53 protein-coding genes, 1 tRNA gene, 1 pseudogene and 1 riboswitch (2 of these 56 cut by a window edge) are annotated in these 56,192 nt (G+C 72.9%); of the genes and pseudogenes, 35 read left to right on the forward strand and 20 right to left on the reverse strand.

Annotation, left to right across the window (positions count from 1 at the left end):
- Positions 1-103, reverse strand: a riboswitch (cyclic di-AMP (ydaO/yuaA leader); it reaches 29 nt to the left of the window's first position.
- Positions 104-257: 154 nt separating this feature from the next.
- Both OG767_RS04075 and OG767_RS04080 read right to left on the reverse strand, forming a co-directional pair.
- Positions 258-1,565 carry a YibE/F family protein gene (locus OG767_RS04075; protein WP_405092220.1) on the reverse strand — a complete coding sequence of 436 codons (1,308 nt, stop codon included), beginning with the start codon at positions 1,563-1,565 and terminating at the stop codon, positions 258-260.
- A gap of 228 nt (positions 1,566-1,793) precedes the next feature.
- A complete protein-coding gene (locus OG767_RS04080; protein ID WP_281943313.1) occupies positions 1,794-2,093 on the reverse strand; it encodes a metal-sensitive transcriptional regulator in 300 nt (99 codons plus the stop codon).
- Between the two features lie 85 nt (positions 2,094-2,178).
- Here OG767_RS04080 and OG767_RS04085 point away from each other — a divergent pair, with 85 nt between their 5' ends.
- The 4 genes from OG767_RS04085 (at position 2,179) to OG767_RS04100 (ending at position 5,896) form a co-directional block, all read left to right on the forward strand.
- Positions 2,179-2,385: a heavy-metal-associated domain-containing protein gene (locus tag OG767_RS04085; protein WP_405094128.1), complete on the forward strand. Its 207-nt coding sequence runs from the start codon at positions 2,179-2,181 to the stop codon at positions 2,383-2,385.
- A 34-nt stretch (positions 2,386-2,419) separates the two neighbouring features.
- A complete protein-coding gene (locus tag OG767_RS04090; protein ID WP_405092221.1) occupies positions 2,420-3,370 on the forward strand; it encodes a hypothetical protein in 951 nt (316 codons plus the stop codon).
- A 16-nt stretch (positions 3,371-3,386) separates the two neighbouring features.
- Positions 3,387-5,642: a heavy metal translocating P-type ATPase gene (locus tag OG767_RS04095; protein ID WP_405092222.1), complete on the forward strand. Its 2,256-nt coding sequence runs from the start codon at positions 3,387-3,389 to the stop codon at positions 5,640-5,642.
- A gap of 80 nt (positions 5,643-5,722) precedes the next feature.
- On the forward strand, positions 5,723-5,896 hold the full coding sequence (locus OG767_RS04100; RefSeq protein WP_281943306.1) for a CsbD family protein: 174 nt from the start codon (positions 5,723-5,725) through the stop codon (positions 5,894-5,896).
- 60 nt (positions 5,897-5,956) lie between these two features.
- Here the strand turns inward: OG767_RS04100 and OG767_RS04105 are convergent, their stop codons facing one another.
- The 5 genes from OG767_RS04105 to OG767_RS04125 form a co-directional block, all read right to left on the reverse strand.
- Complete coding sequence (locus OG767_RS04105; RefSeq protein ID WP_405092223.1) at positions 5,957-6,592, reverse strand: dihydrofolate reductase family protein; 636 nt, start codon at positions 6,590-6,592, stop codon at positions 5,957-5,959.
- Positions 6,593-6,621: 29 nt separating this feature from the next.
- The gene (locus OG767_RS04110; RefSeq protein WP_405092224.1) at positions 6,622-7,866 is read right to left on the reverse strand and encodes an RNA polymerase sigma factor; all 1,245 of its coding nucleotides are present in this window, start codon (positions 7,864-7,866) and stop codon (positions 6,622-6,624) included.
- The gene (locus OG767_RS04115; protein WP_405094129.1) at positions 7,863-8,222 is read right to left on the reverse strand and encodes a YciI family protein; all 360 of its coding nucleotides are present in this window, start codon (positions 8,220-8,222) and stop codon (positions 7,863-7,865) included. Before OG767_RS04115 ends, OG767_RS04110 begins: the two co-directional genes overlap by 4 nt.
- A 155-nt stretch (positions 8,223-8,377) precedes the next feature.
- A complete protein-coding gene (locus OG767_RS04120) occupies positions 8,378-8,548 on the reverse strand; it encodes a GntR family transcriptional regulator (RefSeq protein WP_405092225.1) in 171 nt (56 codons plus the stop codon).
- Between the two features lie 403 nt (positions 8,549-8,951).
- Positions 8,952-10,151, reverse strand: coding sequence for a DUF2786 domain-containing protein (locus tag OG767_RS04125; RefSeq protein ID WP_405092226.1), 1,200 nt, complete (start codon positions 10,149-10,151; stop codon positions 8,952-8,954).
- Between the two features lie 139 nt (positions 10,152-10,290).
- On the opposite strand from OG767_RS04125, the gene OG767_RS04130 reads away from it, so the two are divergent.
- The 5 genes from OG767_RS04130 (at position 10,291) to OG767_RS04150 (ending at position 14,683) form a co-directional block, all read left to right on the forward strand.
- Positions 10,291-11,151 carry a DUF3152 domain-containing protein gene (locus tag OG767_RS04130; protein ID WP_405092227.1) on the forward strand — a complete coding sequence of 287 codons (861 nt, stop codon included), beginning with the start codon at positions 10,291-10,293 and terminating at the stop codon, positions 11,149-11,151.
- 31 nt (positions 11,152-11,182) lie between these two features.
- Positions 11,183-11,845 carry a response regulator transcription factor gene (locus OG767_RS04135; protein WP_405092228.1) on the forward strand — a complete coding sequence of 221 codons (663 nt, stop codon included), beginning with the start codon at positions 11,183-11,185 and terminating at the stop codon, positions 11,843-11,845.
- A gap of 2 nt (positions 11,846-11,847) precedes the next feature.
- On the forward strand, positions 11,848-13,038 hold the full coding sequence (locus OG767_RS04140; RefSeq protein ID WP_405092229.1) for a sensor histidine kinase: 1,191 nt from the start codon (positions 11,848-11,850) through the stop codon (positions 13,036-13,038).
- A gap of 109 nt (positions 13,039-13,147) precedes the next feature.
- Positions 13,148-13,639, forward strand: coding sequence for a DUF2231 domain-containing protein (locus OG767_RS04145; protein WP_405092230.1), 492 nt, complete (start codon positions 13,148-13,150; stop codon positions 13,637-13,639).
- Positions 13,640-13,705: 66 nt separating this feature from the next.
- Positions 13,706-14,683, forward strand: coding sequence for an aldo/keto reductase (locus OG767_RS04150; protein WP_405094130.1), 978 nt, complete (start codon positions 13,706-13,708; stop codon positions 14,681-14,683).
- Positions 14,684-14,686: 3 nt separating this feature from the next.
- Here the strand turns inward: OG767_RS04150 and OG767_RS04155 are convergent, their stop codons facing one another.
- Together OG767_RS04155 and OG767_RS04160 are read right to left on the reverse strand one after the other, a co-directional pair.
- Positions 14,687-15,112 carry an ATP-binding protein gene (locus OG767_RS04155; protein WP_281943289.1) on the reverse strand — a complete coding sequence of 142 codons (426 nt, stop codon included), beginning with the start codon at positions 15,110-15,112 and terminating at the stop codon, positions 14,687-14,689.
- 77 nt (positions 15,113-15,189) lie between these two features.
- Positions 15,190-15,936: an SAM-dependent methyltransferase gene (locus OG767_RS04160; protein WP_405092231.1), complete on the reverse strand. Its 747-nt coding sequence runs from the start codon at positions 15,934-15,936 to the stop codon at positions 15,190-15,192.
- A 172-nt stretch (positions 15,937-16,108) separates the two neighbouring features.
- Here OG767_RS04160 and OG767_RS04165 point away from each other — a divergent pair, with 172 nt between their 5' ends.
- The 5 genes from OG767_RS04165 (at position 16,109) to OG767_RS04185 (ending at position 20,792) form a co-directional block, all read left to right on the forward strand.
- Complete coding sequence (locus OG767_RS04165) at positions 16,109-17,143, forward strand: poly(3-hydroxybutyrate) depolymerase (RefSeq protein ID WP_405092232.1); 1,035 nt, start codon at positions 16,109-16,111, stop codon at positions 17,141-17,143.
- A 68-nt stretch (positions 17,144-17,211) separates the two neighbouring features.
- Positions 17,212-17,430: a hypothetical protein gene (locus tag OG767_RS04170; RefSeq protein ID WP_396856221.1), complete on the forward strand. Its 219-nt coding sequence runs from the start codon at positions 17,212-17,214 to the stop codon at positions 17,428-17,430.
- A gap of 121 nt (positions 17,431-17,551) precedes the next feature.
- Positions 17,552-18,736: an FUSC family protein gene (locus tag OG767_RS04175; protein ID WP_405092233.1), complete on the forward strand. Its 1,185-nt coding sequence runs from the start codon at positions 17,552-17,554 to the stop codon at positions 18,734-18,736.
- Between the two features lie 197 nt (positions 18,737-18,933).
- A complete protein-coding gene (locus tag OG767_RS04180; protein WP_405092234.1) occupies positions 18,934-19,614 on the forward strand; it encodes a response regulator in 681 nt (226 codons plus the stop codon).
- A gap of 59 nt (positions 19,615-19,673) precedes the next feature.
- Complete coding sequence (locus tag OG767_RS04185; protein ID WP_405092235.1) at positions 19,674-20,792, forward strand: magnesium and cobalt transport protein CorA; 1,119 nt, start codon at positions 19,674-19,676, stop codon at positions 20,790-20,792.
- Here OG767_RS04185 and OG767_RS04190 read toward each other — a convergent pair.
- A complete protein-coding gene (locus OG767_RS04190) occupies positions 20,770-21,951 on the reverse strand; it encodes an MFS transporter (RefSeq protein WP_405092236.1) in 1,182 nt (393 codons plus the stop codon). The two genes, OG767_RS04185 and OG767_RS04190, sit on opposite strands and share 23 nt — an antisense overlap.
- Before the next feature lie 174 nt (positions 21,952-22,125).
- On the opposite strand from OG767_RS04190, the gene OG767_RS04195 reads away from it, so the two are divergent.
- The 4 genes from OG767_RS04195 (at position 22,126) to OG767_RS04210 (ending at position 25,545) form a co-directional block, all read left to right on the forward strand.
- Complete coding sequence (locus OG767_RS04195; protein WP_405092237.1) at positions 22,126-23,046, forward strand: ion transporter; 921 nt, start codon at positions 22,126-22,128, stop codon at positions 23,044-23,046.
- A gap of 76 nt (positions 23,047-23,122) precedes the next feature.
- Positions 23,123-23,740 carry an ATP-binding cassette domain-containing protein gene (locus OG767_RS04200; protein ID WP_405094131.1) on the forward strand — a complete coding sequence of 206 codons (618 nt, stop codon included), beginning with the start codon at positions 23,123-23,125 and terminating at the stop codon, positions 23,738-23,740.
- Positions 23,737-25,149, forward strand: coding sequence for a DUF6297 family protein (locus tag OG767_RS04205; RefSeq protein ID WP_405092238.1), 1,413 nt, complete (start codon positions 23,737-23,739; stop codon positions 25,147-25,149). Before OG767_RS04200 ends, OG767_RS04205 begins: the two co-directional genes overlap by 4 nt.
- Positions 25,150-25,275: 126 nt before the next feature.
- A complete protein-coding gene (locus OG767_RS04210) occupies positions 25,276-25,545 on the forward strand; it encodes a GlsB/YeaQ/YmgE family stress response membrane protein (protein ID WP_107154844.1) in 270 nt (89 codons plus the stop codon).
- Between the two features lie 59 nt (positions 25,546-25,604).
- Here OG767_RS04210 and OG767_RS04215 read toward each other — a convergent pair whose 3' ends face one another.
- Positions 25,605-27,179 carry a mucoidy inhibitor MuiA family protein gene (locus tag OG767_RS04215; protein WP_405092239.1) on the reverse strand — a complete coding sequence of 525 codons (1,575 nt, stop codon included), beginning with the start codon at positions 27,177-27,179 and terminating at the stop codon, positions 25,605-25,607.
- Between the two features lie 156 nt (positions 27,180-27,335).
- Here OG767_RS04215 and OG767_RS04220 point away from each other — a divergent pair, with 156 nt between their 5' ends.
- From OG767_RS04220 to OG767_RS04230, 3 genes are all read left to right on the forward strand, one after another.
- Positions 27,336-28,133 (forward strand): hypothetical protein, encoded by a 798-nt coding sequence (locus tag OG767_RS04220; RefSeq protein ID WP_405092240.1) that lies wholly within the window; start codon positions 27,336-27,338, stop codon positions 28,131-28,133.
- Positions 28,134-28,159: 26 nt separating this feature from the next.
- Positions 28,160-28,594, forward strand: a complete 435-nt coding sequence (locus tag OG767_RS04225) for a DUF4913 domain-containing protein (protein WP_405092241.1) — start codon at positions 28,160-28,162, stop codon at positions 28,592-28,594.
- A 154-nt stretch (positions 28,595-28,748) separates the two neighbouring features.
- Positions 28,749-30,134, forward strand: coding sequence for a glycoside hydrolase family 6 protein (locus OG767_RS04230; RefSeq protein WP_405094132.1), 1,386 nt, complete (start codon positions 28,749-28,751; stop codon positions 30,132-30,134).
- Between the two features lie 114 nt (positions 30,135-30,248).
- Here OG767_RS04230 and OG767_RS04235 read toward each other — a convergent pair whose 3' ends face one another.
- Positions 30,249-31,082 (reverse strand): alpha/beta fold hydrolase, encoded by an 834-nt coding sequence (locus OG767_RS04235; protein ID WP_405092243.1) that lies wholly within the window; start codon positions 31,080-31,082, stop codon positions 30,249-30,251.
- A gap of 204 nt (positions 31,083-31,286) precedes the next feature.
- Between OG767_RS04235 and OG767_RS04240 the strand changes: the two genes are divergently transcribed.
- Entirely contained in the window at positions 31,287-33,566 is a 2,280-nt protein-coding gene (locus tag OG767_RS04240) for an ATP-binding protein (protein WP_405092244.1), read from the forward strand.
- A gap of 19 nt (positions 33,567-33,585) precedes the next feature.
- Here OG767_RS04240 and OG767_RS04245 read toward each other — a convergent pair whose 3' ends face one another.
- Positions 33,586-34,503, reverse strand: a complete 918-nt coding sequence (locus tag OG767_RS04245; RefSeq protein WP_405092245.1) for an alpha/beta hydrolase family protein — start codon at positions 34,501-34,503, stop codon at positions 33,586-33,588.
- A gap of 101 nt (positions 34,504-34,604) precedes the next feature.
- On the opposite strand from OG767_RS04245, the gene OG767_RS04250 reads away from it, so the two are divergent.
- The 5 genes from OG767_RS04250 (at position 34,605) to OG767_RS04270 (ending at position 38,088) form a co-directional block, all read left to right on the forward strand.
- Positions 34,605-35,174, forward strand: a complete 570-nt coding sequence (locus OG767_RS04250) for a TetR/AcrR family transcriptional regulator (RefSeq protein WP_405092246.1) — start codon at positions 34,605-34,607, stop codon at positions 35,172-35,174.
- 82 nt (positions 35,175-35,256) lie between these two features.
- A complete protein-coding gene (locus OG767_RS04255; protein WP_281943254.1) occupies positions 35,257-35,790 on the forward strand; it encodes a SigE family RNA polymerase sigma factor in 534 nt (177 codons plus the stop codon).
- A complete protein-coding gene (locus OG767_RS04260; protein WP_405092247.1) occupies positions 35,777-37,018 on the forward strand; it encodes a hypothetical protein in 1,242 nt (413 codons plus the stop codon). The genes OG767_RS04255 and OG767_RS04260 overlap by 14 nt, the downstream gene beginning before the upstream one ends.
- Before the next feature lie 562 nt (positions 37,019-37,580).
- Entirely contained in the window at positions 37,581-37,877 is a 297-nt protein-coding gene (locus tag OG767_RS04265) for a helix-turn-helix domain-containing protein (RefSeq protein ID WP_405092248.1), read from the forward strand.
- A gap of 82 nt (positions 37,878-37,959) precedes the next feature.
- Positions 37,960-38,088, forward strand: a complete 129-nt coding sequence (locus tag OG767_RS04270) for a hypothetical protein (RefSeq protein WP_405092249.1) — start codon at positions 37,960-37,962, stop codon at positions 38,086-38,088.
- 369 nt (positions 38,089-38,457) lie between these two features.
- On the opposite strand, the gene OG767_RS04275 is transcribed toward OG767_RS04270, so the two are convergent.
- A complete protein-coding gene (locus OG767_RS04275; protein WP_405092250.1) occupies positions 38,458-38,640 on the reverse strand; it encodes a hypothetical protein in 183 nt (60 codons plus the stop codon).
- A gap of 254 nt (positions 38,641-38,894) precedes the next feature.
- Here OG767_RS04275 and OG767_RS04280 point away from each other — a divergent pair, with 254 nt between their 5' ends.
- Both OG767_RS04280 and OG767_RS04285 read left to right on the forward strand, forming a co-directional pair.
- The gene (locus OG767_RS04280; RefSeq protein ID WP_405092251.1) at positions 38,895-39,275 is read left to right on the forward strand and encodes a hypothetical protein; all 381 of its coding nucleotides are present in this window, start codon (positions 38,895-38,897) and stop codon (positions 39,273-39,275) included.
- A gap of 77 nt (positions 39,276-39,352) precedes the next feature.
- Positions 39,353-41,767, forward strand: a complete 2,415-nt coding sequence (locus tag OG767_RS04285) for an ATP-binding protein (protein ID WP_405092252.1) — start codon at positions 39,353-39,355, stop codon at positions 41,765-41,767.
- Positions 41,768-41,810: 43 nt separating this feature from the next.
- Here the strand turns inward: OG767_RS04285 and OG767_RS04290 are convergent, their stop codons facing one another.
- Positions 41,811-42,956 (reverse strand): hypothetical protein, encoded by a 1,146-nt coding sequence (locus tag OG767_RS04290; RefSeq protein WP_405092253.1) that lies wholly within the window; start codon positions 42,954-42,956, stop codon positions 41,811-41,813.
- A gap of 434 nt (positions 42,957-43,390) precedes the next feature.
- Between OG767_RS04290 and OG767_RS04295 the strand changes: the two genes are divergently transcribed.
- The 5 genes from OG767_RS04295 (at position 43,391) to OG767_RS04315 (ending at position 51,837) form a co-directional block, all read left to right on the forward strand.
- Positions 43,391-46,147: a tetratricopeptide repeat protein gene (locus OG767_RS04295; RefSeq protein ID WP_405094133.1), complete on the forward strand. Its 2,757-nt coding sequence runs from the start codon at positions 43,391-43,393 to the stop codon at positions 46,145-46,147.
- 152 nt (positions 46,148-46,299) lie between these two features.
- Positions 46,300-47,475 (forward strand): histidine kinase, encoded by a 1,176-nt coding sequence (locus OG767_RS04300; protein ID WP_405092254.1) that lies wholly within the window; start codon positions 46,300-46,302, stop codon positions 47,473-47,475.
- Positions 47,472-48,179, forward strand: coding sequence for a response regulator transcription factor (locus OG767_RS04305; protein ID WP_374709267.1), 708 nt, complete (start codon positions 47,472-47,474; stop codon positions 48,177-48,179). The genes OG767_RS04300 and OG767_RS04305 overlap by 4 nt, the downstream gene beginning before the upstream one ends.
- A 76-nt stretch (positions 48,180-48,255) precedes the next feature.
- Complete coding sequence (locus OG767_RS04310) at positions 48,256-49,884, forward strand: alpha/beta hydrolase (RefSeq protein ID WP_405092255.1); 1,629 nt, start codon at positions 48,256-48,258, stop codon at positions 49,882-49,884.
- Positions 49,885-50,121: 237 nt separating this feature from the next.
- Positions 50,122-51,837, forward strand: a complete 1,716-nt coding sequence (locus tag OG767_RS04315) for a tetratricopeptide repeat protein (protein ID WP_405092256.1) — start codon at positions 50,122-50,124, stop codon at positions 51,835-51,837.
- Positions 51,838-52,048: 211 nt separating this feature from the next.
- Here OG767_RS04315 and OG767_RS04320 read toward each other — a convergent pair.
- A pseudogene (locus OG767_RS04320) lies at positions 52,049-52,203 on the reverse strand (YccF domain-containing protein); the annotation flags it as partial.
- Between the two features lie 697 nt (positions 52,204-52,900).
- Here OG767_RS04320 and OG767_RS04325 point away from each other — a divergent pair.
- Positions 52,901-52,973, forward strand: a tRNA-Arg gene (locus OG767_RS04325).
- Positions 52,974-53,118: 145 nt separating this feature from the next.
- Here the strand turns inward: OG767_RS04325 and OG767_RS04330 are convergent.
- The 4 genes from OG767_RS04330 to OG767_RS04345 form a co-directional block, all read right to left on the reverse strand.
- On the reverse strand, positions 53,119-53,691 hold the full coding sequence (locus tag OG767_RS04330) for an Ltp family lipoprotein (protein WP_405092257.1): 573 nt from the start codon (positions 53,689-53,691) through the stop codon (positions 53,119-53,121).
- Between the two features lie 589 nt (positions 53,692-54,280).
- On the reverse strand, positions 54,281-54,502 hold the full coding sequence (locus OG767_RS04335; RefSeq protein WP_405092258.1) for a ferredoxin: 222 nt from the start codon (positions 54,500-54,502) through the stop codon (positions 54,281-54,283).
- Positions 54,499-55,704, reverse strand: a complete 1,206-nt coding sequence (locus OG767_RS04340) for a cytochrome P450 (protein ID WP_405092259.1) — start codon at positions 55,702-55,704, stop codon at positions 54,499-54,501. Before OG767_RS04340 ends, OG767_RS04335 begins: the two co-directional genes overlap by 4 nt.
- A 210-nt stretch (positions 55,705-55,914) precedes the next feature.
- On the reverse strand, positions 55,915-56,192 hold the final stretch of the coding sequence (locus OG767_RS04345) for a class I SAM-dependent methyltransferase (protein ID WP_405092260.1). It continues 457 nt past the right edge of the window; 278 of the gene's 735 nt are visible here — the last part of the coding sequence; the start codon falls outside the window, past its right edge — the gene reads right to left on this strand; the stop codon is at positions 55,915-55,917.

The following is a 56,192-nucleotide window of genomic DNA, read 5'->3' on the forward strand; positions in this document are numbered from 1 at the left end:
AGCTGACGGGTTCGGGACGGAAGCGGCCCCTACCGCTGACGCGGATTCACCCCATGTACCTGGTTCCCCGGCTCGCCCGGAGGCGATTGGGCGGCGGCACCGCAGGCGCCGGTGCGCGCCTTCGGCGGTGACCGGCAGCGAGGTTACCCGAGATGCCGACCGAGGATCTACGCCCGGAAGCCGACCAATCGCGAGAATTCGACATTGCCCAGCGTGACCAGCATCGCGTTTCCCGCGCGCCGTCACGCTGCGGAGTGTCACCATGCGACATCCGTACTTCCCCGGCGGCCGGGCCACCGTTCGGCCGGCGTCCCGCCGAGCGCCTCCAGCGCCTCGCCGCGGGCCGCCGGGGGCCGGTCCGGCGGTGGCGGCGACGCCCCGGCCGCCGGCCCGCGCCGTCCGGCGGTGGCCACGACCGCGGCCAGCGCGGTGGTGAGCGGTACGGCGGCGATCAGACCGAGCGTCGCCACCGCGCTGCGGACGATCTCCTGGGCCAGGAACTCGCTGGTGAGGATCTCGCTCACCGGGCGGGAGTCGGCCACCAGCAGGAGCAGCAGCGGCAGCGAGGCGCCCGCGTACGCCAGCACGATGGTGTTGACAGTGGACGCGATGTGCGCCCGGCCCACCCGGGTGGCCGCCCGGTAGAGCTGCCGCCGGGACAGGTCGGGGTTGGCGTGCGCCAGCTCGGTGACGGTGGCCGCCTGGGTGACCGTGACGTCGTCCAGCACGCCCAACGAGCCGATGATGATGCCGGCCAGCAGCAGCCCGTGCAGGTCCACGCCGCCCTGGAACATGGAGAGCGTGGTGGCGTCCTCGCTGCCGAAGCCGGTCAGGTGGGTGGCGGCGGTGGCGAGCGTGCCCAGCACGCCGGTGACCACCAGGCTGCCGAGCGTGCCGAGCACCGCGACCGACGTCTGCGCAGTGATCCCGTGGGTCAGGTAGAGCACCACGAACATGATCAGCGCGGCGCCGACGATCGCCACCGGCAGCGGGGACCGGCCGGCGCCGATGCCGGGCAGCACGAAACCGAGCAGGATGGCGAAGCTCGCCACCAGCCCGCCCAACGCGGCCAGCCCACGCCAGCGCCCGAACGCCACGATCGCGGCGGCGAAGAGCGCCACCAGCCAGATCAACGGCGTGGCGCGCTGGTGCTCGGCGATGTTGTACGCCTTCACCGACGGGTCGGCCGGGTCGGTCAGCTCGACCAGGATCACCTCGTCGCCGACCTCGACGCGTGGTGCGCCGGGCCCGTCCGGGATCGGCATCTCGACCTGCCGGCCGGCGTCCGGGCCCTGCTCCGCGGCGACCGTCACGGTGCCGCACCGGCCGCCGCCGCCCTCGGGGGCCTCCGGCGTGGGCGGGCAGGGCTCGGTCACCACCCGGGTCACCGTGCCGTGGTGGCGTGGCACGTTCTCGGCTTCGGCCCGCTCCGGGCCGCCGCCCCGGGGCCAGAGCACCAGCGCCGCGAGCACGGTGAGCACGAAGAGCGGCACCACGGTCGCGAGCAGGAGCCGGCGTACGCCCGGCGGCGCGGCGGGGGCGGGACGGGTGTGGTCGGCGCCCACGGTGGCTCTCCCTACGAATCGCGGCGCACCGGTTCACCGGCCCGGTCGTCCACCGGCCCGGCGCGGACGCGTCCTGCCCACGCCCGGGGTCGCCGCCCGGGTCATGGTAGCCACCCCACCTGCGCGATCTTGGAGTTGTGGCCCTGGCAAACGGCGCGAACAGGGCGTTTCGAGGGCCGCAACTGCAAGATCGGCGGGGTGGGGTGGGGTGGGGTGGGGTGGGGTGGGTCAGCCGCGTTTCATGAGGCGGCCCACGGCGGCCATCATTTCGGTTGCCATCTCGTCGGCTCGGCCCTCGGCGGCGCCCTCGTGCATGCAGTGCCGGGCGTGGCCGTCGAGCAGGCCCAGTGCGACCTTGTCCAGCGCGGCCTGGATGGCGGAGATCTGGGTCAGCACGTCGATGCAGTAACGGTCGTCCTCGACCATCTTCTCGATGCCCCGGACCTGCCCCTCGATGCGGCGGAGCCGCGCGAGCAGTTGGTCCTTGCTGGCGGTGTAGCCCCGGACCGGGGTGGACGGCGTGGTCATGCGTCGAGGATACCGTACCCCTCGGGGGTATGATACCGTTCGACTCGTACCCCCAGGGGGTATGGGTATCAGATCGGAGGGCGAGATGGACACCACCTACCAGGTGCGGGGCATGACCTGCGGGCACTGCGTCACCGCGGTCAGCACCGAGCTGAGCGCGCTGCCGGGCGTCACCGACGTCCAGGTCGACCTGGCCACCGGCCGGGTCACCGTCACCAGCCAGGAAACACTGGACGCGGACGCCGTGCGCGCCGCCGTCGACGAGGCCGGCTACGACCTCGCCGGGGCGTGACGGGTCCGCGGACCCGCAGAACCGAGGAGGCACCATGAACACGGCGACGAAGCTGAGTGGCTTCGCGCTCGGCCTCGCGGCGGTGTTCGCCGGGGCGTACGGGATCGGTCACGTGGCCGGTCCCGTCGCCCCGGCCGCCGAGACCCGACACGACACCACCGACACCGACCACGGAGCCGCCGGCCACGGCGACGAGAGCGCCGGCGACGCGCACCTGCCCGGCGGCCTGCTGGTCTCCGAGCGGGGCTACACGCTCCAGCCGGTGACCGCCCCGGCCGGCGAGTTCGCGTTCCGGATCACCGGCCCGGACGGCGCACCGGTCACCCGCTACGACGTGGCGCACGACAAGCGCATGCACCTGATCGTCGCCCGCCGCGACCTGTCCGGCTTCCGGCACGTGCACCCGGAGCTGGCCGCCGACGGCACCTGGCGGGTCGCCTCGCCGCTCGCCGGGCCCGGCGTCTGGCGGGCGTTCGCCGACTTCACGCCGACCGGCGGCGAGCCGCTGACGCTCGGCGTCGACGTCACCGTCCCCGGCCCGCTGGCCGCCCGGCCGCTGCCGGCGCCGGCCACCACCGCCACGGTCGACGGCTACACGGTCACGCTCACCGGCACGCCGGAGCCCGGCCGCACCAGCCGGCTCACGCTCACCGTCAGCCGTGCCGGTCGCCCGGTCACCGACCTCCAGCCCTACCTCGGCGCGTACGGGCACCTGGTGGCGCTGCGCCAGGGCGACCTGGCCTACCTGCACGTGCACCCGGAAGGCACGCCCGACGACGGGCGCACGCCCGCCGGGCCGGCGGTCACGTTCGCGGCCGAGGTGCCGTCCGCCGGGGCGTACCGTCTCTACCTGGACTTCCGCCACGGCGACGCGGTGCACACCGCCGAGTTCACCGTCCTGGCCGGCGCTCAGCCCGCGCCGGCACCCACCACCGCACCGACCCCGGACGCCGGACACGGCACGCCGGGGCACGGGCACAGTTGACCGGGGAGGTGTCGCGATGACCACCACGGGAAAGACGCTGCCGACCGCGCCGAACCTGATCGAACTCGCGATCGGCGGCATGACCTGCGCGTCCTGCGCCGCCCGGATCGAGAAGAAGCTCAACCGGATGGACGGCGTCGAGGCCACGGTGAACTACGCCACCGAGAAGGCCACCGTCCGGTACGCCGACGACATCGCGCCGGCCGACCTGATCGCCACCGTGGAGAAGACCGGCTACACGGCCGAGGTGCCGCCGCCGCCCGCCCGCGCCGGGGAGGTCACGGCCGCCGAGCCGGTCGACGAGCTGCGGATGGCGCGTACCCGGCTGTGGGTGTCCGCCGTGCTGACGCTGCCGGTGATCGTGCTGGCGATGGTGCCGGCCTGGCAGTTCGACTACTGGCAGTGGGCCTCGCTCACGCTGGCCGCGCCGGTGGTGGTCTGGGGCGGGCTGCCGTTCCACCGGGCCGCGCTGGTCAACCTGCGGCACGGCGCGGCGACCATGGACACACTGGTCTCGCTCGGCACGCTGGCCGCGTTCGGCTGGTCGCTCTGGGCGCTCTTCCTCGGCGACGCCGGGATGCCCGGGATGACGCACCCGTTCCGGTTCGACATCACCCGCGGCGACGGCGCCGGCAACATCTACCTGGAGGCCGCCGCCGGGGTGACCGTCTTCATCCTGGCCGGGCGCTACTTCGAGGCCCGCGCCAAGCGCACCGCCGGCTCCGCGCTGCGGGCCCTGCTGGAGCTGGGCGCGAAGGACGTGGCCGTGCTGCGCGGCGGGCAGGAGGTCCGGATCCCGGTCGACCAGCTCGCGGTCGCCGACCGGTTCGTGGTCCGGCCCGGCGAGAAGATCGCCACCGACGGCGTGGTCGAGGAGGGCACCTCGGCGGTCGACGCCAGCATGCTCACCGGCGAGTCGGTGCCGGTCGAGGTCGGGCCGGGCGACGCCGTGGTGGGCGCCACCGTCAACGCCGGCGGCCGGCTGGTGGTCCGGGCCACCCGGATCGGCGGCGACACCCAACTCGCCCAGATGGCCCGGCTGGTGGAACAGGCGCAGACCGGCAAGGCGGCGGTGCAGCGCCTCGCCGACCGGATCTCCGGCGTGTTCGTGCCGATCGTGATCGCCCTGGCCGCCGGCACGCTGGGCTGGTGGCTCGGCACCGGCGCTGGGCCCACCGCCGCGTTCACCGCCGCCGTGGCCGTGCTGATCATCGCGTGCCCCTGCGCGCTCGGCCTGGCCACCCCGACCGCGCTGCTGGTCGGCACCGGGCGCGGCGCGCAGCTCGGCGTGCTGATCAAGGGACCGGAGGTGCTGGAGTCCACCCGCCGGGTGGACACCGTGGTGCTGGACAAGACCGGCACCGTCACCACCGGCCGGATGACGCTGGCCGAGGTGCTGCCCGCCGACGGCGAGGACGCCGGCGAGCTGCTCCGGCTGGCCGGCGCGCTGGAGGCGGCCTCCGAGCACCCGATCGCGCGGGCGGTCGCCGAGGGCGCGGCCGAGGCCGGTCCGACGCCCGCCGTCGTCGATTTCGCGAACGCCGAAGGGCTCGGCGTGACCGGCACGGTCGACGGCCGGAGCGTGGTGGTCGGGCGGCTCCGACTGCTGCGGGAGCGCGGTCTCGACGTACCCGAGGAGGTCGTGCGCGCCGCGACCGGCGCGGAGGCCGCCGGCCGCACGGCGGTCCTGGCCGGCTGGGACGGGCGGGCCCGGGGCGTGCTCGCGGTGGCCGACGCGGTGAAGCCGACCAGCCGGGCGGCGGTCGACCGGCTGCGCGGCCTGGGGCTCACCCCGGTGCTGCTCACCGGCGACAACGCCACCGTGGCCGGAGCGGTGGCCGCCGAGGTGGGCATCGACGAGGTGATCGCGGAGGTGCTGCCCGCCGACAAGGTGGCCGTGGTCGAGCGGCTCCAGGGCGAGGGCCGGGTGGTGGCCATGGTCGGGGACGGGGTCAACGACGCCGCCGCGCTGGCCCGCGCCGACCTCGGGCTGGCCATGGGCACCGGCACCGACGTGGCCATCGAGGCCGCCGACCTGACGCTGGTGCGGGGCGACCTGCTGGCCGCGGCGGACGCCATCCGGCTCTCCCGCCGCACGTTGACGATCATCAAGGGCAACCTGTTCTGGGCGTTCGCCTACAACGTGGCCGCGCTGCCGCTGGCCGCCGCCGGGCTGCTCAACCCGATGCTCGCGGGCGCGGCGATGGCCTTCTCGTCGGTGTTCGTGGTGGCGAACAGCCTGCGACTGCGGCGCTTTCGCCCGATCGGGTGACGCCGGGCACCGGCATGGTTGGGCGGGCGACCGCTTGGGTAACTCGTTGTCGTCACGCAACTGTTGAGCTGGAGGTTCCGATGGGTCTCGACGACAAGATCGACAACGCTTCCCAGGACACCGCGGGCAAGGTCAAGGAGGGCATCGGCCGGGCGACCGACAACGAGCGCCTCGAGGCCGAGGGCCGCAACGACCAGGCCGGCGCCAAGCTCAAGCAGGCCGGCGAGAAGATCAAGGACGCCTTCAAGAGCTGACGTACGCTCGCACACCCCACCGGGCCGGCCTTCGGGCCGGCCCGGCGTGCTGCGTGGCGGTCAGCGCGGCACGCGGTAGCGGATGTGGGTGACGGTGGGACCCGCGACCACCCGCTCCGGCGTCAGGGTCACGTCCAGCGGTCCGTCGAAGAGCGGCGTGCCGCCGCCCAGCACGATCGGCACCACGTGCAGCCAGAGCGAGTCGAGCAGGCCCGCCGCCAGGTAGCCGCGTACCGTGCCGCCGCCACCGGCCACACACACGTCGCCGTCGCCGGCCGCCTCCCGGGCCCGCTCCAGCGCCGCCTCGGCGCCGTCGGTGACGAAGTGGAACTCCGTGCCGCCGGCCATCAGCAGCGACGCCCGCGGGTGATGGGTCAGCACGAACACCGGGACACGGAACGGCGGATCGGCACCCCACCACCCGGTCCAGGCCCGGTCCCACGGCCCCTCGCCGCCGCCGAACATGCGCCGGCCCATCACGTACGCCCCGACGCCGGCGGTCATCTCCTCGACCACGTCGGCGTCGACGTTGCGTTCCCCGCCGGTGAGGGCGTGCTGCGTGCGCCAACTCTCGGTGGCGAACGCCCACTCGTGCAGCCGCAGGCCGCCCTGCCCGAGCGGATCCTGCACGCTCTGACCCGGCGCGGCCACGTACCCGTCCAACGACATCGACAGTTGACTGGTGACCTCTCCCATGAGGGGTGGACCCGCCGGGCCGGCGGAACTCATCGCTCGGCGGCCAGCCGCGCGGCGCGTACCTCCAGGTAACGCCGCTCGGGCAGGCTGGTGGTGGCCCGGGCGGCGGCCAGGTAGGCGGTCCGGGCGTCCGCCCGGTCGCCTGCTAGTTCGAGCAGGTGGGCGCGGACGGCGGCGAGGCGGTGGTGGCCGGCGGTCCGGTCGTCGGCGTGCAGCGGGGCGAGCATCGCCAGGCCGGCCCGGGGGCCGTCCACCATGGCCACCGCGACCGCCTGGTTGAGCGTGACCATCGGGTTGGGCGCGAGCCGGGCCAGCACCCGGTAGAGCGCCACGATCTGCGGCCAGTCCGTGGTCGCGGCGGTGGGCGCCTCCGCGTGCACCGCGGCGATGGCGGCCTGCACCTGGTACGGGCCGGGCGCCGACCAGGTCAACGCGTCGGTCACCAGCGCGATCCCCTCCGCCACGGCAGCGGTGTCCCAGCGGGTGCGGTCCTGCTCGGCCAGCGGCACCAGCTCCCCGTCCGGCCCGGTCCGGGCGGCCCGGTGCGCGTCGGTGAGCAGCATCAACGCCAGCAGCCCGGCCACCTCGCCCTGGTCCGGCAGCAGCCGGTGCAGCTCCCGGGCCAGCCGGATCGCCTCCCCGGTCAGCTCGACCCGGTGCAGCGCCTCCCCGCTGGACGCGGTGTAGCCCTCGTTGAAGATCAGATAGAGCACGCGCAGCACCGCGCCCAGCCGTTCGTCCCGGTCCGCGCCCGACGGGAGCGTGAAGCGTGCCCCGGCCGCCTCGATCCGCTGCTTCGCGCGGCGGATCCGCTGGCTCATGGTCGCTTCCGGCACCAGGTACGCCCGCGCGATCTCGGCGGTGCTCAACCCGCCCACCGCGCGCAGCGTGAGCGCCACCTGGGCGTTGACCGGCAGCGCCGGGTGGCAGCAGAGGAACAGCAGCCGCAACGTGTCGTCCCGGCTCGGCGGCTCCTCGTCGGCGGGCGGGGCGACCGCCGCGTACGCCGGCTGCCGGACCGCCACCGCGACCTCGCGCGCCCGGCGGGCGTGTTCGCTGCGCCACTCGTCGGTGAGTCGGCGGGCGGCCACGGTGACCAGCCAGGCGCGGGGATGCTCCGGCACGCCCTGCGCCGGCCACCCGGTGGCGGCGGCGAGCAGCGCCTCCTGGACCGCGTCCTCGCAGGCGTAGAACTGGCCGTGCCGGCGGACGAGCACGCCGAGGACCTGCGGCGCGAGTGTCCGCAGCAGGTCCTCGACCGCCCGGGAGGTCACATCTCCGTCCCGGCCTGCTCCATCACCGCGCGCACCTCCAGCACGCCGAAGCCGAGCCGCACGTCCGGCCAGCTCGCGGCGATCTCGACGGCCCGCTCCGGCGTCTCGCAGTCGACCGTCAGGTAGCCGGCGAACTGCTCCTTGCTCTCCACGAACGGGCCGTCGGTGATCTCCGTGCCGCCGCCCGCGGGGCGTACGGTCCGGGTCTGCGACGGGTCGGCCAGCGCCTCCCCGCCGACCAGCTCACCGGACTCGGTCAGCGCCTTCATGATCTCGCCGACCTCGCCGAAGATCGCGGTGCGCTCCGCCTCGGTCAGCTCGTCGGCGAAACCGGGCCGGTTCCAGATCAGCAGCATGTACTTCACGGTCCACTCCTCGGGTACGGGCCACCGTCGGTGGCGCCTCACAGCCGGGTCGGAGCCGACCGACCCGATCCGACACGGGGAGGGGTAGGAAGTTATTCGGGCTCGGCGACGAAAACGCCCTGACCCTGCTGGCCGTAGATCAGGTTTCAGGCGTGCAGTTCCTTCACCGCCCGATAGGCCGTCGAAACTGCGACGTTGTACCGCTCACCGATCTCGGAAACCGAGGGTAGTTGTTGCCCTGGCGCGTAGTCGCCGGCACGAATCTTGGCCTCGATGTCATCGGCGACGCGCCGGTAGTGCGGTGGCCTGGTCGGCATGGTCGGTTCTCCTGGACTTCAGCGGAGATCATGCTTCCAGCCCGGACTGGTCGAGACAAGCGAAGAACCCGGCAATGTGGAGACAGTGAGATAGCGGTCGGCTACTCCTGGACTTCAGCACTCCCGGTTTCCGGCCGTCCCGCTGTGGGGGAGCACGACGCAGGACTCTGCCCCCACGGCGGTCTACTCGCGGTCGTTTCGGGAGGGCGGTGCACCATGCCGATCGACGAGCCAGGTGCGGCCTCGGAGGCGCGAGAGGTCTTCGAGGCAGCAATGAACGGAGCACGTGCCCGTCCGAGGCCGATCATGAGGTTGACGGTGAAAAAACGGACAACGCGTACCGCCAACTTCATGATCGCCGGGGCAGGGGCGTCGCAGGCCTCGCGTCGCGCGGGAAGACGGGTCAGCGTGGGCCGCGTAGGGGGCGAGGGGCGGGGCGGCCGGCGTCGAGGGAGGCGCGGTCGGCGGCGGTGGTGCCGGAACTCCACCCCTCCGTGTCACGCACCTGGAGCCGGTGCCGGGTGGTGCCGGGAAAGAGCTGGTCAGCGCGTTCCCGGACGGCGTCCGACCGGGCCGCCAGCACCGGCAGCAGGCGATCGTCGGCGTGTTCCTCGGCCGCCGCCGTGCTGGCCGCCCGCAACCGCTCCCCGATCCGCAGCGCGAACGCGTTGAGGAACGACTCGTCGTAACCCTTCGTACGCCGGCCGCCGCCCTTGCCGCGTCCGCTGCGATCGCCACGCCCGCGCAGCATCGCGGCGGTGGCCTGCACCAGCAGCGACGTGTGCAGCAGCTCCACCGCGGCCAGGTCGGCCGGGAACCCGAGCACGGTGGCGAAGCCCAGGTCGTCGGACCAGACCGACTCGCACCGGTTCGCCGCCGCCACCTCCTGGACCAGCAGCGCCTTCGCCGCCGCGTACGGGGCGTCGGTGCCGAGGCGCATCCCGCCCGGCTGGTCGGGCCGCTCGGCGGTGGCGGCGAGCAGCGCCGCGTCGATGCTGTGCCGGGCCATCAGCTCCTGCGCCTTCGCGGTGAACGCCTCCGCCTCGGCCGGGTAGCCGCTCGACTCGGCCTTGGCCAGCAGCGCGCGTACCCGGTCGAGCATCCGGGAACCGGTGGCCGGCACGGCGGCGAGCGGGACGGCGGCGGCGCCGGGCGGTGGCCGGAGCACCGCGATCGGCGGCAGTGACTCGACCAGCACCAGCGCGTCGACCGCGTCCCGCAACGCGGTGATCCGGTCGCCGTCGGCGCGGCGGTCCAGCCAGCCCGCGTCGGTGTCCCAGTGGGCGGCCAGGTCGGTGAGCTGCTCGTCGAACCAGACCGGCACCGGTGCGGGCAGCGCGCGCCGCTGGGCGGCCAGCGTGTCGCGCAGCAGCCGGGCACCGCGCGCGGTCAGCCGGCGGGTGGCGAGCCGGTCCACGTCGACCGGCTGCCAGCCGCGCGGCCAGAGCCGCCCCACGGCGCGGGCGAGGCGGGCGAGCAGCGCCGCGTCCACCGCCGCGCCGTCGCCCACCACCAGAGCGTCGAGGGCGCGCTCGGCGGCGCGTACGTCGGTGCCGCGCGCCGCCGCGAGGGCGTCGTCGAGCAGCGTCTCGGCTGGTGACACGGGTGGCTCCCCTGGAATCCGACAGGCGGCAGGTCGTCCACCCCGGCACAGACGGTACCCGGCCCTTCCGTTCAACCGTCCGGACCTGGTATCCGTACTCCTGGCCGGAACGCTGGCGGGGCGACGGACGGAGAGCGACGTGGGCGGGCAGGACCGGGGCGTGCACCGCCGCCGACGACGGTCGGGGGCCGGCCTCCGCGCGTTCGCGGCGGTGCTCGTCGTGACCGGCCTCACGGCGATCGGTGGGTACGCGGTGCGACGCCACCCGGAGCTGCTGGCCTCGGTCGGGGTGGACCGGACCGTGCCGGCGGCGATGCCGTCCGCGCGCCCGCCGGCGGCGACCGCCCCGCCGGTGAAGGTCGCCCCGTCGCCGGTCCCGGCAGCCGGCCGGGTGCCACCCGCCATCGGCTACCCGCTCCGGGGCGGGGGCGGGTTCCGCACCGCCGACACCACCGGCGCGGTCGCCGGGCGCGGCGGTGAGCTGCTGCGGTACCGGGTCGCGGTCGAGGACGGCATCCGCAACGTGGACGTGGAGCGCTTCGCCCGGGACGTCGCGGCGACGCTCGCCGACCCGCGCGGCTGGACCGGTGACGGCCGGTGGCGGCTGCAACGGGTGGGCCGGGACGCGCCGGCCGACTTCACCGTGCTGCTCACCACGCCGGTCACCCGGGGCGAGCTGTGCGGCGACCCGACCGACCGCTACACGTCCTGCCGCAACGGCGACCGGGTGGTGATCAACGTGGCCCGCTGGGTGTACGGCGTGCCGCACGTGCCCGACCTCGGCCTCTACCGGCACTACCTGCTCAACCACGAGGTGGGCCACCGGCTCGGCCACGGCCACGAGCGCTGCCCCCGCTCCGGCGGCCCGGCGCCGGTGATGGTGCAGCAGACGCTCGGCCTGCACGGCTGCACGCCGAACGCGTGGCCGCTGGTGGGTGGCGAGCCGCTGGCCGGCCCGTCCGGCCAGTACGACGACCCGATCCCGGCCGGGGACCACTGACCCGCCGACCCGCCGGGTGAATACTGGCCGGGTGGAGAGCCGCCCCCGCCTGCTGCTGGTCGAGGACGACCACGCCCTGTCCGGTCTCCTCGCCGACCTGCTCACCGAGGAGGGGTACGACGTCGACGTGGCCGGCGACGGCCACCTCGGGCTGCACCGGGCGCTGACCCGGGACTACCAGGTCATGGTGGTCGACCGGGGGCTGCCCGCGCTGGACGGGCTGGAACTGGTCACCCGGCTGCGGGCGCACGGCGTCGCCTGCCCGGTGCTGCTGCTCACCGCCCGTGGCGCGGTGCACGACCGGGTCGCCGGCCTGGACGCCGGGGCGGAGGACTACCTGGTCAAGCCGTTCGAGGTGGCGGAGCTGTCGGCCCGGCTGCGGGCGTTGCGCCGCCGCCACCCGGACGGCGCGAGCTGGTTGCCGTTGGGCCGCGGCCGGCTCGACGTGGGTAATCGTCGGGTCGTCGACGGCGCCGAGGAGATCCCGCTCTCGGCCCGCGAGTTCGCCGTGCTGCACGCCCTCGCCGGCCGGCCCCGCAAGGTCTTCACCCGGGCGGAGCTGCTCAGCACCGCGTTCGACCGCGCCGACGCGCCCGGCACCGTCGACGCCTGCGTCCACCACCTGCGCCGGAAGCTGGGGCGGGACGCCGTCCGGACGGTGCACGGGCTGGGTTACCGGCTCGGGGCCGGCTGAGCGTGGACGAGGCCCGGCTCGCCCGTGCCCGCCGGCGCAGCGTGGCGCAGACCGCCGGCGCGATCGGGCTGGTCCTGCTGCTCGTCGGCGCGCTGATGTTCGCGCTTACCAGCCGGCAGGAGTCCCGGGCGCTGGACGGTGAGCTGACCCGGGTGCTGGCCGCCGCCGAGGACGTCGACGATCCGCCGCCGGGGCAGTTCCTGGCGCGGCAGCGTCCCGGCGACCCGGTCGTCGAGGTGACGCCGGGGGCGTCCCCGGAGCTGACCCGCGTGCTCGACGAGGCGGTACGCCGTCCGCCCGGCCGCCACGACGCGACGGCCGGCGACGACCGGCCGGTCCGGGTGGCGGTGGCGCGCCGGGCCGACGGCACCCGCTGGGCGGTCGCCGCCGAGCTGGCCCCGCTCCGGCGCCGGCAGGGCCAGCTCGGCCTCGCGCTGCTGGTGGCCGAGCTGGCCGGGCTGGCCGGTGCGCTGGTGACCGCGACACTGCTGGCCCGCCGGGCGGTCGCCCCGCTGGCCGCCGCGTTGGGCATGCAACGCCGGTTCGTGGCGGACGCCTCGCACGAGCTGCGTGCCCCGCTGACCGTGCTGCACACCCGGGCGCAACTGCTGGCCCGGCGGGCCCGGGAACAGCCGGCGGAGCGGCTGGCCGGGCAGCTCGACCAGCTCGTGGCGGACACCCGGGCGCTCGGCGAGGTGGTGGAGGACCTGCTGGTGTCGGCCGCCGCCGAGCACCAGCCGCTGCCGGACACCGCGGTGGACCTGACCGAGGTGTCCCGCGAGGTGGTGGGCAGCATGTCCGCGTACGCCGGCGAGCGGCAGGTGGAGCTGCGGCTGGTGACGGCCGGTCCGGCGCTGGTCCGGGGCGCCGGCCCGGCCCTGCGCCGGGCGGTGACCGCGCTGGTGGACAACGCCGTCGGGCACGTGCCGGCGGGCGGCCACGTCACGGTGACCGTGTCCCGCCGGGACGGGCGGATCGCCGCCGAGGTCGCCGACGACGGGGTCGGCCTGGACCCGGCGGAGGCGGACCGCCTGTTCGCGCGGTTCGCGCACGGCACGGCCGGGACCGGTCGGCGGTTCGGTCTCGGTCTCGCCCTGGTCCAGCACGTGGCACAGGCGCACCGGGGCACGGTCGAGGTGGCCGGTGCGCCGGGTCGCGGCGCCACCTTCACGCTGCTGCTGCCGCCCGCCTGAGCGGGTACGGGCCGGATCCCCGCTCCGGAGCGGGTCGGGGCAAGAACTTCGCAAGAAACGACGGGCACCGTGGGGGCGGACCGACGCCCCGACCGCCGAGGAGATCATCGTGCCGGACTCCGTGAACGGACTGCCCCTGCATCCGCTGGTGGTGCACGCGGTGGTGGTCCTGCTGCCGCTGGCCGCGCTGGGCGTGCTCGCGTTGGCCGTACGCCCCGCCTGGCGGGGCCGCTTCGGGTGGCTCGTGGTGCTGGTCACCGCGCTGGCCACCGCCGCGATCCCGCTGGCCACGGAGAGCGGGGAGAGCCTGGAGCGGCGGGTCGGCGACCCGGGCCGGCACGCCGAGCTGGGCGACCAACTGCTCTGGTTCGCGTTGCCGTTGCTGGTCGTCGCCGTCGCGCTGGTCTGGTTGCAGCGCCGGGCGGAGCGGCCGGCCGATGCCGGGGCGAGGACCGGACCCGGCGTCCCGGGCGTGGTGGTGGCCGTGTTGGCGGTGGTGGTGGCCGCGGCGAACCTGGTCCAGGTCTACCGGGTGGGCGAGTCCGGGGCGAAGGCGGTCTGGGGTGACGTCCCGGCGGCCACCGCGGAACACGGCGACTGAGCCGCCCGTCCCGGTGGCCGGGCCGCCGGACTGCGGAGCCGGAACGGCGGTGGTGAGATGGACCGCATGGATTACGTGACGTTCGGCTCCACCGGCCTTCAGGTGTCCCGGCTCTGCCTGGGTTGCATGAGCTACGGCGAGCCGGGACGGGGCACGCACCCGTGGTCGCTGCCGGAGGACGACGCCCGGCCCTTCATCAAGCAGGCGCTGGAGCTGGGGGTGAACTTCTTCGACACCGCCAACGTCTACTCCGACGGCACCAGTGAGGAGATCGTCGGCCGGGCGTTGAAGGACTTCGCCGACCGCGACGAGGTGGTGATCGCGACGAAGGTCCACGGCCGGAGGGGGTCGGGACCGAACCGGGGCGGCCTGTCCCGCAAGCACATCATGAGCGAGATCGACGCGAGCCTGCGCCGGCTCGGCACCGACCACGTCGACCTCTACCAGATCCACCGTCTCGACCCGGCCACGCCGATCGAGGAGACGCTGGAGGCGCTGCACGACCTGGTCCGGGTCGGCAAGGTCCGCTACCTCGGCGCCTCGTCGATGTACGCGTGGCAGTTCGCGAAGGCGCTCGGGGTCGCCGAGCGGCACGGCTGGACCCGGTTCGTCTCGATGCAGAACCACTACAACCTGATCTACCGCGAGGAGGAGCGGGAGATGCTGCCGCTCTGCCTCGACGAGGGCGTCGCGGTGATCCCGTGGAGTCCGCTGGCCCGCGGCCTGCTGACCCGCGACCCGGGGGAGCGGACCGCGCGGGCGGACACCGACGAGTTCGGCCGCAAGCTGTACGCGCGTACCGAGGAGCACGACCGGGCGGTGGTCGACGCGGTGGGCCGGGTCGCCGCGCAGCGTGGCGTGCCGCGCGCCCAGGTGGCGTTGGCCTGGGTGGCGCGCCATCCGGCGGTGACCGCGCCGATCGTCGGGGCCACGAAGCCGCACCACCTGACCGACGCGGTCGCCGCGCTGGAGATGGAGTTGACCGACGCCGAGGTGGCGGAGCTGGAGGCGCCGTACGTCCCGCACCCGGTGTCCGGTTTCTGAGCGTTACCGCGAGAACGCCGCCCAGATGTGCTTGGTGGTGGTGGTGGCGTACCAGCCGACGTCGAGCGAGATCGACTGGGCCAGGAAGAGCCCGCGTCCGCCCGAGTCGAGCGGGTGGATGTCGGACAGCTCCGGCACCGAGCTGACGTCGTGGTCGGCCACCTCCAAGAGGAAGCAGTCGTCGGTGGCCAGCAGCGTGACGATGGTGGGGGGTCGCCCGTGCCGGAGCGCGTTGCTGGCCAGCTCGGTGACGACGAGCAGCACCATGTGCGGCACCTCGTCCAGATCCTCGCCCTGCACCAGCCCGTGCCGGTTCAACGCGTCGCGCAGCGAGGCCCGCACGTCGCGCAGCTCCTCCGGGGTGTCGAGCACCCACCGCTCCAGCTCGGTGGCCTGCGGTGGCGGCGGCGACGTGCGCAACTGTCCCATGATCTGTCTTTACCCTGCGTAGCGATCTGCTAAGCCCGGCCGGTCCGCGGTCGACGGGTCCGGCCGGAGCCGGGGCATCAGCGGCGCATGAGCGCGAACACCCCCCAACCGAGATGTTCGCGCTGGAAGCGGACGTACCGCAGCGGGTCCTCGGTCAGCTCCTGCCGCAGCTCCGGGGCCAGCTCGTCGTCCGGGTTGGCGTCCAGCCAGCGGCGCAGGTTCAACCAGTGCGCGGCGGCGTAGCGGTCCCAGCTGTCCTGGTCGGCGAGGACCATCTCGACCAGGTCCCAGCCGCACGCGCCGAAGAGCCGGACCAGGCCGGGCAGGTCGTGGAACTCGTCCCGGGACCGCGCCTGCGAGCCGGTCACGGTCTCGGCGTCGGGTGGGTCCCGCCGCCAGTACGGCTCGCCGACCAGGGCCAGGCCGCCGGGGCGCAGCGCGCGGTCGAGCAGTTCCAGCGTGCCGGGGACGCCGTCGCCGATCCAGGTCGCGCCGACGCAGGCGGCCACGTCGACCGGACGTTCCGGAACGTACGCGGCGGCGTCGCCGTGCACGAACCGGACCCGGTCGGCGACGCCCAGCTCGGCGGCGCGGTCCCGGGCGGCGGCGGTGAACACGGTGCTGATGTCGACGCCGGTGCCGGTGACGCCGTGGTCCCGGGCCCAGGTGCAGAGCAGTTCGCCCTTGCCGCTGCACAGGTCGAGCAGCTCCGTGCCGGGCGGGAGCCGGAGCACCCGGCCCAGCGTGGCCAGCTTGGCCTCGTCGATCGGGTTGAGGACGCGCAGGTCGCCCTCGCGGATGGTGAAGCTTCGTGGCAGGTCCATCCGCCGGGACGCTAGTTCGGGCCCCGGCGACGGTCCAGGGGATTTTCGGGGTGGACGGCCCACACCGCCCCGGTGGGCGAGGTGTCGACCGTACGGATATCCGCTGTGGTCGATGTCACGCTAGCGTGCCGGCACGCCGGTCGTCCCGCCGGCGCTCGGACGGGAGAACGCCGTGAAGACACCGTGGAAAGCCGTCACCACCCTCGCCGCCGCGCTCCTGCTGGTCCTGCCCGGTGGCGTCGCCGCCCGCGCCGCGACCACTCCGTACACGAAGGCTCCGGTCGCCGGCACGCTCCGCGCGTACCCGGTCTCCGCCGTCTACGTCGCCGGGGTCTCCTCCGGTGGGTACCTGGCCACCCAGCTCCAGGTCGCCTACTCGGCCCGGATCCGGGGCGCGGCGATCTTCGCGGCCGGGCCGTACTACTGCGCGCAGAACAGCGTCCCGCAGGCGCTCTACGGCTGCGGCGACAACATCTACCCGACGTACCTGGGCAACCTGGAGGCGTACACCCGCGCCTGGGCCTCGTCCGGCTGGATCGACGGCACCGGCAACCTGGCCGGCCAGCCGGTGTACGTCTACCACGGCACCAGCGACGCCACCGTGAAGAAATCGGTCACCGACGACCTGGTCCGCTACTACCAGGACTTCGGCGCCGGCGTCCGCTACGACTCCGGCGGTGCGGCCGGGCACTCCTGGGTCACGCCCTACGGCACGGTCGGCTGCACGGCCACCGCTTCGCCGTTCCTCGCCGACTGCGGCACCGACCCGCAGGGCGCGTTCCTCGCCCACCTGCTCGGCCCGGTCGCCGCGCCGAACACCGGCCCGCTCGGCGGCACGCTGATCCGATTCAGCCAGGACAGCTTCGCGGTCAACGGCTGGGCCAACGGGCTGAGCATGGACGGCAGCGGCTTCGCGTACGTGCCGGCCGCCTGCGCCGCCGGCACCACCTGCCGGCTGCTGGTCGCGCTGCACGGCTGCGCCCAGGGGTACGCCCGGGTCGGTACCGCGTTCGTCGACCGGGCCAACCTCAACCAGTACGCCGACACCAACCGACTGATCGTGCTCTATCCGCAGGCGATCGCCTCCGGAGTCAACCCGAACGGCTGTTGGGACTGGTGGGGCTACCTCGGTGCCACGAACTACCCGATCAAGGGCGGTGCCCAGGTCGAGACCGTCATGAACATGGTCCGTCGGCTGGACGGCTGACCGGCGTGGAAACCCGGTCCGGCGGCCGGGTCTGGGCCGGACCGGGTCACCTGCGGTACGGTCAACTCATGGTCGTCGAGGAACACTGGTGGAACGGCGTCAACATCCCTCGCGGGCGCCGCGACGTCTACATCTGCACCGACGGGCAGCGCTGGCAGGTCCAGGCCCAGATCGGCGGCGCCGCCGGTCGGTCGAAGATCCAGCAGTGCCCGAGTCGCGGTTCGGCGAGCATCCTCGCCGGGGCGTGGCGGGCGAGCGGCACCGGCTGGCGGGAGATGCCCCGCTGATCCGGGCGCGGCGGTCAGTCCCGGCCGCCGTGCACCGCCCGGTCGACGAGTGACGCGGTGGTCGCCCACGCCCTCGGCAGTTGAGCAGGATTGAGCCGGCCGCAAGCGGGTACGCCCGGCCGTGGCCGGTGCGGGAGCGGGCGGCGGTGACCAGACCGCCGCGGACAAGGCCGCCGGTGACCAGCGCCTCGCCCGCCGGCTGCGGGCCGTGCCGGCGCTGCTGACGGACCGGTTCCGCCGGGTACGCGCGGGCGCCGGGCTGGCCGCCCAGGCCGGGTTGGCCGCCGGCCTCTCCTGGTGGGCCGCGGACTCGCTGCTGCACGTGGCCCAACCGGTCTTCGCCCCGATCTCGGCGGTGGTGGCGCTCGCCGCCTCGGTGGGGCAACGCCTGCGCCGTACCGTCGAACTGGTGCTCGGCGTGGCGGTCGGCATCCTGGTCGGCGACCTGTTGATCAGCCTGGTCGGGGTCGGCGCCTGGCAGCTCGGCGCCATCGTGGCGCTGGCCGTCCTGGTGGCGGCGTTCGTCGGTCGCAGCCCGGCGCTGGTGGTCCAGGCCGGCGCGACCGCGGTGCTGATCGGCACGCTGACGCCGACCATGCCGAACCTCGAAGCGCCCCGGGTGGTCGACGCGTTGATCGGCGGTGGCGCGACGCTGCTGGTGACCGCCGTGCTGCTGCCCCTGAACCCGCTGCGGATCATCAACCGGGCGGCCGGCCCCGCGTTGACGCTGCTCGCCGAGCAGTTGGACCGCACCGCCGACGCGCTGCGCGGGCGGGACGTCGAGGCGGCGATCGCCGCCCGGGACCGGCTGCGCGACAACAAGGAGGAGATGGGCGCCTTCGGCGAGGCCGCGCAGGGCGCCCGGGAGGCGGCCACGCTCTCGCCGGTCTACTGGACCGCCCGGCAGGGGCCGCTCGGCCGGTACGCGAACTCGGTCGAGCCGGTGGACCGGGCGATGCGTAACAGCGGCACGCTGATCCGGCGGGCGGTCACGCTGCTCGCCGACGGCGAGCGGATCCCGGACGCCATGCCGGCCGCCGTGTCGGGGCTGGCCGAGGCGGCCCGCCGGCTGCGCAGGGAGTTCGCCCGGGGCGTGGCCGAGCCGAGCCGCAGCCGGGAGGCCGCGTTGCGGGCGGTGGCCGAGGCCGGGCGCGCGTACCGGGCCGGGGTGGACTTCTCCGGCGCGGTCGTGGTGGCCCAGGTGCGCACCGCGGCCAGTGACCTGCTGGTCGCCACCGACGTCGACCAGGACGAGGCGAACCGGCTGGTCCGGTCCGCGTTCGGCCCGCTCGACCGGTCGGCGTGACCGACCCGCCCGCGTGCAGGACGCGTCAGGAAACCGCCGTCCGGCGTGATGGTCGCGTGATGACCCCTGGGCCTGGCGCTGTCCCCGGGGCTCGCCGAGGCGACGGGTGGCAGCATCACCCCGGAGACCACGCCCGGCGGCGGTCTCACCATGGTGCTGCGGCTGCCCGCCGTCACCGAGTCGGAAGGGCCGTGGGAATGACGCGCATCCTGGTCGTCGACGACGAACCGCAGATCGTCCGCGCGCTGCGGATCAACCTGCGGGCCCGCGGCTACGACGTCGACGTGGCCGGCAGCGGCGCCGCCGCGTTGAAGGCCGCCGCCGGCCACCCGCCGGACCTGGTGGTGCTCGACCTCGGCCTGCCCGACCTGGACGGCACCGAGGTCATCCGGGGGCTGCGCGGCTGGACCACCGTGCCGATCATCGTGCTCTCCGGCCGGGCCGGCAGCGAGGACAAGGTCGCCGCGCTGGACGCGGGCGCCGACGACTACGTCACCAAGCCGTTCGGGGTGGACGAGCTGCTCGCCCGGATCCGCGCGGTGACCCGACGGCTGGCGCCCGCCACCCCCGGCGTTCCCGCGCTGCGGATCGGCCGGACCACCGTCGACCTGGCCGACCGCACCGTCACCCGGGACGACGGCGCCGAGATCAAACTGACCCCCACCCAGTGGGCGGTGCTGGAGAAGCTGCTGCGCAACCCCGGCAAGCTGGTCAGCCAGCGGCAGCTCCTGCACGACGTGTGGGGGCCGGAGTACCAGCAGGAGACCACCTACCTCCGGCAGTACCTGGCCCAGCTCCGCCGCAAGCTGGAGGACGACCCGGCCCGGCCCCGGCACCTGATCACCGAGCCCGGCATGGGCTACCGCTACCGGCCCTGACGTTTGCGCCGGCCCGCACGGGGGACTCGGCGAGCCGGTCGGGGCAGCGGGGGAGGGGCATGGCGGACAACCGGTTCGGGACGCCGCCGCCGGAGGGGTTCGGCCGCCGCCTGGACGAGCACGCCGTCGACGCCGGCGCGGCCGAGCCGGAACGGCCCGAAGGGCTGGTCGACAGCGGCGTCTACGTCAACGGTGTCCGGCGCGCGTCGCCGGTCGGCCTCGCCGACACGTTCCGCTGCCTGCAACAGCTCGACGGCGGCATGGCCTGGATCGGGCTGCGCCGGCCGAGCCGCGAGCAGATCGCCTCGCTGGCCGCCGAGTTCCAGCTTCCCGAGCTGGCCGTCGAGGACGCCATCAACGCGCACCAGCGACCGAAGCTGGAGCGGTACGGCCACACCCTCTTCGTGGTGCTGCGCGCCGCCCGGTACCTCGACGCGCGGGAGGCGGTCGAGTTCGCCGAGCTGCACCTCTTCCTCGGCCCCGGTTTCGTGATCACCGTCCGGCACGGCGGCACGCCCGACCTGGCGGCCGTCCGGCGGCGACTGGAGGCGGACCCGACCGTCCTCGCGCTCGGTCCCGAGGCGGTCCTCTACGCCGTGCTCGACCGGGTGGTCGACGGCTACGCCCCGGTGGTCGCCGGCCTGGAGAACGACATCGACGAGATCGAGACCGAGGTGTTCGGCGGCGACCCGAACGCCAGCCGCCGCATCTACCAGCTCAGCCGCGAGGTGATCCAGTTCCAGCGGGCGGCGCGACCGCTGCTCAAGGTCGTCGAGGCGCTCACCGGCGGCTTCGACCGCTACGGCACGGACGAGGAGCTGCGCCGCCTGCTGCGCGACGTGGCCGACCATCTGACCCAGGTGGTGGAGCGGGTGGACGGGTTCCGGCACCTGCTCCAGAACATCCTCACCGTCAACGCGACGCTGGTCTCGCAGGCGCAGAACGAGGAGATGCGCAGCCTCACCGCGGCCAGCTTCGAGCAGAACGAGGAGGTCAAGCGCGTCTCCGCCTGGGCGGCGATCCTGTTCGCGCCCACCCTGATCGGCACCGTCTACGGGATGAACTTCACCCACATGCCGGAGCTGGACTGGCGGTACGGCTACCTGTTCGCGGTCGCCCTGATGTTCGCCGTCTGCGCGGCGCTCTACCTGCTGTTCAAGCGCCGCGGCTGGCTGTGAGCCCGACCGCCCGGGCGGGTCGCGCGACCGTCCACAGCACCACGGCGCCGAGCAGCGCGGCGGCGGGCGCGACCACCAGCCCGTACCGGACGCCGGCCGAGACGCCGGCGAGCGCCGAGCCGGCCGCGCTGCCCACCACGAAGGCGGTGCTCACCCAGGCGAACGCCTCGGCCACCGTGCCGGGCTCGGCGAGCCGCTCGGCGGTGAGGAAGACGGCGGTCAGCACCGGCGGCAGCGCCAGCCCGCTGACCGCGAGCAGGCCGGCCATCGGCACCGGACCGGGCGCCAGCAGCAGCGGCAGGAAACCGACGGTGAGCGCGGCGGCCAGCAGCGGCAGCCGGCCGGGCCCACCCGGCCGGACCCGGGTCCAGCACAGGCCGCCGACCAGCGCGCCGGTCGCCTGCGCAGCCAGCAGCCACCCACTGAGCCGCCGATCGCCGGCCGCCTCGGCGTAGCCGGTCACCGCCACCGCGATGCTGCCGACCGCCGCGCCGACGCCGACCACGCCGAGCATCATCACCGCGAACCGGGGTACGCGCAGCGGCCCGGCCCAGTGCCGCACCGCGGCCACCCCGCGCCAGGACCGGGCGGCGGGACTCAGCGCGTACACCGCGGTGCCGGCGAGCTGCACCACGGCGGCGGCGAACAGCCCGGCGGCCGGCCCACCGACGGTCACCGCGAGCAGCGTGACCAGCGGACCCACCACGAAGATCACTTCCTGGACGGCGATGTCCAGCGTGTACGCGGTGGGCACCGTGCCCGGCGGCAGCAGCGCCGGCCAGAGCGTGCGCAGGCACGCCTCCAGCGGCGGGGTGCCGAGGCCGGCGACCGCCGCGCCGGTGACCGCGCCGGCCAGGTGCCCGCCGGTGAGCGCCACCGCGCCGAAGCCGAGCCCGGAGACGACCGCCGCCGCCCAGAGCACCGGCGGCTGCCGCCAGCGGTCCACGGCCCGGGCCAGCAGTGGGGTGCCCACCGCCATCCCGGCCGTGTACGCGGCGACCAGCAGGCCGGCGACGGCCAGGCTCAGCGACTGGCGGGCGAAGAGCAGCAGCGCCAGCGGGCCGCTGGCGGTGGGCAGCCGGCCGAGCTGGCTGCCCAGGAGGACGCGGGCGACCTGCGGGGCACGCAGCACCGCCCGGATGGAGACGTCGACGGACATGGGGCATCGCTCCCGGAGTGCGGATCGGGTGGAGGCGTCGGCTGCGTCGCGCGCCTCAGGGAGCGAAGTCGGCCCGGTCGGGATCGTCGCCGTAGAGCGGGAGGGCGGGTGTGATCCACTGCGCGAAGGCGGTCGCCGGGATCATCCGCCGACGGTAACCCATAGGGTGTCGGAATGGTTGACCGGCGGAGCGAGTTGCCGGCCCAGCGGGGGGCGCGCCGTCCGGGCGGCGCGGAACGGGGACTGGCGGCCCGGTGCGCCCGGATCGTCGCGTCCCGGCCGTTCGAGGTCGCGATCGTCGTGCTCATCATGGCCAACGGTGTGGTGCTGGGCATCGAGACGTACCCGCACCCGGATGCCACGGCGGCGGTGCTGCGCGGCATCGAGTGGGTGTTCCGGGTGGTCTTCGTCGTGGAGATCGCCGTCCGGGTGCTCGCGTACGGGCGCCGGCCGCAGGACTTCCTCCGGCACGGCTGGAACGTGTTCGACCTGCTGGTGACCGTCGCGATCTTCATCCCGTGGCTGCACGGCGACCCGGCCGTGCTGCGCTTCGTGCGGGTGGCCCGGGTGCTGCGGCTGGTCCGCTTCTCGCCCGGCCTGCGCACCATCGTCACGGCGCTGTGGCGCAGCCTGCCCGGCGTGGCGGCGTTCCTGGCGCTGGCCGGCGTCACGCTCTACGTCTACGGCATGGCCGGCTGGCTGATCTTCGGCGACCGCTATCCCGAGCAGTACGGCGACATCGGCCGCTCGCTGGTGACGCTCTTCGTGCTGCTCTCCCTGGAGACGCTGCCCGACCTGCTCGAACAGGGCCTGGAGCTGTCGCCGTGGACGCTGCTCTACTACGTCAGCTTCGTGATGATCGCGGTCAACCTGCTGCTGAACATCCTCATCGCCGTCATCGTCAACTCGATGGAGGAGGCCCGCCGGCTGGAGATGACCGAGGGGCTGGCGCCGGACTACGACTCCGACGGCGACGGGGTGCCGGACGAGGTGGACCGGATCGCCATCAGTCAGCGCCTGGACGACCTGCGTACGGTCGTCGCCGAGTTGGAGCGGGAACTGCGGATCGACCGGGAGGACGCGCACCGGCGCTGAGGCGCGCCGGACCGGCTGCGCCGCTGTGCCACGGTGGGACGGCTGCGCCGCTGTGCCACAGTGTGGAGTCGTGGACATGCTCACGGTACGCGGCCTGACCCGGCGGTTCGGACAGTTGACCGTGCTGGAGGACGTGTCCTTCGGCCTGGCCGCCGGCCGGCTCGCCGTGGTGGTCGGGCCGAACGGCAGCGGGAAGACCACGCTGCTGCGGTGCGTGGTGGGCGCGGACCGCCCCGACGCGGGCGAGGTGCTGCTGGACGGCCGGCGCTGCTACGAGACAGATGCCCGGACGCGCGCCCTGCTGGCCGCCGCGCTTGACGACATCGACTTCTTTCCGGACCTGTCCGTCGTGGAGCACCTCGAACTCGTCGCGTACGCCCACGGCGGCTCCGGTGCGACGGTGGCCGAGGTGATCGCCGAGCTGGGGCTGGAGCGCGCCCGCGACCAGTTGCCCTCGACGCTGTCCAGCGGGCAGCGGCGGCGGCTGGCGTTGGCCTCGTGTTTCGTCCGCCCCCGCCGCCTGCTCGTGCTGGACGAGCCGGAGCAGCGCCTCGACGCCCGGGGCCGGGCGTGGCTGGCCGACCGGCTGCTGCGCGAGAAGCGCGCGGGCACGGCCGTGTTGATGGCGACGCACGACGCCGAGCTGGCGACGGCGACCGCGGACGACCGGCTCGAGATCGGCGGCGGTGCGTGAGCACGGAACTCGGCATCCGGCCGGGCAGCCCGCCAGACGCGCGTCGGCTCCGGGGACGGCTGCGGCGGACCCGGCGACGCCACCGGGCGGTGTCGCTCGGTGACGTGCTCACCGACGCCTACGTCCTCGTGCTCTTCGCCGGCATGTACGGCTGGGCGCTGGTGAGCGAAGTACGCGACTACCTCGGGTCACCGTCGGGCCGCCAGGGTGATCCGGGGGACCGGTACTGGCTCGGGGTCGCCGCCGCCCTGGCCGTCGCCGGGCTCGCCTGGCGGGGCCTGCGGGCGGTGGGTCCGCTGGTGGTGTCGCCGGCCGCGCAGTCCTGGGTGGTCAGCTCGCCGGTCGACCGGCGGGGCTGGCTGTTGCCCCGCTTCGTCGTGCTGCTGGTCGCGGCGGTCGCCGGTGGTGGCCTGGTCGGTCTGGCCGCGGCGGTGGCGACCGGCGCCGGCGGCGCGACCGACCTCGCCAGCTCGGCCGTGGCCGGGGCCGCCTGCGGCACGCTGGCCGTGGCGTTGGCGGTCGTCGCCCAGGGCAGTCCGCGCCGTGCCGGGTGGGCCCGGTTCCTCGACCGAGGGCTGTTCGCCGCCGCCGCCGTGGTGGCGGCGGCGCTGGTCGCGGGTCACCTGACCGGGTTCTCCGTGCCGCCGCCGACGGCGTCCCTCGCCTGGGTGCTCGGGTTCGCGGCGGCGCCCCCGGTCGTGGTGGCCGTCCTCCGGGCGTGCCGGGCGCTGCCGTCGGTGGACCGGGCGTCCCTGGTCAGCGGCGCCCAGGTGGCGGACGCGGCGGCCGGCGCCGCGCTGCTGCTCGACCCGTCGTTCCTCACCGGTCTGGTGGAGAGCCGACGTTGGCGGTCGATAGGCGTGGTGTCGAGTCGCCGGTTCCGCCCGCTCGGCCGGTTCGGCGCGTTGGTGCAGGCCGAGTTGTGGCGTCCGGTCCGCCACCCCAGCGCGCTCGTGGTCTGGGTGGCCCTGCTGCTCACCCTGTACGCGGTCGCGGTGGCGCTGCCCACGCTGGCCGGCCCGGCGCAGGTGGTCCTCGGGTTCCTGGCGGTCGGCCGGTTGACCGGTGGCCTGCGTGCCGTCGGGCGGTCCGCCGGCCTGCGTCGCTCGCTGGGCGGCGGGGACACCGTGCTCAACCTGGCGCACCTGGTGGTGCCGGCGGTGTCCGTGGTGATCTGGTACGCGGTGTCCCTGCCGATGGTGGGCGCCGGCGTCGGCGTGCTCGACGGGGTGCTGGTGCTCGGCACCGTGGCCGCCGCCTACCGGGCCGCCACCCGGCCGCCGATGAAGTACGGCGGCGTCGCCGTGGACACCCCCGTGGGAATGATCCCGGTCGATCTCATTCGGCAGGTGGTACGGGGACCGGACGTGGTCGGCGCGTTGGTCGTGGCGCAGCTTCTCTGGCCCTGACCTGGGCCGGCCCAGCGGCGGTGGGGCCATGACAGTTCCGTGAAGAAACGCGACTCGCGTTTCGGCGACGGGTCGGGCGGGGCACCGAACGAGACGTCAGCCCATCGGAAGAACAGGACGGCTCCCGTGGAAGTTACCGGTTTCCTCACCGCGATCATCATCGGCCTCATCATCGGCGCGCTGGGCCGCCTGGTGGTGCCGGGCAAGCAGAACATCCCGATCTGGCTCACCCTGCTCATCGGTGTGGTCGCCGCGATCCTGGGCACCCTCGTGGCCGGCCTGTTCGGCGTGGACGACACGGCCGGCATCGACTGGATCGAACTGCTGCTCCAGGTGCTCTTCGCCGCGGCCGGCGTGTACATCGCCGCCGGGGCGTACGGACGCCGCCGCCACTGACGTGAAAGGCCGGGCCCCTGGTTAACGCATTCTGCATAACAAGGGGCCCCGCCTAACGGCTACTCCCGCCAGCCGGTCAACTCGACACCCTTGGCGAGCTCCACCCGGAAGCCCAGCGTGATCTCCCCGCGGTCGCCCGGTGCCAGCGACAACCGCCAGGTCAGCTCGCCCAGCTCGGTACGCTCCGCCGGCTGCGGCGCCACCGCCGTCTCGCGTACCACCACCGTCTCGTCGCGGGAGACCGGCAGTTGGTCGCGTACCTCGACCGTCGCCGGTCGCGGCGTGTGGTTGGCGACGGTGATCCGGTACTCCACCTCCCGCCGCCGGGTCGACCCGAGCGTCGCCTTCGTCTCGGTGCGCCGGTGCAGCTTCCGCTCCACCCGCAGCCGGTCGTCCACCCCGAGCGCCAGTTCGGTCTCCTCGCCCGGCGCCCACGTCGGCAGCCGGGTCGCCGCGACGAAGTCGGCGCCGTGGAACACCGCCGCCGGGCCGGGCAGCAGCGTGTGCGCCGACGTGTTGCGTACCGTCGCCCGCAGGTGGGCCTCGGCGGCGCGGACCGGCACGGTCACGTGGTCCAGCCGGGCCGGCAGCTCCAGCACCGCGATGGTGGCCCGGTGCGCGCTGCCGTCGGCCGGCACCGCCAGTGGCCGGGCCGGCCGGTAGGTGGCCGCGCTGACCCCCTGCTCGACCTCCGCGACGCTCTCCCGCAGGCGCGGCTTGGGCGCCGCGGACCGGGCCGGCCCGCCGCCGGCCAGCGCCGCGCCGGGAGCCGGCGGCGCCGGCATGTCCGCCGACATCGCGCGCGGTATCGCCGGCCGGAACCGGTCGAGATACCAGGGCGAAAGCTCGGGTACGCCGGCAGCCGCCGCCGGCCGGGCGGTGGAGAGCCGCACCTCGCACTCCGGCCAGTCCTCCCCGGTGCTCTGGCTGACCAGCCCGAACCAGGTGACGGTCATGGTGTCGTCGAGCAGCCGCAGATCGTAGGAGGGCGTCCAGCGCGCGCCGTCCACCAGGTAGCTCAGTTCCAGCTCGACCTCGGCGTCGTCGGCTGTCACCGCGACGGTCACCTCGACGGCCAGCCGGTCCGGTGCCCGCTTGTCCTGCGCGGCGGTCAGGTCGCGTTCGACCGCGGCCAGCTCCTCGGCCAGCTCGGTCCGACGCCGGTTCAGGCCGCGACGTCGGGCCCGGGAGTCGGCGAGCTGACCGGCGAGCGAGTCGCTGAAGGCCGCCACGTCGGCCGGCGCGGCGTCGCCGGCGGCCAGCGCCCGGGCGTACGTGCCGCCGGCGCGCTCGGCCAGCCGGGTGAGGAACTGCTCGCGCTGCTCCTCGATGCCGTCCGCGTCCTCGGTCCCGGCCAACTCGTCGGCCAGGTCGCGGCGTCGCTGCTCCAGACCGGCCACCTGCGTGTCGGTGCTGCGGGCCTGCCGCCACGTGGTCACGTCGACGCCGAGCACGGTGGCCGCGCCCCGGCCGCCGACCCGGACCGAGTCGCGTCGCAGGCCGAGCGGGAGTGGCGCGACGCGTACCCGATGGTCGCCGGCGGGCAGCCGGATGCTGCCGCGGCGGGTGACCCGGGCCCGGTCCGGATAGACGGTGACGCCGACGACGGGTGCCTCGATCTCTGCGGTGTCCACGGCGGCGAGGGTAGTTCAGCGGCGCCCGCGCCGCTCGGGCCCGGTTTTCCGGCGGCGCCGGTGAACCGGAGCCGGGATCGCCGCGTCATGGGGTGCGTCGATCGTCCGGCACCGGGCAAGGCGGGCCGGACCCGAGCGGATGAGAGGAACGGTGCGATGGGGAAGAAGGACAAGCAGCACAGCGAGAGCATCAAGATGAGCCGGCTGAAGTACGAGCAGCGTCGGCGGGAGGTGAGCGGGGGCCGGGCACCGTCGGACCCGTCCAGTTCCGACTCGGAGACGTCACGCATCCGCGACACCGCCGCGCAGAACGTCGGCGGGGTCCAGTTCCAGCAGCAGGACGACGGCCAGTCGGCCCGGTGGGGGGCGAGCCAGTCCGGGCCGAGCACGATCACCTACGACCCCACCTACCCCTACTACCCGCAGTCGGGCACGCCCGGGTACACCGCGCAGGCGACGCTCGACCACGAGCTGCACCACGAGGACGCGAACAACGTCTACCAGCACCCGGTCGACCGCGACCTCTACGGGGCCAACTTCCACCTGCCCGGCACCGACGCCGAGGCGCCGGCGCTCCGCGAGTCCTACTCCCGGCAGGCGGACACCATCTCCGCCAACTGGGACGAGGTGCGTTCGGCGTCCACCCGTGACGCGGGCATCCAGAACAATCCCGGCTGGGCGGACTACGTCGACAGGCGGGTGGACTACGTCCACGCGTCGCCGAACCAGCACAACGAGAGCGTGGCCGCCGAGATGATCGGCACGCTGAACAGCGCCGGTCTCCAGGGGCCGGTCAACAACCAGGTCCGGGCGATCTACAACGAGGCGTCCGCCCGGCGCGTGACCGGTGGTGAGGTGGCCCGGATCGGTCCGGTCGATTCGGCCGCCTCCACCCGGACGTCGGCCTTCACCAACACGGAGGCGAAGTCGAAGGGACCGGCGCCGACCAAGTAGCCGCCGCCGAATCGGAAAGGGACCACATGACCGAAGCAGTCGTCCACGTCGACCGCGCGCCGGAGCTGCCCCCGCCGCCCCCGCCCCCGCCGGTGCTCCGGTCGCCGTTCATCGTGCACCTGGACGGCGACGAGTACGACGCCGCGCTGGCCGGGCTGGCCGTCTGGGTGGAGCACCTGCTGCTGCCGATCTACGGGCGGGAGGTCACCTCGCGGGCGCCGTGGTGCCCGCGCTGGTGGGAACACGCCGAGGCGGTCGCCCTCCTGCACGGTCTCTGGTTGGCCTGGCAGGAGCTGACCGGGGTGGGGGGCGGGCTGTCCGGCCCGGCGTCCTGGCACCGCGACCATCTCAACCCGGTGATGTCGTCGTTGCGGGATCCGGCGGGTCCGTTCGCCGGGTGCAAGCCCGGGGTCCACCGCGACAAGGAGAGTCCGGAGGTGGAGGACTACTTCGCCGGGTGAGGCAGTCGGCCGATGGGCGGATCCGCGAACGTCGCGGATCCGCCCATCGACGTGTTTCCCGTCTTGGCAGCGGTGCCACACTCCGCTACCTTCATGGGAACGCTCCCATGAACTTAGATACATCTATGTGATCAGGAGGAAACACGTCGTGGCTATGCTCTCCCCGCTGCGCCGCAGATCCGCGGCCCTCGGCGTGGCGGCCGTGGCGGCCGTCACGGCCGCCGGCGTCAGCCTCACCATCGGCGACGCGTCCGCCGGCACGGTGTCCGGCTCGCTCTACCGCGACCCGAGTTCGGCGGTCGTCCGCTGGGTCGCCGCCAACCCCGGCGACTCGCGGGCCGCCGTCATCCGCGACAAGATCGCGAGTCAGCCGCAGGCCCGCTGGTTCGCCAACTTCAACCCGTCGACCATCCAGTCCGAGGTCTCCGGGTTCATCGGCGCGGCCAACGCCGCGCAGCAGATCCCGGTGCTCTCGGTCTACGAGATCACCAACCGGGACTGCGGCGGGGCCAGCGCGGGCGGCGCGCCCGACCTCAACCAGTACCAGACGTGGGTGTCCAACTTCGCCCGCGGGCTGGGCAACCAGACCGTCCTGATCATCCTGGAGACCGACTCGCTGGCGCTCCAGACGTGCCTGAGCAGCGGCGAGCTCAACGCCCGCAACCAGGCGATCTCGACCGCCACCCGGACCATCAAGTCGGCCAACCCCAACGCCAAGGTGTACCTCGACGGCGGTCACTCCACCTGGAACAGCGCGAACGAGACGGCCAACCGGCTCCGGAACGCCGGCGTGCAGTACGCCGACGGCTTCTTCACCAACGTGTCGAACTTCAACCCCACCTCGAGCGAGGCGAACTTCGGCCGGGGCGTCATCTCCGCCCTCAACGGCATGGGCATCTCCGGCAAGCGCCAGGTCATCGACACCAGCCGCAACGGCGGCGCCAGCGGGGACTGGTGCGGCGACGACAACACCGACCGGCGCATCGGGATGTACCCGACCACCGCCACCAACGACGCCAACATCGACGCGTACCTGTGGGTGAAGCCGCCGGGCGAGGCGGACGGCTGCCGCTACACGGCCGGTTCGTTCCAGCCCGACCTGGCCTTCAGCCTGGCCAACGGCGCCCCGAACCCGCCCACCACCGCGCCGCCGACGACCGCGCCGCCCACCACGGCCCCGCCGACCACCGCGCCGCCCACCACCGCGCCCCCGACCACCGCGCCGCCGACCACGCCGCCGCCGAACGGCAACGGCTGCTCCGCGTCGGTGTCGCTCAACCAGTGGGCCGGCGGCTTCACCGCGAGCGTGACGGTCACCGCCGGCTCGGCGGACCTCAACGGCTGGACCGTGACCATCACGCTGCCCGGCGGCGCCGCGACCACCGGCGTCTGGAGCGCCCAGGCCAGCGGCACCAGCGGCACCATCCGGTTCACCAACGTGAGCTACAACGGGCACGTCGGCGCCGGGCAGTCGACCAACTTCGGCTTCCAGGGCACCGGCACCGGCCCCGGTGCGACGGCCACCTGCGCGGCTGCCTGACCCGCGCGACGCCGGGGCCCGGTGCGGAGGACGACTCTCCGCGCCGGGCCCCGGCGAGTGGCTGACCTCGTTTTATTGACGAGCGCGGATTCCTCGGGGCATCCAGAAGACGGCTCAGGCCGCGATGAATTCGAGCAGGTAGCGGTTGACCAGCTCCGGGTGCGTCCAGGCAATGTTGTGCGGGCCGCCCGGGATGACCTCGAAGCGCAGGTCGGCGATCAGCCCCGGCAGCCGGTTGGCGGTGGCGTCGATGGGCAGGATCCGGTCCGCGTCGCCGTGCAGCAGCAGCGTCGGTACGTCGATCTTCGCCACGTCGTCCCGGAAGTCGGTCAGCCAGGAGTCGACGCAGGCGTACGCCGCGTAGGCCGAGGCGCCGACCGCGGTGATGAAGCTGTTCTGCCACGCCTGCTCGCTGATCCGGGTGCCGCCGAGCACGTCGACGTTGTAGAAGTTGTCCAGGAAGTCCTTGAAGTACGCCGGCCGGTCGGCGACCACCGCCGCCTTGATGTCCTCGAACACCTGCCGATCGACGCCGTCCGGGTTGTCGTCGGTCTTGAGTAGGAACGGCGGGATCGCGCCCATCAGCACCGCCTTGCGGACCCGCCCGGAGCCGTACGCGCCGAGGTAGCGGGTCACCTCGCCGGTGCCCATCGAGAAGCCGACCAGGATGATGTCGCGCAGGTCGAGGTGCTCCAACAGGGCGTTCAGGTCGCCGGCGAACGTGTCGTAGTCGTATCCGACGGCCGGCTGGCTCGACCGGCCGAACCCACGCCGGTCATAGGTGATCACGCGGTGGCCGGCGGCGAGCAGCTCCCGGGTCTGCTTCTCCCAGGACGCCCCGCTGAGCGGGTAGCCGTGGATCAGCACGACGGCCGGGCCGCTGCCGTGGTCCTCGTAGTAGATGTCGATGTCCGCGCTGTTCTCTTCGCCGACCTTGACGTAGGGCATGTGGGTGTCCTTCCGGAGCGGGGGTCGAGGTGTTCGCTGCGGTCCGGCACCCCCGGTGCCGCCGCCCGTCGCACCACCGAGTCAACCGGCCGGGACCCCGGCACACCACGAAGAAGACATGCAGAAGTACGCCCGGGGTGCGCGCCGCCACGCGACCGCGTGGAACACTTGATCCGGTCAGAGCAGCAGGTCAGGGAGGCTCCGGTGACCGACGGTGAGATCGCGTTCGGGCCCCGGCTGCGGGAGCTGCGGCTCGCCGCCGACCTGACGCTGGAACAGCTCGCCGAGCGGTCCGGCGTCAGCGACCGGGCCATCAGCGACATGGAACGCGGCGTCAGTCAGGGGCCGCAGGCCCGTACCGTGCAGGCCGTCGCCGACGCGCTGGGTCTCGGGGCCGACGACCGCTCGGAGTTGGCCGCGGCGGCACGGGCGGGCCGCCGCCGCAGCGCCGGGCCGGTCACCCGGGGCCGGTGTCCGCTCCCGCGGCGGGTGACCGACTTCGCCGGCCGCCGGGACGAACTGGCCGCGATCCGCGCCCGGCTCACCGCGGCCGGTCCCGGTGACCCCGCGCCGGTGGTGCTGCTCAGCGGCGCGCCGGGGATGGGCAAGACGTCGCTTGCCGTGCAGGCCGCGACGGAGCTGGCCGACGCGATGCCGGACGGGCGGTTCTTCGTCGACCTGCGCGGGCTCGACGACCGGCCGTTGACCGCGGCCCAGGTGCTGGAACGGCTGATCCACGCGATCGACCCGTCGGTCGGGGCGGTCCCGCACGACCTGGACGAACTCTCCGCCCTGTGGCGGACGCGGGTCGACGGCCGACGGGTCGTCGTGGTGCTCGACAACGCCGCCGGCGACGGGCAGGTGCGACCCGTGCTCCCCGGCACCGGGCCGGCGGCCGTGCTGGTGACCAGCCGCCGCACCCTGAGCGGGTTGGAGGGCGTCCACCGGATCCCGCTCGGCCCACTGCCCGACGCCGCCGCCGTCACGTTGCTGGCCGGGATCGTCGCCGGCCCGCCGGAACGGGCCGCCGGGCTGGACCGGCTCGCCCGGCTCTGCGCGAACACCCCGCTCGCCCTGCGGATCGCCGGCAACCGCCTGGCCAGCCGCCCGGCGTGGACGGTCGGCGACCTGGCCGACCGGCTCAGCGCCGAGGAGCGCCGGCTGGACGCCCTGACCGCCGGCGACCTCCAGGTCAAGGCGGCGTTCCGACTGTCGTACCAGCAGTTGTCCGGGGTGGGCCGGCGGCTGTTCCGCCGGCTCGCGCTGGTGCCGGGGCCGTCCACCGGGGCCGAGCTGGCGGCCGTGCTCGCCGAGGAGTCCCTCGTCGGCACCGAGGACGCCCTCGACGAGCTGATCGACCTGGGCCTGCTGCAACACGGCACCGACGACCGGTACTCCCTGCACGACCTGCTGCGGCTCTACGCCGACCTGGAACTGCGGCAGGAGGAGTCCGCCGACGACCGGCGTTCCGCCCGTCGCCGGATGGTCGACTGGCTGCTGGACACCACAGTCGTCGCCGGCCGCTGGTACGAACCGGGCTTCGGCGCACCGCCGCCGGACGCCACCCGGCTGGTCGGGTTCGACACCGCCGACGCGGCCCGCGACTGGCTCCAGGCCGAGGCCGAGAACTGGCTGCCCGCCCTGGTCCAGGTCGCTGCGGCCGGGGCGCACCCGCGGGTCGTCGACGTCGCCGAGTCGCTGCACTGGTTCTCCGACCTGTGGCCGCACTGGGGGCACTGGCACGAGGTCTTCGCGCTCTCCGTCGAGGCCGCCGACCGGCTCGACGACGACCACCTGCGTGCCGTCCACCTCGGTTACCTCGCCTGGGCGCACATCGCCTGCCGGGGCGAATTCGACGTCGGTTTCCGACACGCCGAACGCGCCGCCGAGTGCGCCGGTCGGGTCGGCGACGCCCGCCAGCAGGGGTGGGCCCGCTTCTACTGCGCCTGGGCCCGGCTGGAGGCCGGACGCTACGCGGACGCCCTCGAATACGCTCGCGGGTCCGCCGACCGGTTCCGTCAGGCCCGGGACTGGGACGGGCTCCCGCAGGCGCTGCTCAGCATCGGCCAGAGCCTGGGCGGGCTGGAGCGCGACGACGAGGCGGTCGCCGCCTACCAGGAGGTGACCGCGGTCGTCCGCAGCCCGGAGACCGCCCCGTCGGAGCAGGTCGCGCAGATCGCCGACGTGATGGCGGCCCGCATGACGGCCCGGCTCCACCGGCGACACGGCCGGTGGAGCGAGGCGAAGCACCTCATCGACGGCGCCCTGGACCTGGCCGAACGACTCCGGCTCCAGCGGATGGTGGCGTGGGCGTTGGTCGACCGCGCCGACGCGTTCCTCGGCCTCGGTGACCCGGGGGCCGCCACGGCCGACCTGCGCCGGGCGGTGGCGGTGCATCGGGAGATCGGCGACGAGTCGCAGGCCCGGCAGCTCCAGGATCGGCTCGACCGGATGTCGGCACCGGACCCACCGCAGGAGCCGTGACCGGGCTCGACCTCTCCGCCTACCGGTGCTCGACGCGGTAGGTGCCGTCACCGGTCACGGCGCGTTCGCTGAGCGCCTTCCAGGCGGTGCCGTCGAGGTCGAAGGCGTCGAGCAGGTACGCCGAGACCGCGTCCGCGACGAGGGCGACGCGGGCCGGATCCTCGTCGGTGGTCTCGGCGACCTGCTCACCGGCGACGCCGCCCAGGGTGTGCTGGCCTTCGCCGATGGTGAGCAGGCTCTTGGGCGCGGGGCTGAGGTGGTAGGCGTCGGTGAACCAGTCCGGCCCCCGGGTGGACATCGCCGACTGGTCTCTGCCGCCGGCGACGACGAGGGCCGGGGTGGTCATGGTGGAATAGTCCGGCCGCATGAATGGCAGGTGTTCGACGGCGAACGGGGTGAGCGTGTCGCCGGCGCCGGTCGCCGCGATGAGCGCGCCCGTCCTGACCGCGGGGTGGGAGAAGTCCTCGCCGGGCGTGCCGTCGGCGTCGAGGACGCGGGCGCCGAGCAGGGTGCCGGCGGTCTGGCCGCCCCAGGAGTGCCCGACGACGGCGATCCGGTCGTGGTCGACGCTCGCGCGCAGCCCGGCGGCCCGGGCCTGGTCGAGCACTCCGTCGCGGTGGTCGAGGACGGCGTGCAGGTCGGCGATCCGGGCGCGCCAGATGGTGCCGAATCTCGGGTCGTCGAACCCGATGCCGTGCCGGCGGGAGTCGAGGTGGGTGGGTTGGACGACGACGAACCCGGCGCCGGCCCAGCGGTCGACGAGCGGCCCGTACCCGTCCATCGACCAGGCGTTGCCATGGGAGAAGACGATCACGGGAAGGTTGGTGCCGGAGACCGGCGCGGTGACCTTGACCCGGAGTTCGATGTCGCGGCCGGTGGTGGGAACCGGGATGGGCTTGACCGAGGCGATCAGGGTCGTGGGTTGGTCGATGGGCATGGTGGCGCCTGCCTTCTCAAGGGTCTGTCATACTCAAGCGGAACATTGTTCCGCCACCCAACACTAGCGGAACAATGTTCCGCCAACAAGGAGGGGAAGCGGTGACCGAGTCGCTCGGCGCGCGTCAGGCAGGCGTACGGCGCAACCGCGAGGCCCTGCTGGCCGCCGCCGCGGCCGTGTTCGTGGAGCAGGGGGTGCAGGCGCCGATCCGGGACATCGCCGGCCGCGCGGGCGTGGGCCTGGGCACGGTCTACCGGCACTTCCCGAGCCGCGCCGACCTGGTCACCGCCGTCTACCGTCACCAGATCGAGGAATGCGTCGCGCTGGCCGCCACGCTGCGACAGGAACCCATCGCCCCCGGCGAGGCGCTGACTCGCTGGATCGACGCGTTCGTGGAGTTCCTGGTGACCAAACACGGCCTCGGGGTCGCCCTCCAGTCCGAGGACCCGAGCCTGCTCACCCTGCACACGCTGATGCTCGACGAACTCGTCCCGGCATGCGCCTCGCTGATCGCCGCGGGCGTGGCGGCCGGGGAGATCGACCCTGAGGTGACCGCGTACACGCTCATGCGCGCGGTGGGGAACCTGTGCATCCTCGGCCCGGGCTACGAGCGCGCGCACGCCCAGGACATGGTGGCCCGCCTGCTCGTCGGGTGCCGCCGCACTCGCTGACGCCCACCGCCTTTTTCGAAGCGCGGTGCAACTTCCCGGACCGGTGGCTCCGTTCTACCTCCGTCACGAGGAGGCAGTCGACGTGAGAGCCGAAGACGAGCAAGCGTTCCGCGAGTTCGTGACGTCGCAGATGGCGGCGCTGCGCAAGCTGGCGTACATGACCTGCGGGGACTGGCACGCGGCGGAGGACGCCGTGGCCAACGCGCTGGTCAAGCTCTATCCCCGCTGGCGGAAGCTGGACCGGCCCGATCTCTACGTCAAGACCATGGTCTACCGGGCCGCGGTCGACGAGACCCGCCGCCCCTGGCGGCGCGAGCGGTCGGCCGGCGACGCCGTGCCGGACGTCGCGCTGCGGGATCCGGCCGGCGCGACCGACGAGCGGATGCGCCTGCGCGCGGCGCTCGACGCCGTGCCGGCCCGGCAGCGGGCCGCGGTCGTGCTCCGGCACTACCTGGACCTGAGCCTGGAGGACACGGCCGGCGTCCTCGGCTGCACCGTGGGCACGGCCAAGAGTCAGGTCTCCCGTGGCCTGGCGAAGCTGCGCGAGTCACTCGGCGGCGAACGCATCGAACTCACCGGCAAGCCGATGGAGGAGTGGACCAATGCAGTTGCATGACCTGGTGGACGCCGTGACGGGCGACGAGCCGCCGATGCGCCGTACCGCCGACGACATCGTCGCGGCGGGGCGGCGGGCCGAGCGGCGACGCCGGGCCGGGTTCGCGTCGGCCGGCGCGGCCGGTCTCGTCGTGGTCGCGGTCGCCGGCGCGTTCACGCTGCCGACCCTGGGCGCCGAGCGGGACCCTGCCGGCCCGCCGGCCCCGGCCGCCGCGGCGGCGTCCCGGCCGGCCGGGGCCGTCTGGCCCACCGCCGCGCCGTTCACCTTCACCTTCCAGGGGTACGACGCCGGCACGCTGCACGTGCAGGACCCGATCGTCACGTCGACCGCGTACCAGATCGCCTCCGTCTACTCCGACCGCCACACCTCGAACGACAAGCCCATGACGGCGGCGGAGGCCGAGGCGCTGGGCGACGCCGCCGGGGACAGGAAGAAGGCCGCCGGAGGGAAACCGTCCCTGTGGGCGTACCTGACCGTCTACCGCCCGGGCGCCTTCGACCCCGCCGGGATCAGGAACGGCAGGAAGGTCACCGTGGCCGGGCGCCGGGCGGTGCAGGCGACGCTGCCGGTCGGCCTGGACCCGAAGAATCCGATCGACGCGGGCAACAAGCTGTTCGCCTGGGAGTACGCCGCCAACGCATGGGCGGCTGTCACGTCGATCTCCAGTGACCGGGCCACGCCGAGCTTCGCGGATCTGGGCGGCCTGGTCGACGGGCTGAAGCCCCGCCGGCCGACGCCGGCCCTGGTGCCGTTCAGGGTGGGCTACCTGCCGGCCGGCTACCTGCCGTTGCAGACCGGCACGCATGCCATGCCCGGCCTCAGCGGCATCGCCACCGCCCGCGCCGGTGACTACGGCGGCGCGACGTACATCCGGCCGGCCGCGCCCACCTCGGGGCTGACCGCGCCGTACGACGCGGTCGAGGGCGGCATCTCCGACGGCTTCCACATCTTCGTCCTGCCGAGCACCAGCGCGAACCAGTCGCCGGAGCTCGGCACGACGAGGTGTCACCAGGTGCCCAAACGGCGGGCGCGGGAAGCGGGCCTCGGGGTCGGCGACTTCTGCAACGTCTGGAGCGCCGACGGCACCGTCGTCCTCCAGGTCAGTGCCACCGGCCTCGGCGACACGTTGCCCTGGACCGAGCTGGAGAAGATCGCCAAGGGGATCACGGTCGCCGACGTCGGGGACGAGTCGACCTGGACCCCCGCCGCGACCGCGCTGCGGCCGTGACGGTCGACGCCGAGCCCTTCGGAGCGGCTCCCGCCCTCCGGCGAAGAACGTCGGGGGCGGGAGCCAGAAAACTTATGCTGACGAGACTAGACATCCTCCCGGGCGTGGCATACTCTTTCTCAGGTCGAGAGAGAAGATCCGTCAAGACGTGGACGGGCCGTCCGGCCGTGAGGTCATGACGGACGGCGAAGTGCAGGTGGAGCCAGGGCTCTTTTCGGGGCTGCACCTGATGCTCGCCGCACGTGTCGGGGCCATGAAGTCGCGTGGGCTCCGACACCGGCGGGCCGTACGACAGCACGTGTCGGAAGTAAGCAGAGGAAAGGGAGGGCCGTACACCGTTGGATCGCCCGCCCGCGGCCGTTACGTCAGGCCGGGCGGACACCGCAGTTTCCATCGAACGAGAGGTGGTCTCCGGTCACGCATACGCGATCCTCGCGTCCGAAGCCGTCCAGCACGGCTGGCGCGGACATGACAAGCCGACGTTCCTGTCGGCAGTAGGTGTTCTGACCCGTAACCCTGGGCCCCGGCGCACAAGCGCCGGGGCCCTCGACGTGGAGGTGGCATGGGGCAGCAGCCCGACGACATGTTCGGCGATGAAAACTACCCGGCCTACACCATCGGCCAGGCCGCGGAGATGCTCGGCGCCACGCAGGACTTCCTGCGCCGCCTGGACGAGGCAAAACTGATCAACCCGCACCGCTCCGGCGGTGGGCACCGCCGCTACTCCCGCTACCAGCTGCGGCTGGCCGCCCGGGCCCGCGAGATGGTCGACCAGGGCACCGCCCTGGAGGCCGCCTGCCGGATCATCATCCTGGAGGACCAGCTCGAGGAAGCCCTTCGGCAGAACGGGGAGCGGTGACGGGACCGGCCGGCGGGCGTGAGCGCGGTCGGGAGACCCGCAACGAGATCGAGGCGCAGAGCCGAGGGCTGGGGGAACTGAGTTGTGGCGCCGCGCGCTCCGGATCGCCCTGGCCGGCCTGCGCCACACGAACCTGACCGGTGACCCGCCCGACGAGACGGTCATCGACCAGCTCCACCACGACAAGCCGACATGGCTGTCCCACCCGTGACGGCTCTGCCTGACGACCTGATCGCGGTCCTCGCACCGTCGCCGGTGCTGGGCGCTGCGCGGCAGCGTCGTGGCCGTCACCGTCGAGGGCGCCCGCGAACACATCGACGAGCTGTCCCGGAAGTGCCTCGACCGTCCGTACCCGGCTTCGGCGGCCGGGAGCAACGCGTGCTTCTCCGCATCCGGCTCGACCGGCTGCACACGCCCTGATCAGGGCGGGACGGTGGCTACGGGCTGATCGCCGCGCTCGTCCATGTCCCGCGGTCTCCGTCGTGCTCGCTGCGGCAGGGCGAGATGGCCTGTGGGAAAGGAGTGTGCGCCGCCGGCTCCTGCCGGCGGCGCACATCGCAACGGGTGAAGGAGTCGTGCGTCAGATGTTCGTCAGGTAGGCCACCCACTTGACCCAGAGGGGAGTCCACATGGCTGCGTCACCCCACCCCGTCGCGGGGGCGCCGACCATCGTCAGCGCCGATTGGACGAGTGATTCCAGGGAGTGCGCGGGTAGTGAGTGGAGCAGGTCGACGGTGACCTGGATGCCCCAGATGAGGATCATGCGGCCGAACGTAGCGGAGGTCGATCATGGCGGCGAGAAAATTTCGCATCCTGGGATGTGTCCGTCATGTGGCCTTCGGCAGTGACTCTCACTACTTAGACGCTCATAAATGACATGTAAGCATCGCAGCGATTCTAGCGATTCGTGTCGACTGCGGAAACCCGCTGCCGGTTGCCCGTTGGCGTTAGGCTCGCCGGTAACAACGGTGCGAATTGTCTAGGTGACTGTGAGTGGTGGCTCGGGGGAGGCCGTACATGGAGGATCAGATCGTCCTGGCCGTCGCGACCGCACTGGCGACCAAGGGCGCGGAGGCGCTCGGTGTCGGTGCGCGAAGTGCGATCGGTTCGTTGTTGAGTCTGGTCCGTGGCCGATTCGGAGCGGGGACGCGAGAGTCGGCCGTACTCGACGCCGCGATGGCACACCCACAGGAGCGTTGGCGGCATGCGGCGCTCGCCTCGGCTCTGGCAGACGTGATGGCACGGGACCCGAGCTTCACCGCTGCCCTCGACGACGAATGGCGCAGGCTGGCGCGAGCGGGTGTCGTCGCGGTTCAGGGTCAGGTGGTGAACCACTTCAGCGGCACGGCCGGAACGGTCGTGCAGGCGCGCGACGTGCAGGGCGACATCAACTTCTAGGCCCGGACGGTCGGAGGTGCGGCGGGCGGGTGGGGGCGCGGCGATTGGGAACGGATTCCTGCGACACCGAACGGGCAGTGCCGTCCGGTACGTCGAACGAGCAGTCCGGGAACGTGTCCGGATCGAGTGTCCAGGCCGGGGTCATCCACGGCGGTGTGTACTTCGGTGGTGCTCACGTCGAGCGTCCACCGATTCCCCGGCAGCTGCCGGCGCCGTCGCCGAACTTCATCAACAGAACTAACGAACTCTCCGCCTTGGACGGTCACCTCGCCGAGCGGGGTAACCTCGTCGCCGTTCTGTTCGGGCCGGGTGGCGTGGGGAAGTCCGCCCTCGCGAGGCAGTGGGCGCACGGCAGGCTGGACCGCTTCGTGGACGGGCAGCTCTATGCCGACCTGCGGGGGTTCAGCGACACCGAACCCCTGGACCCGGGCGTGGTGCTGTCCGCCTTCCTCCGGGCCCTGGGGGTGGCGCCGGACCGGATTCCCCCGCACCTGGCCGAACAGGTGACCCTCTACCGCACGGTGACCGCGAACAGTTCCCTGTTGGTGATCCTCGACGACGCCTACTCGGCAGCCCAGGTCAGGACACTACTGCCGGCGTCGACATCGGCGGCGGTCGTGGTGACCAGCCGCCGACGACTGACCGGGTTGCTGCCCGACGGTGCCTGCCTGGTCGAGGTCGGCCCGTTGCCGGCTCCCGAGGCGGTGGAGTTGTTGGGGCGGGCCGTCGGCCGGGAGCGGATTCTCCGCGAGGCCGCGCCGGCTGAGGAGCTGGCAGGGATCTGCGGTGGTCTGCCCATCGCGCTCGTCGTGGCGGCGGCGCGGCTGGCGTCCCGTCCCAAGTTGACGGTTCGTCGGATGGTCGACGATCTGGCCGACGAGGCGCAGCGGCTGACCCGACTTTCGGTGGTGGAAGGTTTGTCGATCAGGACGACTTTTCAGTTCTCGTACCAGGCCCTGACGGCCGAGGCGTCGGTGTTGTACCGGAGGCTGGCTCTGCACCCGGGGGCGGAGTTCGGGATGGATCTGATCTCGGTCGTGGCCGGAGCGGGTGGGGTCGACGGGGCGCGGGTGGGCACCGTGGTGGGGGAGTTGCTGGACGCGAACCTGGTGGAGGAGGTGACCGAGGATCGGTTCCGCTACCACGACCTGCTCCGGCTGTACGCGCGTGAGATGTCGGAGCAGGATGACCCGCCCGACGACCGACTGGCGGCTGTGCGCTTGATGCTGGAGTTCTACCTCGCCGCCGCCCGCCGGGCGGACCGCGTGGTGACCCCCTACCGGCGCCGGCTGCCGTACGTCTACCAACAGGCATTGGACGGGCCACCCGAGTTCTCCGACCGGGCCGCTGCCCTCGGGTGGTTGGACCGGGAGCGGAGCAATCTGCTGGAGGCCGGCCGGGTCGCCTTCGATCTGGGCCTCCATGAGCTGACCTGGCAGCTCAGTGACGTAGCCTGGCCGCTTCTTCTCTATTTCAAGGGCTACCAGGAGCGGCTGGAGATCGACGAGCGCGGTGTGCGGGCCGCCCAGGCATGGGGAAACATGTGGGCCGAGGCGGTCATGCTCAAACGGCTGGGTCGGGCGTGCAGCCGGGTCGGCGCCCACGAGGCGGCTGAGCGGCACGGTCGGGCGGCGGTCGACCGGTACCGACAAGTGGGTGACATCCAGGGCGTCATCGACGCCGAGGAGGGGTTGGCCACCCTCTATGCCGATACCGGCCGGGAGGACCAGGCGGCGGAGGCGTACGCCCGGGTCCTCGCCGGCCGGCGGACCCTGCCGAACGCCCGGAGTGTCGGCCTCTCCTGTCTCAACCTGGGCATGCTTCGGACCCGGACGGGCCGACCGGCCGACGCGCTACCGCTGTTGGTGGAGGCCGGGCAGATCTTCGCCGAGCTGTCCGAGGTCGACCCCTACAACGCTGCTCGGGTGCTGATCGGCCTTGCCGACGCGTACCTCGGCACCGGCGACCTGGCCGCTGCCGAGGAGTCCGCCATCGAGGCGGTACGCCGGATGGCCGAACTCGGCACCGACAGCGAACGTGCAGAGGCCGTGTTCCTGCTCGGCCGAATCGCCCGGCGGCGGGGCGACGACGAGGCCGCACGACAGCACTATCGGGAGGCCGCCGCCATCTTCGCCGCACTCGCCGCGCCCCGGTTGCCCGACGTGCTCCGCCGGCTCGACGAGTTGGACGGCGGCGTGGCCGAGCGACAGCACGTCCCCGCTGGTGCGCCGGAGGTACAAGGTTCCGGTGGCCCACCGGCTGTGGAGCAGTCGAGCCACCACAGTGAGCAGCCCGATCGTCAGTCCGCCGGGAGCGGCCAACCGGCCGAGGCGACGCGGCTGGTCGCCGCGTACCCCGACGGCGACATCCCCCGCCCGGGTCCCGACGACGGCGAGGGCCAGCCCGGGATACGCCACCAGCAGGCTCTCGCCGACCGTGGCCGGCTCGCCGTTGTCGACGACGGTCACGACGATGTCGGCCAGCCGGGCTGAGCGGGGCGCCCGTCCGCGGGCCGGGAGTGCCACGACGACGGGCTCAGCCGGCGAGGTCATGCTGGACCTTCCAACGACCGGGGTGAGCCACCGGCACCGGGCTCGGCTGTCGGTGCCAGCCGGGCTCGGTCAGCCGAAGCAGGCGGTACATCGTGCGCCGCAGCAACACGCCGGCCTCGCCGGGACGGCTGGTCAGCGCGGCCATCACCGCCTGCCGGTCGATGCCCGTGTCCAGCGAGAGCTGGGGTGGAAGCGGTCGGCGCGGGTCCAGGCGGTTGGCGCTCTCGGCCAGCAGGTGCTGAGCTGTGCCGGTGGCGGGCATCGACCGCAGCGCGGGCAGCAGCAGCGTCGGGCGTCCGATGGCGGCGGCGTACGCGGTGACGGAGCCGTGGTCACCGATGACATGATCAGCGGCGACCACCGGGCCGCGCCAGTCCTCGGTCGGGTCGGGTAGCAACAGCCCGACATCGAGGCAGTCCCGGAGCCAGGCTCGCACCTGGCGGTGTCCGTGTGCGTCCCAGACCGCGGGGTGCAACAGCGCGGCGATCCGGTACCGCCCCGGAGGGAGCTGCGTCATCAGACGCGGAAGCAGGTCGGGCCAACGGCCGAAGACGCCGTCCGGCCCCCAGGTGGAGGAGACCACCACGAGTTCCTGCCGCTCGTCGAGCCCCAGGGCCCGCCGGTAGTCCTGCCGCCGGGAGAGGCTGGCGACGAGCCGGTCAGCGCAGGGGTCACCGATGACCACGGCGGCCTCGACCGCTTCCGGACACTGCCGACGCAGCACCTCCAGCTCGTGGTCGTGGGCGAGGGCGAGGGCGGTGGGAAGGACCCGCCCGCCATGGGTCAGGCGCGGCGCGTCGAGGCCGTACACCGGCGGATCCGCGAGCACCGGGCCGCCGTACGGCCCGGGTCGCACCCGCTTACCGCGCCCTGCGCCGTGGGCCATCAGGAACAGGGGTGCGTGCAGTTGGTGAAGTCCGCCGTGGGCGGCGGCGAGACCGAGATCGAACTGTTCCCGGACGGCCTGGTGCCAGGGGAGGACAAGCGCGCCGAGCCGGTTGAGGAACGGCCTCACCTGAAGGTTGAAGACGTCTGGCGCCACGGTGAAGACCAACTGCACCCTCGGGTCGCTCTCGACGTGCTCGATCACGTCCAGGAGCCGTCGGCAGCTCGCGATGGTGTGTGCCACGACGAGCACCGTCCGGCAGCCCGACCGGCTCGCCCAGCGGTCAGCGTCGATACCGATGGGGGTGGATGACCATTCCAGCGACGTCATTGGGGTCCCTCCTGCATTGAATGACTGGGGGGATTCAGCATCGAGGGGCCAGTTGCGGATCAGCTTGCCGGTCGCCTTGCAGTGGGCTTGCAATGGGCGGGGAAGTGGAATGTCTGATTTCTGATTCTGTGGAGAAAGGTTTGAAGCATCCCGCGGCTGGAAGAAGAATGAAATAGGTGAATGTCGATCAAGAATAGGCGGGGGCAGGGCTGATGGAGTTCGCGATTCTGGGTCCCACGAAGCTCACCGTCGAGGGGTGGTCGATCCCGCTGGGTGCGGCAAAGCAGCGCGGCCTGCTCGCCGTCCTTCTCTATCACGCCGACAATCCGGTACGGGTCGAAACGATCATGGAGTTTCTGTGGCCGGACTCGGCCGTGGATGCTCGTCGTCCGCTGCTCTACACGTTGGCCAGTCGTCTACGTGCCGCCTTGCGGGCAGTTGACCTGCAGGACGCCCTCGTGCGGGTGCCTGGTGCCGACGCCTACCGGCTGACCATCGAGCCTGATCTGGTCGACTACCACCGCTTCCTGCGGCTGACCGCCGAGGCGCGGCAGGCGGCCGGCCGGGATCAGCATGACCGATGCGTCGCCATGCTCACCCGAGCCGGCGAGCTGTGGCGGGGCGATCCGCTCGCGGACCTGCGCGGTGCACGGTGCGAACACCTCCGGCGGGATATGCGAGAAAAGCAATTCGGCGCAGCGAAAATGCTGGCGGAAAGCGAGTTGGTCACCGGCCAACACGACCGGGTGCTGGCCCGGCTGGAGCCGTTGCTGATCGAGAACCCGCTCGACGAGGGATTGGCGAGGTTGTGGATCACCGCGCTCCAGGCGGCCGGTCGCACCTACGACGCACGGGACTTCCTGGCCGCCTACCGCCGACGCTACCGCCGTGCGATGCGTACCGAACCGGTGCTGGACATCGCGGATCTTCTGCCCCCCGCGTCCGTGACGAGCCGCCTTGCCGCCGTGGACGCGGCGGCGTCGGTGCCCCGGCAGCTACCGAACGACGTCCCCGACTACACCGGGCAGACCGGGCTGCTGGACGAGTTGGACGCCCTCGCCGCCGGCGAGGGCGGCTCGAAGGTGGTGGTGCTGACCGGGATGCCCGGAGTGGGCAAGACCACCCTCGCCGTTCACTGGGGACATCGCCGTCAGGGGTGGTACCCCGACGGGCAGCTCTACCTCAACGGGGAGGCGCACGGCCCGATGCCGCCCGTAGGCGCGCAGGAAGCGCTGCACGGCTTCCTCGTCGCCCTCGGTGTCCCGGCGGATCGGGTGCCCGCCGACGCCCGTCGACGCGCCGAGCTGTACCACCGCCTCATGGACGGACGGAGGATGCTCGTCGTGCTGGACAACGTCGTCGACTCCGAACAGGCGCAGCAGCTCCTACCCCGCTCCGACACCAGCCTCACCGTGGTGATCAGTCGTAACCGGCTGCGCGGGTTGAGTGTCCGGCACGGCATCCCCAGCCTCACCGTCGCGCCACTGTCGCACCTCGAACGACATCACATGCTCGGCCGGATCATCGGACCGGAACGCACCGCCGTGGAGCCTGCGGCACTGGAGACGCTGGCCTGGCTGTCGGGCGGGCTGCCGCTCGCGCTACGGGTCATCGGCGAGCACGTGGTCTCCCGGACCCAGGCCCGTCTGGGTGACCTGGCCGACGAACTCACCGGTCGACTGCTCGACATCGAGGGCGACGACACCGACGAGATGACCCTGCGAACCGTTTTCGCCTGGTCGGTCAACTCGCTCGCCCCGATGCCCATCCGGCTCTTCCTGGGGCTCGGTCTCTTTCCGGGCGGCACCATCGGGGCCGAGGCCGCTGCGGCGATGCTGGCGGTGGACGTCGCCGAGGCCGAACGGGCCCTCGACCGACTCGCCCGCGCCCACCTGGTCAACCACGACACCGTCCGGCGGTATCGGATGCACGACCTGCTGCGCCGGTACGCGGCCGACCGAGCCCGGGCGGAGGAACCTGCCGAGCAGCGACGAGCGGCACTGCACCGGCTGCTGGACTGGTACCTGCTCACCGCCGTCAACGCCGTCACCGTCCTGGAGCCGACCCGCGCACCCGTCCCCGACCTGCCCGCACCGGGGGCGGTGACACCGATGACCTTCACCTCGGACGGTGCCGCCCTGCGTTGGTGCGAGACGGAACGGACCAACGTGCTCGCCCTGGTCCGCTGCGCGGTGGCCGGAGGTTTCCATCGGCACGCCTGGCAGACCGTCGACACGGTCCACGAAGTCTTCGACCGCTCCGGCAGCCAGGAGGACATGCGGGAGATGTTGCGTATCGCCCTCGACGCCGCGACTGCCGACGGTCACCACCCGGGCCGGGTGGGCACCCTCGTCAACCTTGGCGCCACCTACTTCACCACCCACGACTACGACCGGGCCGGCAGCTTGTTCACCGAGGCTCTGCGACTCGCCGAGGAGAACGGCGTCACCGAGCTGCAGTCGGTCTGCCGACACAACCTCGCCTCCGTGCACCTGCGGACCGGGGCGATCACCACCGCCATCGAGACCTTCCAGGAAGTCCTGAACGACTGTCGCGTGGCCGAGAACGCGACCGGTGAGGCGTACACGCTCTACCACCTTGGTGACGCCTACCGTCAACTCGGACGGTATGACCAGGCCCGCCTCCTCTACCAGCGGGCCCTCGTCGTCTGGGACCGGATCGGTTCGCTGCGGGGCCGGAGCCTCAACCACGTCCGGCTTGCCGAGCTCAGCCTCGACACGGGCCAGCCTGGTGCCGCACTCGACCTCAGCCGCGTCGCCCTCGATCTGCACGAGCGGGTCACCGACGACACGATCCGTTGCGATGCCCTCACCATCTCGGCCGAGGCCCAACTCCGCCTGGGGCGGCACCGTGACGCGCTGGCCGACGCCACCCTCGCCCGGGTGGTCGGCGACGAGCTGGCCGACCCGCTGCGCCAGGCGCGCGCTCTCGCCGTGCTGGCGGAGGCCCTCGGCGCGGTCGGTGACCACGACAACGCTCTCAGCCGGGGCCGGGAAGCCCTCGACCTGCTCGACGACACCGATGACCCACAGCGGCAGGCCATTCGGGAGCGGATCGTCGCGCGCCACGTCTGCCAGGGGTGAATCGCCGGAGATCGATGGAGGTGCGAGCCTGCGCTCGACGCCCAACACGACGGACGCAGCTGCCTGACGACAGGTGTGACACTGCGGGAGGCCGGCCCGAACCGGACGGGCACCCTGGGTGCTGATTTTTCGCGAGCCCTAGGCTCGATGCGATGAGTCGGACAACCGAGCCCCCGCGGCGGACCCTCCGGGAGGCGGTGGACGACCGGGTGGTCGACGCCACCCTGATCGGGCTGGCCGGTGCGGTCGGGCTGATCTCGGTGATCTCCCAGGTGAACGACGCGGTGCCGGGCTACGCCTGGATCCGGTACGCGGACTGGGCCACCGGGGTGCTCGGCGCTCTGGCGCTGTGGTGGCGGCGCCGGTTCCCGGTCGTGCTCGGCGTTGTTCTGGCCGTGGCGAGTGCGTTCTCGGAGACGGTCGCGCCGGCCGCGATCGTCGCGTTGTTCACCGTCGCGGTGCATCGCTCCACCAGGGCGACGGTCGCGGTGTGTGCGATCAGCCTGGCCGCGCTCACCGGCTATCAGTTGCAGTGGCCCGAGACAGCGGTACCGCCGATGACGGTGTTCGTCATCATCGGGCTGGGGAACCTCGCCATCGTGGCGTGGGGGCTGTCCGTACGCAGCCGCCGGGCGCTGGTCGCGGCCTTGCGGGAGCGGGCGGCGGCGGCCGAGGTCGAGGCGCTGCTGCGGACCGAGCATGCGGCCCGGGAGGCCCGGGAGGCGCTCGCGCGGGAGATGCATGACGTCCTCGGACACCGGCTTTCGCTGCTCAGCGTCCATGCGGGCGCCCTTGCCTATTCGCGCGACGCGCCGGCTGAGGACCGGGCGCGGGCCGCCGAGGTGGTCCGCGAGAACGCGCACCGCGCCCTGCAGGACCTTCGCGAGGTGATCGGGGTGCTCCGGGCTCCGGTGGGTGAGCTGCCGCTGCCGGGCGTCGAGAACATCCCGGAGCTGATCGACGAGGCCCGTCAGGCTGGCACGCCTGTCGAGTTACGGGACGAGGCGGGGGTGACGACCGAGGACCGGCACCTCCCGGAGACGCAGGGTCGCACGCTCTACCGCCTCGTGCAGGAGGGCCTGACCAACGTACGCAAGCACGCGCCGGGTACGCCGGTGGTGGTTCGGGTCACCGGACGCCCCGACGACCAGGTGACCGCCGAGGTGGTGAACGCGCCGCCGACGGGTCCGTCCTCGCGTCCCGATGGTTCCGGGACGGGGCTGCGCGGGCTCGGGGAGCGCGCCCGACTCGTGGGCGGGCAGCTCGACCACGGGCCGACCGACTCGGGCGGCTGGCGGGTCCGGCTGCGGTTACCCTGGCCGTCGTGACTCATCTCCCGCCGGCCGACGGCACGCCTGCCGGCGACGGGCCGGTCATCGATGTGCTGGTGGCCGACGACGACCCGGTGGTCCGGTTCGGGCTGAAGATGATGCTGAGCGGTGCGCCCGACCTGCGGGTGGTGGCCGAGGCGAGCGACGGCGCGGAGGCGGTGGAGTTGGCCCGGCGCCACCGGCCCGACGTGGTGCTGATGGACATCCGGATGCCCGGCACCGACGGGCTCACCGCCACGGAAACGCTGCGCGGCGGGTCGTCCGCTCCGCAGGTCATCGTGTTCACCACCTTCGACGCGGACGCCCGTGTGCTGCGTGCCCTGCGGGCGGGCGCGGCCGGGTTCCTTCTGAAGGACACCCCGCCCGACGAGCTCGTCGTGGCGATCCGGCACGCGGCGCAGGGCCGTCCCGTGCTCTCGCCCGAGGTGATGCGTCGGCTCATCGCGCGGGTCGCGGATTCGGAGCAGGACGGTCGGCAGCAGGCCGCCCGACGTCGTCTCGACGTGCTCGCCGACCGGGAGCGGACGGTGGCAGCCGAGATCGGTGCCGGGCGTACCAACGCGGAGATCGCCGCGCGGCACCACCTCGGTCTGACCACGGTCAAGACCCACGTGTCGGCGATCCTCACCAAGCTGGACCTCACCAACCGCGTGCAGGTGGCACTGCTCGTGCAGGAGGCGGGACTCGTTCCCCCGGATTGACCGCTCCTCCTTTGGTTCGAGGATCCGGAGCCTTGGTCGGACAACGGAGCCGGTTGGCCCGTCTAGCGTCGATGACATGCCACTTTCCCAGCGACATAGCAGCGTGTCACCCCGACCGCTACGGATCGCCGCGGTGCTGGCCGCCGCCGTGCTGGCCCTGACCGGTTGCACCGGTGGGGTCAGCACGGCCAAGGCGGACCGCGCCACGGAGACCGCCGGCCCCACCGTGCCCGCGCCGACCCCGCAGCCGGCACGGTGGGAGGAGTGCGGGCCGGGACTCGACTGCGCCACCGTCGAGGTGCCTCTGGAGTACGCGGACCCCGACGGTGAGCAGATCAAGCTCGCCGTGACCCGGCACCGTGCCACCGATCCGGCCCGACGCGTCGGCAGCCTGTTCGTCAACCCGGGTGGTCCGGGGGTGCCGGCCACCGAGACGGTCGCGTCCATCGACGCCGCCAACGACAAGGGTCCCTACTCGCCCGACGTCGTCGCCCGGTTCGACGTCGTCGGCATGGACCCGCGCGGGGTCGGGAAGTCCGGCGCCGTGCGCTGCCTCACCGAGGAGCAACGCGCCGAGCAGGCAGCCGAGAACCGCGACCCGACCATCCCCGGCGGGAAGCCGTTCGGCACGCTGCTCACCGACGCCCGCACCTTCACGAAGGGCTGCCTGGCCCACCAGAGCCCCGAGTTCCTGGCGAGCCTGTCCACCGACAACGTCGCCCGGGACCTGGACCAGGTACGCGCCGCGCTCGGCGAGGAGAAGATCACCTTCTACGGCGCCTCCTACGGCACGGTCGTGGGACCGATGTACGCCACGCTCTTCCCCGACCGCGTACGCCAGATGGTGATCGACGCCCCGGTCGACACCAGCCTGTGGCAGAACGACCCGCTGCGGCTGCTGGACGACGTCGCCCGCTCCAACGAAGAGACGCTCGACGCCTGGTTCACGACCTGCCGTGCCGAAGGCGTGCGGGTGTGCGCCTTCGGCGACGGTGATCCGGAGGCCGCGCTCGACGCGCTGATCACCAGGCTGGAGGCGAAGCCGCTGCGGGTCCCCCCGGTGGAGGGCCTCACACCGGGCGGCACGCTCGACGGGGCAATGGCCCTGGAAGCCGTACGGGCCGCCGCCGGCAACCGGGTGCTCTGGCCCACCCTCACCGCGGGCCTGCTCGCCGCGCAGCAGGGCAACGGCACGGCTCTGCACTTCCTGGTCTCAAAGATCACGGTCGCGCCGTTCGGCGGTCCGTTCGCGATCCTTCAGGAGCCGCACAACGCCGTCCGGTGCGTCGACTGGCCGAAGCTGGGCAAGCTGTCCGAGCATCACGCGGCGGCGAAGAAGATCGCCGAACGCGGGGAACGGCTCGGCAGCCGGGCCGCCTACAGCGCGTTGAACTGTGCACTGTGGCCCGTCGAGAACGAGGACCGCTTCACGCGGGAACTCACCGGCGCCGGCGCCCCGCCGATCCTGGTGGTCGGTGGCCGGCTGGACAACGTGTCCCCGTACCACTGGGCCGAGGCCATGGCGAATCGGCTGGAGAACGCCGTCCTCCTCACCCGCGAGGGCGTCGCCCACACCTCCTACCGCACCAGCGGCCCGTGCGTCGATGCCGCCATTGACGCCGCGCTGATCGACGGAGTGCTACCCGCCGACGGCACCACCTGCGACGCCGTACCCCCGGCCACCACCCGCCCGCCTGCCCGGTAGGCGCCGGGCTGGCGGAACAGTTCGGACCGGAGCATGAGAACTCTTCATATCTTCATCGACCGGCGTTACGCTCTGGTCCAATCCTGAGATGGATCACATCGGAGGTTCCTATGAAGAAGATGACCATCCGTCGCACCACTGCACTCCGCCTGGTGTCCGGCGCACGTCGGCTGTGGATCGAGTGGTGCTGGTAGCTGACCGCCAGGCGGGCGCTCCCGGGCGCCCGCCTCTGCGGCGGTGGGCACGGCGGTGACCGGCGGGCCGGAGCGCTACGACTGCCACCGCGACCACGGGCCGTACGCCGGGGTCTCGGCCTTCCTCGGCCGGGTCGCCGCCGACCGACCCCGCCTGGCGGCCCGGCACACGGTCGAACTTCGCGCGATCGCCCCCCAGCTCGATCCGGCGGCCCGGCCGGCCGCCGAGGAGGAGCCGATCCGATTCCACCCCGCCCGCCGGACCGCCTGTCTGGCCTACGGCGCGGCGGAACTGGTGGAGGCCTGGGCCGCTACGCTCCGGCGACCCGTGACCATCCGGTTCGATCACGTCGCCAGTGCCGACGAGACGACCGCCGAACTGCTGGACGCGCTGGGCCGTCGACTCGGGTCGACCCCGGTGCGCCTCGACCTACGCGATGGCGGAGCCCCCGCCCCGACGCCCGACGAGCGCACCCCGCAGGCGTTACGGCGGGCCCTGGGTGACGGCCTGGCCGGCGGCTTCTACCACCACGCGGCCCGGGTCGCCCGGCGCGGGCGGGCGGCGGTCACCCCGGACGGCGACCTGCGGCACTGGTGGGCATTCACCACCGGCCTGGCCACCGCACTGGCAGCCCTGGACCGGGCCACCGAGGCGCTCGACCTCTACGACGAGGCGCGGGCCGTCACCGACGATCCGAAGATCACCATGTCGGCGGCGTACGCCACCGCCATGCTGCACGCCCGGCACCTGCCGGCGGCCGACCAGGACCCGGAACTGGCCCGACTCTGGCTGGAACGGGCGCTGCGTCTCGCCGCCGGGCTGGCCGACCCCCGCCAGCGGCTGCTGTCGACGGTCTTCTACGAGCAGGGCCTGGCGCTGCTGGACAGCCGGGCCGGCCGGCCCGACCAGGCGCTGCGGCGCGTCGACGACGGGCTGGCCCGGCTGGCGGCCGCACTCGGCCCCGGCGAGCGCCCGCAGGACCTGGCCCGGCTGCGCCACAACCGGGCGCAGGTCCACCTCGCGCTGGGCGACCCGGCGCGGGCGCTGGCCGACCTGGACACCGTGATCGCCCACGACCCCGACAACTGCGAGTACTACGTGGACCGCGCTGCCCTGTACCGGTCGGCGGGCCGGATCCGGGCCGCGATCAAGGACTACGACGCCGCCATCCGACTGGGACCGCACCTGCCTGAGGCTTACTACAACCGGGCCATGCTCCAGCAGGAACGGGGCCGCCCCGGCCGAGCGCGCGCCGACCTGGAACGCGTGCTCGCCATCGACCCCGGCCACCTTGATGCCCGGATCGCCCTGGTCAACCTGCATGTGGAGCGCGGCGCGCTCGACGCCGCCGAGGCCGGCGCGCGTGCCGGGCTGGCCGGCGCACCGCAGGAGCCCGCACTGCTGTGCACCCTGGGCCTGGTTCGCGCCGAGCGTGGCGGAGCCGCTGAGGCCGACGAACTGCTGACCCGTGCGCTGAGCGAGGACCCCGAACTGGTGGAGGCATGGACGAACCGGGCCGCCGTCCGGTTCGAGCGCGGCGACGTGGCCGCCGCGCTCGCCGACCTGGACCGGGCGGTGGCGCTGTCGGCTGCCCCCGTGCCGCGCTACAACCGGGGCACCGCCCTGGCCCGACTGGGCCGGTGGGACGAGGCGGCCCGCGACTTCGCCCAGGCGCTCGCTCAGCCCGGCCTGAACCGTGCCCTGCGCCGGGACCTGCGCGCGGAACTCGCCCGTTGCCGCCGGGCGCTCGCCGGCTGACCACCGGGAAGCCGGCGCTCATCGTGCGCCGGTCTCCTCCGCCGCCCCCACCCTGTCCTCGGCGGCCTGCTACTGGTGGCGTAGGCGTCGAAATCGGCGGATGGCGGTGGTGATCGAGACTCCGGTGGTGGTGTGATCGGCGATCCAGCCCAACGTCGGCGGCGCTGCCGATGCGCCAACGCCGTCCTTCCTTCAAGAGTGGCCAAACGCGTTATGTGGTGTCGATGACCTCGCGTCCGAGGGCCAGAATGCAGCGGAGACGAGTTTGAAGTTGGCGATGCCGAACGGGATGCCGATAATCGCGAGGCACAGCGCGATGCCGGCAAGGATGTGGGACAGGGCCAGCCACCAGCCGGCGAGCACCACCTATCGGTGCAGCAGACCCGAGTTCAGCCGGCGTTGACACTCGTGGCGTTGCTTCCCGCCAGCGCGAAAGCCGCAGCCTGGATCGCCGCTGGATAGCTGGCTATCACCGCCGCTGCAGCCACCACCGCCGTGGTGACCGTCAGCGCCGCTCGTCACCGGGCCGCGTTGACAGTGCTCAGGCTCCTCCTCCGTCATCAGGCGGGCGGACGACCCTGACGAACCAACCGCCACGCTGCTGACGCCGACGAGCAGGCGATGACGTAGCAAACGTCCGTCTGGCCAACTTCACGTACTTCTCGGGCCGGGCGACGAATCACCGACCCGCCACGATCAGATGACTCTCGTCGGCTATGAGTGGACGCTCCGGTGGGGACCGTCGTAGGGGGCGTCATGGCAGAGTCCGAGCGCCCGGCATGAGCGCTCCGTGACCCTCCGGTGGTGACGCCGAAGGGGGTGTACGGATCAATCATCGCTGATCTTCGGTGATGTGCGCGGTGTGTACGCTCCAGCGGATGCCAACCGGGGTCAACCGGTGCCAACGCGGGTCACTGCGGCCGACCGCTGGTCGCATGCCGGGGATCGTGTGCTCCGGGTGTGGTCCCCGGCTGGGCGAACGGCGGGCCGGGGAACATGGGTGAACGTGGGCCACTCCCTGCCACCCCAGGTGAAACCCTGGGCCGCTAGACTAGGCGTTCGCGCCCTCGTAGCTCAGGGGATAGAGCATCGGTTTCCTAAACCGTGTGTCGCAGGTTCGAATCCTGCCGGGGGCACCTCGCTACGCAGCCGAAACGCCATCTGAGCTGGCAACACATACGCCGGCACTGACCGGTCGCCGACGGTACGTGGTGCGGCCAGTCGCGCTAGAGCCCGCCACCCGCCATGGAAAGAGCCGCAACAGGCACCCGCACGCCCATCTCACATCACCTGATCGACGCCGTAGACGGCCTGTGCCTGCGTGTACCCCTCGAACTCCAACTGCTTGATCAGGCCCGAACGGGAGAACGCCTGGGTGTCGAGGTAATTCTTCGCCGTCTTGGCGGCCTGTTTTCTGTAGTCAACCTTCAGGGAATCCACGGCTGTGGTTGCGATCTTCCTCGGGTAGCCCTCGAACTCCAACTGCTTGATCAGGCCGGAGCGGGAGAACGCTTGAAATTGCAGGTAATTGGAGGCGGCCCTGATGGCGTTCTGCTGCTCTACGGACAGCTTCGGCTCGGCCGGCGCCGTGGTGGTGGCCTTCGTCTTCGGCTTCGGCGCTGCTGTGGTAGGCGCTGCGGTGGTGGGTATTGGGGTGATAGGTGCTGCGGTGGTGATCTTGACCGCCGGTGCTGCTGCGGGGCTTTCTGCCGAAATTGAGGCTGCGGCGGTCGTCTCCGCGTTGGCGCTTCTTGCGGGCGGCGAGTCGTCACCGCCGACCGCCACAGCGATGGCCACTCCGCCGCAGCAAAGCACCAAGACAGCGCCGACGGCCGCTCCAATGGCGAGCTTCATGGGGCGTCTCTTCGGAGACTGCTGCGACTGCACAGCTGGATAACCGGGGGGCGGCGGAGCGCTGTAGCTCACTGATGGGACCCTTCAGGAGACTGTGTGTGACGGCGTACACGGCGAGTCTGCTCAGCCGGACCATCAAGAACCATCCCCGCTTCAGCCGATGATCTCCTCAGCCGTTGCTGGTGGAATGTCGGCCGACTGCCCGGACGTTGTGCTGCATTAGTTCGCCAGGGCGGGACATGTGGTTGTGAGCGCCTTAGGCACTTCGTCTCCGTAGCGGACGGCAGCATCCACCATGCAGCGGATGCGCAAAGGGTTTCGTCTCGAATCTGAGCGGTGATGAGTACGAGTACCGCCGGATTCCTGTAGACGACGACTGAGCGTTCGGGCGCATGACGGATCGGGTAGCTGACACATGGCCTAAGAACCTGGCCCGGGTTGGATAGCCTGCCCCGGGGGCACCAATACAAGGCCCTGGCCAGCAAAGAGCTGACCAGGACCTTGATGAATCTGCATCGCTCCCCGAAACCCCCAGTGACTCACGAACCGCGGGAACGATTCCGGTGCGTCGAGGTCAGGCGTCGTCGTGTCAGGCGGGAGCGACCAGCTCACCGTCGTCGTCGCGTACGGTGATCGCTTCGACCGGGCACGACTCGGCGGCGTCGATCACCGTCTCGTCCGGTTCGACGGTCGCCGCGATCGGCGTGGCCGACCCGGACTCCAGCCGGAAGTGGGCCGGCGCCATGCCGACGCAGCCGCCCGATCCGATGCAGCGCCGTGCGTCGACGGCGATCCGCCAGCCGGCGCTCACCAGGCCACCGGCATCCGGGCCAGACCTCGGACGATCATGCCGCTCTTCCAGGTGAGTTCCGGCTCGGGGACGGCGATCCGCAGCTCGGGCAGCCGGGCGACGAGCGTGCCGATCCCGACCTGTAGCTCCATCCGGGCGAGCTGGGCCCCCAGGCAGTGGTGCACGCCGTGCCCGAAACCGATGTGCGGATTGGTCTCCCGGCCGAGATCGAGCCGATCGGGGTCGGCGAAGACGGTCTCGTCGCGGTTCGCCGACGAGATCGAGCCGATCACTGGTTCCCCGGCCCGCACCAGCACCCCACCGACCTCGATGTCCTCGGTGGCGTACCGGGCGAATGAGGAGGCCACCCCGAGCGGGACGTACCGCATCAGCTCCTCGACCGCGGTCGGCACCCGGGCGGGGTCGACCCGCAGCCAGGCCATCTGCTCCGGGTGGGTGAGCAGGACGTACGCGAAGTTCGGCAGTTGGGTGACGGTGGTCTCGTGGCCGGCGGCGAGCAGCCCGGCGGCGAGCTGCACGATCTCCTGTTCGGTGAACCGGTCCTGGTCCTCGTCGCGCGCCCGCACCATCGCGCAGATCAGGTCGTCGGTGGGCGCCCGACGTCGCTGCTGGACCAGCTCGCCGATGTACGCGTACAGGTTGTCGAGGTATTCCTGGATCCGCTCGGGCGGCAGCGAGGTGGTCGAGACGATCGCCTCCGACCAGACGTGGAACAGGTGCCGGTCGGCGAAGGGCACCCCGAGCAGCTCACAGATCACCTGGATGGGCAGCGGGGTGGCGTAGTGCTCCACCAGGTCGGCCGGCGGCCCGCCCGCCACCATGGCATCGATGAGTTCGTCGGCGATCTGCCGGGTGCGGGGCCGGAGCTGCTCGACGCGGCGGGCGGTGAACGCCTTGGCGACCAGCCGCCGCAGCCGGGTGTGCTCCGGCGGATCCATCGACAGGATGCCGCCCTCGATCTGCCTCGGGGTGAGCCGCGGCTCGTCCCGGCCGACGCTGGCGGCCCGGCTGAACCTCGCGTCACCGAGGACGGTCCGCACGTCGGTGTGTCGGGTGGCGAGCCACCCCTCCTCGCCGAACGGCAGCCGCACCCGGATGAGCGGCTCGGTGCGCCGCAGCTCGGCGTAGCGCGGGTCGAGGTGGAGCCGGTCGGGTGGGCTGAACGGGTACGGCTGCGCGGTGACCTTGGCGACGTCCGGCATTGGTCGACCCCCGAAGCAGATCGGGTCACCCCCGGAGCAGCCGGGGTGATCAGCTCATCGTGACGTGTCGATTGCTGATAGTAGCGGAGCGCATAGGCCGGTGCCAGTGCGCCCGCGCGGTGCGTCGACTGTCCGACGCCGGACGCGCCGGCGAGGGGCGTGCCGGCGCCGGACGCGCCGGCGACGAGCGCCGTCGTCATCCGGGGGCGCTCAGGTCAGTCGGTAGACCGACACGTGGGAGCGGGACTCCTCGGTGAACTCCGCGCCGGACCAGTCGGCGTGCCGGCTCTCCAGCGTGAAGCCGGCCAACTGGCCCATCAGGTCCAGCTCGGACGGCCAGATGTAGCGGTGCGGGGTGCGGAAGACCCGCGCCTCGCGGCCGTCACCGAAGTGGAAGTGGTGCGACACCACCCGCTGGCGCAGCACGTCGTAGGTGTCCAGGCCGATGTAGCCGGCCTCGGTGCGCCACACGGTCGCCTGCTGGCCCG

Source organism: Micromonospora sp. NBC_01392 (genome assembly GCF_045040125.1).
Classification (GTDB): domain Bacteria; phylum Actinomycetota; class Actinomycetes; order Mycobacteriales; family Micromonosporaceae; genus Micromonospora.

What these genes read in the sequence shown, in the direction of transcription:
- OG767_RS04080 (WP_281943313.1), bottom strand. Translation starts at nt 2,093, where the DNA reads ATGACCACGCCGTCCACCCCGGTCCGGGGCTACACCGCCAGCAAGGAC.
- OG767_RS04085 (WP_405094128.1), top strand. Translation starts at nt 2,179, where the DNA reads ATGGACACCACCTACCAGGTGCGGGGCATGACCTGCGGGCACTGCGTC.
- OG767_RS04090 (WP_405092221.1), top strand. Translation starts at nt 2,420, where the DNA reads ATGAACACGGCGACGAAGCTGAGTGGCTTCGCGCTCGGCCTCGCGGCG.
- OG767_RS04095 (WP_405092222.1), top strand. Translation starts at nt 3,387, where the DNA reads ATGACCACCACGGGAAAGACGCTGCCGACCGCGCCGAACCTGATCGAA.
- OG767_RS04100 (WP_281943306.1), top strand. Translation starts at nt 5,723, where the DNA reads ATGGGTCTCGACGACAAGATCGACAACGCTTCCCAGGACACCGCGGGC.
- OG767_RS04105 (WP_405092223.1), bottom strand. Translation starts at nt 6,592, where the DNA reads ATGGGAGAGGTCACCAGTCAACTGTCGATGTCGTTGGACGGGTACGTG.
- OG767_RS04115 (WP_405094129.1), bottom strand. Translation starts at nt 8,222, where the DNA reads ATGCTGCTGATCTGGAACCGGCCCGGTTTCGCCGACGAGCTGACCGAG.
- OG767_RS04120 (WP_405092225.1), bottom strand. Translation starts at nt 8,548, where the DNA reads ATGCCGACCAGGCCACCGCACTACCGGCGCGTCGCCGATGACATCGAG.
- OG767_RS04150 (WP_405094130.1), top strand. Translation starts at nt 13,706, where the DNA reads ATGGATTACGTGACGTTCGGCTCCACCGGCCTTCAGGTGTCCCGGCTC.
- OG767_RS04155 (WP_281943289.1), bottom strand. Translation starts at nt 15,112, where the DNA reads ATGGGACAGTTGCGCACGTCGCCGCCGCCACCGCAGGCCACCGAGCTG.
- OG767_RS04160 (WP_405092231.1), bottom strand. Translation starts at nt 15,936, where the DNA reads ATGGACCTGCCACGAAGCTTCACCATCCGCGAGGGCGACCTGCGCGTC.
- OG767_RS04170 (WP_396856221.1), top strand. Translation starts at nt 17,212, where the DNA reads ATGGTCGTCGAGGAACACTGGTGGAACGGCGTCAACATCCCTCGCGGG.
- OG767_RS04180 (WP_405092234.1), top strand. Translation starts at nt 18,934, where the DNA reads ATGACGCGCATCCTGGTCGTCGACGACGAACCGCAGATCGTCCGCGCG.
- OG767_RS04185 (WP_405092235.1), top strand. Translation starts at nt 19,674, where the DNA reads ATGGCGGACAACCGGTTCGGGACGCCGCCGCCGGAGGGGTTCGGCCGC.
- OG767_RS04190 (WP_405092236.1), bottom strand. Translation starts at nt 21,951, where the DNA reads ATGTCCGTCGACGTCTCCATCCGGGCGGTGCTGCGTGCCCCGCAGGTC.
- OG767_RS04195 (WP_405092237.1), top strand. Translation starts at nt 22,126, where the DNA reads ATGGTTGACCGGCGGAGCGAGTTGCCGGCCCAGCGGGGGGCGCGCCGT.
- OG767_RS04200 (WP_405094131.1), top strand. Translation starts at nt 23,123, where the DNA reads ATGCTCACGGTACGCGGCCTGACCCGGCGGTTCGGACAGTTGACCGTG.
- OG767_RS04220 (WP_405092240.1), top strand. Translation starts at nt 27,336, where the DNA reads ATGGGGAAGAAGGACAAGCAGCACAGCGAGAGCATCAAGATGAGCCGG.
- OG767_RS04225 (WP_405092241.1), top strand. Translation starts at nt 28,160, where the DNA reads ATGACCGAAGCAGTCGTCCACGTCGACCGCGCGCCGGAGCTGCCCCCG.
- OG767_RS04230 (WP_405094132.1), top strand. Translation starts at nt 28,749, where the DNA reads ATGCTCTCCCCGCTGCGCCGCAGATCCGCGGCCCTCGGCGTGGCGGCC.
- OG767_RS04235 (WP_405092243.1), bottom strand. Translation starts at nt 31,082, where the DNA reads ATGCCCTACGTCAAGGTCGGCGAAGAGAACAGCGCGGACATCGACATC.
- OG767_RS04245 (WP_405092245.1), bottom strand. Translation starts at nt 34,503, where the DNA reads ATGCCCATCGACCAACCCACGACCCTGATCGCCTCGGTCAAGCCCATC.
- OG767_RS04260 (WP_405092247.1), top strand. Translation starts at nt 35,777, where the DNA reads ATGCAGTTGCATGACCTGGTGGACGCCGTGACGGGCGACGAGCCGCCG.
- OG767_RS04265 (WP_405092248.1), top strand. Translation starts at nt 37,581, where the DNA reads ATGGGGCAGCAGCCCGACGACATGTTCGGCGATGAAAACTACCCGGCC.
- OG767_RS04275 (WP_405092250.1), bottom strand. Translation starts at nt 38,640, where the DNA reads ATGATCCTCATCTGGGGCATCCAGGTCACCGTCGACCTGCTCCACTCA.
- OG767_RS04280 (WP_405092251.1), top strand. Translation starts at nt 38,895, where the DNA reads ATGGAGGATCAGATCGTCCTGGCCGTCGCGACCGCACTGGCGACCAAG.
- OG767_RS04295 (WP_405094133.1), top strand. Translation starts at nt 43,391, where the DNA reads ATGGAGTTTCTGTGGCCGGACTCGGCCGTGGATGCTCGTCGTCCGCTG.
- OG767_RS04300 (WP_405092254.1), top strand. Translation starts at nt 46,300, where the DNA reads ATGAGTCGGACAACCGAGCCCCCGCGGCGGACCCTCCGGGAGGCGGTG.
- OG767_RS04310 (WP_405092255.1), top strand. Translation starts at nt 48,256, where the DNA reads ATGCCACTTTCCCAGCGACATAGCAGCGTGTCACCCCGACCGCTACGG.
- OG767_RS04330 (WP_405092257.1), bottom strand. Translation starts at nt 53,691, where the DNA reads ATGAAGCTCGCCATTGGAGCGGCCGTCGGCGCTGTCTTGGTGCTTTGC.
- OG767_RS04340 (WP_405092259.1), bottom strand. Translation starts at nt 55,704, where the DNA reads ATGCCGGACGTCGCCAAGGTCACCGCGCAGCCGTACCCGTTCAGCCCA.